General features: G+C 36.0%; 49 protein-coding genes (1 of these 49 only partly in view). 26 read left to right on the plus strand and 23 right to left on the minus strand.

Annotated features, from left to right (window positions below):
• Positions 1 to 35: 35 nt before the first annotated feature.
• Genes A9G07_RS04735 through A9G07_RS04745 form a run of 3 tightly spaced genes read right to left on the minus strand, consistent with a single transcriptional unit; the run spans position 36 to position 3,594 of the window.
• On the minus strand, positions 36 to 1,661 hold the full coding sequence (locus tag A9G07_RS04735; protein WP_065734241.1) for a DUF2813 domain-containing protein: 1,626 nt from the start codon (positions 1,659 to 1,661) through the stop codon (positions 36 to 38).
• A 15-nt stretch (positions 1,662 to 1,676) separates the two neighbouring features.
• On the minus strand, positions 1,677 to 2,480 hold the full coding sequence (gene rfaP, locus A9G07_RS04740) for a lipopolysaccharide core heptose(I) kinase RfaP (protein ID WP_065734242.1): 804 nt from the start codon (positions 2,478 to 2,480) through the stop codon (positions 1,677 to 1,679).
• Complete coding sequence (locus A9G07_RS04745; RefSeq protein WP_065734243.1) at positions 2,473 to 3,594, minus strand: glycosyltransferase family 4 protein; 1,122 nt, start codon at positions 3,592 to 3,594, stop codon at positions 2,473 to 2,475. The genes rfaP and A9G07_RS04745 overlap by 8 nt, the downstream gene beginning before the upstream one ends.
• 388 nt (positions 3,595 to 3,982) lie before the next feature.
• On the opposite strand from A9G07_RS04745, the gene A9G07_RS04750 reads away from it, so the two are divergent.
• Entirely contained in the window at positions 3,983 to 4,921 is a 939-nt protein-coding gene (locus A9G07_RS04750) for a DMT family transporter (RefSeq protein WP_065562269.1), read from the plus strand.
• Positions 4,922 to 5,113: 192 nt separating this feature from the next.
• Here A9G07_RS04750 and A9G07_RS04755 read toward each other — a convergent pair whose 3' ends face one another.
• Both A9G07_RS04755 and A9G07_RS04760 read right to left on the minus strand, forming a co-directional pair.
• A complete protein-coding gene (locus A9G07_RS04755; RefSeq protein WP_065562268.1) occupies positions 5,114 to 6,040 on the minus strand; it encodes a TIGR01212 family radical SAM protein in 927 nt (308 codons plus the stop codon).
• A gap of 233 nt (positions 6,041 to 6,273) precedes the next feature.
• Positions 6,274 to 6,681, minus strand: coding sequence for a DUF1218 domain-containing protein (locus tag A9G07_RS04760; protein ID WP_065734244.1), 408 nt, complete (start codon positions 6,679 to 6,681; stop codon positions 6,274 to 6,276).
• A 291-nt stretch (positions 6,682 to 6,972) separates the two neighbouring features.
• On the opposite strand from A9G07_RS04760, the gene glyA reads away from it, so the two are divergent.
• Positions 6,973 to 8,229, plus strand: a complete 1,257-nt coding sequence (gene glyA / locus A9G07_RS04765) for a serine hydroxymethyltransferase (protein WP_065562266.1) — start codon at positions 6,973 to 6,975, stop codon at positions 8,227 to 8,229.
• A gap of 41 nt (positions 8,230 to 8,270) precedes the next feature.
• Here the strand turns inward: glyA and A9G07_RS04770 are convergent, their stop codons facing one another.
• Positions 8,271 to 10,427, minus strand: a complete 2,157-nt coding sequence (locus A9G07_RS04770) for a MerC domain-containing protein (RefSeq protein WP_065734245.1) — start codon at positions 10,425 to 10,427, stop codon at positions 8,271 to 8,273.
• Positions 10,428 to 10,610: 183 nt separating this feature from the next.
• On the opposite strand from A9G07_RS04770, the gene A9G07_RS04775 reads away from it, so the two are divergent.
• Positions 10,611 to 12,509, plus strand: a complete 1,899-nt coding sequence (locus tag A9G07_RS04775; RefSeq protein ID WP_065734246.1) for an ABC transporter ATP-binding protein — start codon at positions 10,611 to 10,613, stop codon at positions 12,507 to 12,509.
• A gap of 21 nt (positions 12,510 to 12,530) precedes the next feature.
• Here the strand turns inward: A9G07_RS04775 and A9G07_RS04780 are convergent, their stop codons facing one another.
• Complete coding sequence (locus tag A9G07_RS04780; protein ID WP_065734247.1) at positions 12,531 to 13,694, minus strand: sugar transporter; 1,164 nt, start codon at positions 13,692 to 13,694, stop codon at positions 12,531 to 12,533.
• A gap of 170 nt (positions 13,695 to 13,864) precedes the next feature.
• Between A9G07_RS04780 and A9G07_RS04785 the strand changes: the two genes are divergently transcribed.
• Positions 13,865 to 14,218 (plus strand): DMT family protein, encoded by a 354-nt coding sequence (locus tag A9G07_RS04785; protein ID WP_065734248.1) that lies wholly within the window; start codon positions 13,865 to 13,867, stop codon positions 14,216 to 14,218.
• Positions 14,219 to 14,281: 63 nt separating this feature from the next.
• Here A9G07_RS04785 and apbC read toward each other — a convergent pair whose 3' ends face one another.
• Positions 14,282 to 15,349 carry an iron-sulfur cluster carrier protein ApbC gene (gene apbC, locus A9G07_RS04790; protein WP_065734249.1) on the minus strand — a complete coding sequence of 356 codons (1,068 nt, stop codon included), beginning with the start codon at positions 15,347 to 15,349 and terminating at the stop codon, positions 14,282 to 14,284.
• Between the two features lie 244 nt (positions 15,350 to 15,593).
• Between apbC and metG the strand changes: the two genes are divergently transcribed.
• From metG to A9G07_RS04815, 4 genes are all read left to right on the plus strand, one after another.
• A complete protein-coding gene (gene metG / locus A9G07_RS04795) occupies positions 15,594 to 17,615 on the plus strand; it encodes a methionine--tRNA ligase (RefSeq protein WP_065734250.1) in 2,022 nt (673 codons plus the stop codon).
• Positions 17,616 to 18,825: 1,210 nt separating this feature from the next.
• Complete coding sequence (locus A9G07_RS04805; protein WP_141677475.1) at positions 18,826 to 20,193, plus strand: hypothetical protein; 1,368 nt, start codon at positions 18,826 to 18,828, stop codon at positions 20,191 to 20,193.
• A gap of 799 nt (positions 20,194 to 20,992) precedes the next feature.
• Entirely contained in the window at positions 20,993 to 22,375 is a 1,383-nt protein-coding gene (locus A9G07_RS04810) for a hypothetical protein (protein WP_065734253.1), read from the plus strand.
• Between the two features lie 663 nt (positions 22,376 to 23,038).
• Complete coding sequence (locus tag A9G07_RS04815) at positions 23,039 to 24,436, plus strand: hypothetical protein (RefSeq protein ID WP_065734254.1); 1,398 nt, start codon at positions 23,039 to 23,041, stop codon at positions 24,434 to 24,436.
• Positions 24,437 to 24,626: 190 nt separating this feature from the next.
• Here the strand turns inward: A9G07_RS04815 and A9G07_RS04820 are convergent, their stop codons facing one another.
• Positions 24,627 to 25,454 (minus strand): SDR family NAD(P)-dependent oxidoreductase, encoded by an 828-nt coding sequence (locus A9G07_RS04820; RefSeq protein WP_218059999.1) that lies wholly within the window; start codon positions 25,452 to 25,454, stop codon positions 24,627 to 24,629.
• A 215-nt stretch (positions 25,455 to 25,669) separates the two neighbouring features.
• Between A9G07_RS04820 and A9G07_RS04825 the strand changes: the two genes are divergently transcribed.
• Complete coding sequence (locus A9G07_RS04825; protein WP_065734255.1) at positions 25,670 to 26,560, plus strand: LysR family transcriptional regulator; 891 nt, start codon at positions 25,670 to 25,672, stop codon at positions 26,558 to 26,560.
• 62 nt (positions 26,561 to 26,622) lie between these two features.
• Here A9G07_RS04825 and tolC read toward each other — a convergent pair whose 3' ends face one another.
• Positions 26,623 to 27,969, minus strand: coding sequence for an outer membrane channel protein TolC (tolC, locus tag A9G07_RS04830; RefSeq protein ID WP_065734256.1), 1,347 nt, complete (start codon positions 27,967 to 27,969; stop codon positions 26,623 to 26,625).
• A 138-nt stretch (positions 27,970 to 28,107) separates the two neighbouring features.
• On the opposite strand from tolC, the gene nudF reads away from it, so the two are divergent.
• Both nudF and cpdA read left to right on the plus strand, forming a co-directional pair.
• On the plus strand, positions 28,108 to 28,731 hold the full coding sequence (nudF, locus tag A9G07_RS04835; RefSeq protein ID WP_065734257.1) for an ADP-ribose diphosphatase: 624 nt from the start codon (positions 28,108 to 28,110) through the stop codon (positions 28,729 to 28,731).
• A 162-nt stretch (positions 28,732 to 28,893) separates the two neighbouring features.
• Positions 28,894 to 29,724: a 3',5'-cyclic-AMP phosphodiesterase gene (gene cpdA / locus A9G07_RS04840; RefSeq protein ID WP_065734258.1), complete on the plus strand. Its 831-nt coding sequence runs from the start codon at positions 28,894 to 28,896 to the stop codon at positions 29,722 to 29,724.
• Positions 29,725 to 29,773: 49 nt separating this feature from the next.
• Here the strand turns inward: cpdA and cls are convergent, their stop codons facing one another.
• From cls to fldA, 5 genes are all read right to left on the minus strand, one after another.
• A complete protein-coding gene (cls, locus tag A9G07_RS04845; protein ID WP_065734259.1) occupies positions 29,774 to 31,237 on the minus strand; it encodes a cardiolipin synthase in 1,464 nt (487 codons plus the stop codon).
• A 5-nt stretch (positions 31,238 to 31,242) separates the two neighbouring features.
• A complete protein-coding gene (gene yciA / locus A9G07_RS04850) occupies positions 31,243 to 31,695 on the minus strand; it encodes an acyl-CoA thioester hydrolase YciA (RefSeq protein ID WP_065562254.1) in 453 nt (150 codons plus the stop codon).
• A gap of 27 nt (positions 31,696 to 31,722) precedes the next feature.
• Positions 31,723 to 32,265: an inner membrane-spanning protein YciB gene (locus tag A9G07_RS04855; protein WP_065734260.1), complete on the minus strand. Its 543-nt coding sequence runs from the start codon at positions 32,263 to 32,265 to the stop codon at positions 31,723 to 31,725.
• Between the two features lie 64 nt (positions 32,266 to 32,329).
• Entirely contained in the window at positions 32,330 to 32,788 is a 459-nt protein-coding gene (fur, locus tag A9G07_RS04860) for a ferric iron uptake transcriptional regulator (RefSeq protein WP_065562252.1), read from the minus strand.
• A 77-nt stretch (positions 32,789 to 32,865) separates the two neighbouring features.
• Positions 32,866 to 33,378: a flavodoxin FldA gene (gene fldA, locus A9G07_RS04865; RefSeq protein ID WP_065734261.1), complete on the minus strand. Its 513-nt coding sequence runs from the start codon at positions 33,376 to 33,378 to the stop codon at positions 32,866 to 32,868.
• A 173-nt stretch (positions 33,379 to 33,551) separates the two neighbouring features.
• Between fldA and sucC the strand changes: the two genes are divergently transcribed.
• The 11 genes from sucC to hslU all read left to right on the plus strand — a co-directional run bounded on the left by sucC (position 33,552) and on the right by hslU (position 43,295).
• On the plus strand, positions 33,552 to 34,718 hold the full coding sequence (gene sucC, locus A9G07_RS04870) for an ADP-forming succinate--CoA ligase subunit beta (protein WP_065734262.1): 1,167 nt from the start codon (positions 33,552 to 33,554) through the stop codon (positions 34,716 to 34,718).
• A gap of 24 nt (positions 34,719 to 34,742) precedes the next feature.
• A complete protein-coding gene (gene sucD, locus A9G07_RS04875) occupies positions 34,743 to 35,609 on the plus strand; it encodes a succinate--CoA ligase subunit alpha (protein WP_065734263.1) in 867 nt (288 codons plus the stop codon).
• A gap of 101 nt (positions 35,610 to 35,710) precedes the next feature.
• Positions 35,711 to 37,282 (plus strand): cytochrome ubiquinol oxidase subunit I, encoded by a 1,572-nt coding sequence (locus A9G07_RS04880; RefSeq protein WP_065734264.1) that lies wholly within the window; start codon positions 35,711 to 35,713, stop codon positions 37,280 to 37,282.
• Between the two features lie 19 nt (positions 37,283 to 37,301).
• Positions 37,302 to 38,438, plus strand: coding sequence for a cytochrome d ubiquinol oxidase subunit II (gene cydB / locus A9G07_RS04885; protein WP_065562247.1), 1,137 nt, complete (start codon positions 37,302 to 37,304; stop codon positions 38,436 to 38,438).
• A gap of 9 nt (positions 38,439 to 38,447) precedes the next feature.
• On the plus strand, positions 38,448 to 38,552 hold the full coding sequence (cydX, locus tag A9G07_RS04890; RefSeq protein ID WP_065562246.1) for a cytochrome bd-I oxidase subunit CydX: 105 nt from the start codon (positions 38,448 to 38,450) through the stop codon (positions 38,550 to 38,552).
• A 166-nt stretch (positions 38,553 to 38,718) separates the two neighbouring features.
• Entirely contained in the window at positions 38,719 to 39,114 is a 396-nt protein-coding gene (gene ybgC / locus A9G07_RS04895; RefSeq protein WP_065734265.1) for a tol-pal system-associated acyl-CoA thioesterase, read from the plus strand.
• Positions 39,115 to 39,795, plus strand: a complete 681-nt coding sequence (gene tolQ / locus A9G07_RS04900) for a protein TolQ (protein WP_065734266.1) — start codon at positions 39,115 to 39,117, stop codon at positions 39,793 to 39,795.
• Between the two features lie 2 nt (positions 39,796 to 39,797).
• Positions 39,798 to 40,217, plus strand: coding sequence for a colicin uptake protein TolR (tolR, locus tag A9G07_RS04905; RefSeq protein WP_065734267.1), 420 nt, complete (start codon positions 39,798 to 39,800; stop codon positions 40,215 to 40,217).
• Positions 40,218 to 40,234: 17 nt separating this feature from the next.
• Complete coding sequence (gene tolA, locus A9G07_RS04910; RefSeq protein WP_065734268.1) at positions 40,235 to 41,245, plus strand: cell envelope integrity protein TolA; 1,011 nt, start codon at positions 40,235 to 40,237, stop codon at positions 41,243 to 41,245.
• Positions 41,246 to 41,410: 165 nt separating this feature from the next.
• Entirely contained in the window at positions 41,411 to 41,938 is a 528-nt protein-coding gene (gene hslV / locus A9G07_RS04915) for an ATP-dependent protease subunit HslV (RefSeq protein ID WP_065562241.1), read from the plus strand.
• Between the two features lie 28 nt (positions 41,939 to 41,966).
• Positions 41,967 to 43,295 carry an HslU--HslV peptidase ATPase subunit gene (gene hslU, locus A9G07_RS04920; RefSeq protein WP_065734269.1) on the plus strand — a complete coding sequence of 443 codons (1,329 nt, stop codon included), beginning with the start codon at positions 41,967 to 41,969 and terminating at the stop codon, positions 43,293 to 43,295.
• 81 nt (positions 43,296 to 43,376) lie between these two features.
• Here the strand turns inward: hslU and asmA are convergent, their stop codons facing one another.
• The 3 genes from asmA to mltA form a co-directional block, all read right to left on the minus strand.
• Positions 43,377 to 45,245 carry an outer membrane assembly protein AsmA gene (gene asmA / locus A9G07_RS04925; protein ID WP_065734270.1) on the minus strand — a complete coding sequence of 623 codons (1,869 nt, stop codon included), beginning with the start codon at positions 45,243 to 45,245 and terminating at the stop codon, positions 43,377 to 43,379.
• Positions 45,246 to 45,277: 32 nt separating this feature from the next.
• On the minus strand, positions 45,278 to 45,859 hold the full coding sequence (gene dcd, locus A9G07_RS04930) for a dCTP deaminase (RefSeq protein ID WP_065562238.1): 582 nt from the start codon (positions 45,857 to 45,859) through the stop codon (positions 45,278 to 45,280).
• Between the two features lie 69 nt (positions 45,860 to 45,928).
• Positions 45,929 to 47,002 carry a murein transglycosylase A gene (gene mltA, locus A9G07_RS04935; RefSeq protein WP_065734271.1) on the minus strand — a complete coding sequence of 358 codons (1,074 nt, stop codon included), beginning with the start codon at positions 47,000 to 47,002 and terminating at the stop codon, positions 45,929 to 45,931.
• Positions 47,003 to 47,200: 198 nt separating this feature from the next.
• On the opposite strand from mltA, the gene cycA reads away from it, so the two are divergent.
• A complete protein-coding gene (cycA, locus tag A9G07_RS04940; protein ID WP_065734272.1) occupies positions 47,201 to 48,574 on the plus strand; it encodes a D-serine/D-alanine/glycine transporter in 1,374 nt (457 codons plus the stop codon).
• 54 nt (positions 48,575 to 48,628) lie between these two features.
• Here the strand turns inward: cycA and A9G07_RS04945 are convergent, their stop codons facing one another.
• Positions 48,629 to 49,645: a TerC/Alx family metal homeostasis membrane protein gene (locus tag A9G07_RS04945; RefSeq protein ID WP_065734273.1), complete on the minus strand. Its 1,017-nt coding sequence runs from the start codon at positions 49,643 to 49,645 to the stop codon at positions 48,629 to 48,631.
• A gap of 172 nt (positions 49,646 to 49,817) precedes the next feature.
• Between A9G07_RS04945 and dacB the strand changes: the two genes are divergently transcribed.
• Positions 49,818 to 51,251 carry a serine-type D-Ala-D-Ala carboxypeptidase gene (gene dacB / locus A9G07_RS04950; RefSeq protein WP_065734274.1) on the plus strand — a complete coding sequence of 478 codons (1,434 nt, stop codon included), beginning with the start codon at positions 49,818 to 49,820 and terminating at the stop codon, positions 51,249 to 51,251.
• A 65-nt stretch (positions 51,252 to 51,316) separates the two neighbouring features.
• Here dacB and A9G07_RS04955 read toward each other — a convergent pair whose 3' ends face one another.
• Together A9G07_RS04955 and A9G07_RS04960 are read right to left on the minus strand one after the other, a co-directional pair.
• Positions 51,317 to 53,152: an ABC transporter ATP-binding protein gene (locus tag A9G07_RS04955; protein ID WP_065734275.1), complete on the minus strand. Its 1,836-nt coding sequence runs from the start codon at positions 53,150 to 53,152 to the stop codon at positions 51,317 to 51,319.
• 245 nt (positions 53,153 to 53,397) lie between these two features.
• A complete protein-coding gene (locus tag A9G07_RS04960) occupies positions 53,398 to 54,087 on the minus strand; it encodes a LexA family transcriptional regulator (protein ID WP_065562232.1) in 690 nt (229 codons plus the stop codon).
• A gap of 647 nt (positions 54,088 to 54,734) precedes the next feature.
• Between A9G07_RS04960 and tatA the strand changes: the two genes are divergently transcribed.
• Positions 54,735 to 54,905: a Sec-independent protein translocase subunit TatA gene (tatA, locus tag A9G07_RS11875; protein WP_141673909.1), complete on the plus strand. Its 171-nt coding sequence runs from the start codon at positions 54,735 to 54,737 to the stop codon at positions 54,903 to 54,905.
• A gap of 14 nt (positions 54,906 to 54,919) precedes the next feature.
• A complete protein-coding gene (locus tag A9G07_RS04965; RefSeq protein ID WP_065734276.1) occupies positions 54,920 to 56,104 on the plus strand; it encodes an FAD-dependent monooxygenase in 1,185 nt (394 codons plus the stop codon).
• A 45-nt stretch (positions 56,105 to 56,149) separates the two neighbouring features.
• Here A9G07_RS04965 and A9G07_RS04970 read toward each other — a convergent pair whose 3' ends face one another.
• Together A9G07_RS04970 and A9G07_RS04975 are read right to left on the minus strand one after the other, a co-directional pair.
• Positions 56,150 to 57,190: an NADH:flavin oxidoreductase/NADH oxidase gene (locus A9G07_RS04970; RefSeq protein WP_065734277.1), complete on the minus strand. Its 1,041-nt coding sequence runs from the start codon at positions 57,188 to 57,190 to the stop codon at positions 56,150 to 56,152.
• Positions 57,191 to 57,326: 136 nt separating this feature from the next.
• On the minus strand, positions 57,327 to 57,671 hold the final stretch of the coding sequence (locus tag A9G07_RS04975) for an MFS transporter (protein ID WP_065734278.1). It continues 840 nt past the right edge of the window; the window shows 345 of its 1,185 coding nt (coding positions 841–1,185); its start codon lies beyond the right edge, outside the window; its stop codon occupies positions 57,327 to 57,329.

Genomic DNA, 57,671 nt, shown 5'->3' on the forward strand with positions numbered 1-57,671 from the left:
TATCGGCGGGTTATCAATGTCTAATCAATAAAAATTTAAAGCAAGGATTTAGATGTCTTAACCAACTTAGCAAAAGTATCGGTTAACAATCTTGGAATTGCTGTAATGCCTCGAGCTTTAGCATCATCACAAACCGCAATAGCCAAATCCGGTTTTGAGCTTTTGTGGATCGCCTTTTGAATAATTTTGGGTACCGACATATCAATATGAGCAACCGTATTATAAGCAGCTAATTTATAAACATGACTAAAGCCATGTTTGAATAAAAAGTTTTCAATATCACGCGCGGGTAATACAGTAATATAATCGTTTAGATTTTCACCTGGAGCACATTGTGATTGCACGGTTTCGGCATATTTTTTTCCAGCCATATCGCCATCAGTAATCACGTACCAACGAATGCCCATTTTATTTGCATAATGGATTAATGGTTTTAAACCACATTGCGCAAATTCTAACAATTGAATTCCTTCCGAACTTAAGTGATAACCACTTTGTTCTGCGAGCTCTCTTAATAACCACACTTCAGTTTCACCCTCAACCAGTAACCAACAACGGGCAAATAGGGCTGTAGGGCGTCGATAAAGGACATGGAACAAAATGCGTCGACTATCGGCAACACTCAATGAATGAGGTGAAATGTACTTAGTGACAATTTGATCTGGAAGTCGGATTAATCGATAAATACTCTCCAAAGGAAATAACGACACCAAATCACTTGAATTAGAGGTAATAATTTTTTGAGCGGGTAAATTTTTCAATAATCGAAAGCCGACCGATAAAATAATCGGATGTAGCTGACTTTCTGGCTCTTCCAAAATTAAAATGGGGACTGAACTGTGTGATAGTGGATTATCACCCTTAGCATTAACAATAGAACCAAATATACCTAAAAGGGCAGTACGTAGATAATCATTATCCAAATCATCCAAAATATTATTGATGCGCTCGAGAGAATTCCAATCTTCTATTTTTGGACTATTTTTTTGCGCCATTTTTTTATAATTAGAACGTTGTTGATAATCAACAAAATAGTATTCTAATAATGAACGAGCAGCTTGTAATCCTCGATTAAGTTCAGCTTGGCTCAATTGCTCTGAATGGGCTTTTAACTGTTCGGAAAGTTGGTCAATAAAGTGTTGTGATAAAGGTTGATTAGTAACAGGTAAATCTTTAGCATTAATCGAATTTTTAAGCGGCATCACTGGATTCAAATTAATTAAAATAGCAATTAATAACTTAGACTCATCTAATTTTAACAACTGTCCGTGCTCATTTAACAAATGATGCTCAGTGATAATACTATCACCACTTTTTTGAGCACTCATTTGGTAAGTAATTCGATATAAATTATCTAACTGCGAGCTATAGCTAACGGCTTGCAAAGGTTGATAAGCTTGTTCATTTAATTGATTTGGATAGGATTCACAATAGACAACATTTATTGAGATATGATTACCATCATTATCATTATCATAATAGAAATCTGAATCGACAAACTGATAAAACTTATTATCTAGAGTTAGCAACTTTAACGCACTAAGTAAACTTGATTTCCCCCATTGATTTTCACCAATTAAAACGCTTGATTTAGCGTTAAGTTTTAACGAAAGTTGCTTAATTCCTCTAAACCCTTTGATATCAATTTGTTCAATAAACATGACATATCCTTATGGTTAAAGTTGGTACTTTTCAGTTCGTTTCGCAATGCGCTCAGCTTTACGCTTAGCACTATCAATTAACTTATGCTCATCACGTACAATGGCTTTAATGGGTTTATTAAAATAGCTTCTTAAAAAACGCCAAATATCTCGCTGAGTTAGCCCAATATTAATTGATGAAAAGTAAAGTCCAATTAAATCTTTATCACGCCAACGCGTCGGGACTTTATCACGTGTTTGTGCTCGATGAAGATCAATTACAGAAAGTTTTATTTCTTCACTATTTTCATATAACGGTAAATCCAACAAAAAATGACACAAATAACAATCACGGTGATTCACACCCGCGCCGTGCATTTTAGCGGTCATATTAGCTAAATAAATAGTTAACGAACGTTTTAAATGATAGCTAGGTGGATTGTCTAACCATGGTCGAGTAAAATCCTCTAAACTAATGGTTGGATTAAGATCTTTAGTAATAATAAACGAATGCCGAGTAAGCGGATTTAATCCCTTGCGCCCAAAAGCGCGCCCATCCATCGTATTAACACCAACTTGCTCTAAACGATGAATTGCATCCCACTCTTGTTTAGCATCTAGAACTGGCAAACGTAAAGAAATAAGGTTTTTTACAATCTCTTTAACCGTGCTGCCACGATGAATTTTAATAAAATAAGATTCACCATCCAACTCAAAATTAAGGGTTTTTCTTTGTTTAACCGCACGATAAACTTTACCTGAAATTAATTCAACTTCAGTGAATGGATCTTTACCTAACCATAACTCTTTAAAGGGTGATTTTAGTTTGATTTCATTCATAACGACATCCTAAAATAATGTCTGCTGCGCGTTGTGCTAGATGATATAAATCTTCACTATCACCATAAGCAATCGCATGATTATGCCAATTACCCCATTGCTCCTTATCACTAATAGACCGTTCTAACGCTTGATTCAATGTGCTTTGATCATAAGGTTCTGGCAGCACAATGCCGGCATTAGCTTGGCTGATATGATAAGCATACCCAGAAATACCCGACACAATCACCGGTACCCCAGCCGCTAAAGCTTCAATCAATACCATGCCTGCGGCTTCTTGCCTTGCCGGATGCAACAAGAGATCGGCTGAAAATAGAAAATCAGGAATATCATTACGACCGGAGAAAAAACGCACTTGTTTACTAATGCCTAAGTCATCGGCTAACTTCTGATAAGGTTCAGGATTATCCTGTCCTACGACCAGATAGCTAACTTTCTGCCTAAGCGCATCGGGTAAAGCTGCAATAGCTCTCAAAGAACGGTCAACCCCCTTACGTTTAAAATCTGACCCAATTTGCACAATTACAAAATCATCTAAGCTAATTTGATTAGCTTGTCGAAATTGTTCACGTTTTTTGGGGCTATCAGCACAATATTTTCGATCTAAAGCAATCCCTGGCGGTAATAAAAAAAATCGCTCATCTTGGGTATGATAGTGATTCTTAAAATCTTGAATTTGTTGCTTAGTGAGCACCATGATTTTAGTTTGTGAACTTCGCGAAAATACTGAATTTTCAAATGCTAAATAGTGCTTGCAACGTTTCGATAATCTATAAAAAAAGCCTTTATGAGCGGCTTTTTCAGCAAAACAAGTATCTCCAGCAAAATAGACATCCAAATCAGGCATTTTATTAAAACCCACCACACAGTTTACTGGATTAGCTTGTAAGTGAGCTTTCACCCAATGATAATAGGCTTGATTTCGGCTATGGTTAGAGAATCCTTTTTGGGGCACGATAATAATATCAATCCCAGCTGGCTTATCACCTTGCCAGTCCAATACATAAACACGGATCTGATGTCCACGAGCTTGGCAAGCGGTAGCAATTTGCAAGAAATCACGTTGTAACCCGCCAAAAGGGAAATATTTATAAATACAAAAAGCTAGTTGCATCTAGATTGCCTCAAGTCAGAAAGGAATATTATATACTCACTCTTGATTGATGCGCAAAGCTTGATTTTGCCTACAAGGATTGTTAAGACTATTTATAAATTCCAGTATTTAAGAGTGAAATAGTAAAAACTAAATAGAATCTAAAAGCGATTTTAACGGTTAGAATCGCAAATAATTATCTTTTCATTTCTTATTAACAATATTAAAAGAACTAAAAAATAAATGATTGTTTTAGACATGTTCAAAGCACTTTATATCAAAGTAAATTCATAGCTAAAACTATTTTTCTGAAGAGAATCTAACAATATTTTTTATAAGCTTACAAAAACCTATATTTTATATTATATTAGCAAACTTAGTTTTTATTAATGGATAAGAGAAGATTAGTATGAATAAGGACATTTTTTTTAATAACAAATATGTTATTTTATTTCTCTTTCTCGTTGTGTGCTTCACATGGGGAACGACATGGATTGGAATAAAAATTGCCGTTGAAACTGTTAACCCTTTGTTAGCCGCAGGTCTGCGCTTTGTTATCGCATTTCCTTTTTTAGTATTAATTACAATTATTGCTAAATCACCAATATTGTTTCCTCGAAAATCATTCCATTTTTTTCTACTATTAACGTTATTTTATTTTACCATTCCTTATTATTTAATTAGTTTTGGTGAACAATATGTATCGTCAGGTTTAACCTCATTGTTATTTAGCACCATGCCGATTTTTTCAATTATTTTCGCTAAGATAATCTTAAAAGATAAAATATATATAAATCAGGTAATAGGTATTACAGTGGGATTTTTATGTTTGATGTACATTTTAATCTCTGAAGGTTTTATTCTTTCCTATAGCGATTTTTGGGGCGTAATATCAATACTGTTAGCGGCATTGATGCATGGTTTTTTATATGTTTACTCCAAAAAAGCTGGCGAAGGTATAAATGTATTTACCTTCAATACCCTACCGATAGGCGTTGCGGGTATCGCACTTTGTTTGTTGAGTTTTACTTTTGAAGAAAATAATTTTCAAACTATCTCGTTAAATAGCTGGTTAGCATTAATTTATCTCGGTATTTTTGCATCCGTATTTGGCTTTATTGCTTATTTCTTTTTATTAAAACGAATGAGCCCGGTAGTATTGTCATTTATTTTTATTATTTTCCCGGTCGTTGCTATTTTTATTTCATCGATTTATGAGCATAAAATCATTTCAACTAACTTCATCATTTGTACAATCATTATGTTGTGTGGGTTTGCTATAACAAAATTACCTGTCAATGTTTTTAAAAAGTGGATAAAGAGCGACAAAAATAGAGACAATCAATAAATCGTTACTTCAACAAAAGGTTAACTTGATTTTTTGATTCAGACATCGATTGACTTTGAATGGTTTTAACACTTATCAAAGTCAATCCTTATCTACTATGATTGAATCCTGTTTTATCTACACTTTTTAGATAATTAAAATTATAGCAAGTTGCAACTAAATGATTGATAGCAAAGTTAAGCTATAGCAATATTATAACTCAAAGCGATAAGTGTCATTAATTGCACTACCTTGCGCACCAAATTGGCGTAAATTATTATCAACCGCATTCATCGATTGCCAATGGTTTTCGCACCAATCAGGGGCAAGTAGGGTGGGTTTGCGGGCATTGGCGGAGATACGGTGGTATAAAATATTGGCAGGGGTTTGCCGAATAATATCACCAGCAATATCGACATACTGCTCTAAGGACAATACATCAAGCCGACCTGCACGCCATGCTTTAGCCATAATACTACCTTCTACAATATGTAGTGGATGTAGTTTTAAACCATCAACACCGCTATTTAAAACACAATCTAGCGTAATTAAATTATCTTGCTTAGTTTCTTTAGGTAGACCAATAATTAAGTGAGTACAAACTTTTATACCAAGTCTACGCGCCTTTTGAACGGTTTGATGATAAACATCGAACGTATGTCCACGATTAATACTGTGTAAGGTTTTATCATGAGCGGTTTGTAAGCCAAGCTCCAGCCAAACTTCAAAGCCTTTAGCATGATAACTGGCAAGTAAATCGAGCGCTTCATCCGGCACACAATCAGGGCGAGTACCAACACAAAGTCCAACAATATCGGCATTATTAAGTGCTTCTTCATACATATTTTTGAGTATTTCGACTTCGGCATAAGTACTGGTATAAGCCTGAAAATAAGCAAGATAGCGCTTAGATTTTTTCATCTGATGCGCCTGTTGGGCAAGTTGCTGTGAAATGGTTTTGACTTGAATCGACTCATCGATAATCGATGCGACATTACAAAAGGTGCAACCGCCTACACCGATAGTTCCGTCCCGATTAGGACAGCTAAAACCGCCATGTAAGGTGAGTTTATAGATTTTTTCGCCATAACGGCGTTGCAGGTCAGCACCAAACGTATTGACCACTAAATGAAGTTGCATAATCAGCCAAAAATAAAATTTTGCCTATTTTACGAAGCGAATGAGTTAAATTCAACCGATGATAAATTTTTATATACAATTGACGTAACTTTAGTCGGCTTTTCTTTAAGATGTTTTGAAACGAACACTATGGTGTAACATATTATGCCGTAATAAGTTTTATTGATGATTTTTAGAATCGCAATATTTTCAAAGCTTAATACTGAGAAAATTATACGAGTAATCTAATCTTTTTATTTTTCTGTACCTAGAAAATAAGATGTTTCAGTTTCTACCTTACTATCATCTTTCCAATCTTGGATATCTCTTTCATATTGTATTAATTCGACCTGATCACCTTTTTTATAATTGCGTAATTGAAAGGCTTTTTCTAATCCTACTTCTAACTCGTAAGGTTTATCATTGGGTAAAAAACAACCATGATCTGCGCGCCCCCTCTTTTCCGATTTGGTAATTAACACCTTGATATCAAATACACTTTTTTCATGTTCCTGTTCGCCTTCGCCAATAGAAAAAATACCGTGTTGTGGATCTTCTAATAATGTCCCGGTTAGCAAACAGAGATTTTGGAAAGAGGCAGTAGCTATCTGACTGAATAAAATACAAATAATAAAACTTATTATGCGGCAAATCGTTTTCATAGCGTTAATAGACTCGGTAAGACAAATTTCCAATATTATTCAAAAAATTTAATTAAAAAAAAAGCGTTTTTTTGTCTAGTCCTGATACTTTTACAAGTCGTTTGATTTTTTATTAACTGGCTAAAAAACAATAATTGCGATCTTCTGCTTTACTATAAATATTTTTTATAATTCAAAAAAAGGATTGAAATCGTTGGCTGATTAAGTAAGGATATTCGTTATGCTGTTTTCCATACTTGAAAACAATAATTAAGTCAAAAAGTCAATGTAATCAAAAAACAAGGAGTCAATATGTTTAGTAAAGAAATGACTATTGCCGATTATGATAAGGAATTATGGGACGCCATTAAGGGTGAAGAGCAACGTCAAGAAGATCATCTCGAATTAATTGCCTCCGAAAACTATACCAGTCCAAGAGTGATGCAGGCACAGGGTACTCAATTAACTAACAAATATGCTGAAGGCTATCCAGGTAAGCGTTATTATGGCGGTTGTGAATATGTTGATATTGTTGAGCAATTAGCGATTGAACGAGCCAAAGCGTTATTTGGTGCAGATTATGCCAATGTACAACCACATTCAGGATCACAAGCGAATTTTGCCGTTTATATGGCATTGTTAAAACCAGGCGATACTGTGTTAGGTATGAATTTGTCGCAAGGTGGTCATTTAACTCATGGTTCACCAGTTAGTTTTTCCGGTAAACTCTATAATGTGGTTGCTTATGGCGTTGACGAAACTGGACATATTGATTATGACCAATTAGCGAAAACGGCCTTAGAGTCAAAACCGAAAATGATCATCGGTGGTTTTTCAGCTTACTCAGGCGTGGTTGATTGGAAGCGTATGCGTGAGATTGCTGATAGTGTAGGCGCTTTCTTATTTGTAGACATGGCACACGTGGCCGGCTTAGTAGCAGCAGGGGTTTATCCAAATCCTGTGCCATTTGCACATGTAGTGACAACCACAACGCACAAAACGCTTGGCGGACCTCGTGGTGGACTTATTTTGGCCAAAGGTGGCAGTGAAGAACTTTATAAAAAATTAAATTCAGCTGTATTCCCTGGCGCACAGGGTGGTCCATTAATGCATGTCATTGCTGCCAAAGCAGTTGCATTAAAAGAGGCGATGGAACCAGCATATCAAGAATATCAAAAACAAGTTGTTAAAAATGCTCAGGCGATGGTTGATGTAATTATCAAACGTGGCTACAAAGTCGTGTCTGGCGAAACAAAAAATCATTTATTCTTAATTGATTTGGTTGATAAAAAGATAACCGGTAAAGAGGCTGATGCCGCTTTAGGTAGTGCTAATATCACCGTCAATAAAAATAGCGTACCTAATGATCCACAAAGTCCATTTGTGACATCTGGCGTTCGAATTGGTACACCAGCCATAACTCGTCGAGGTTTTAAAGAAGAAGAATCTCGTGAATTAGCCAACTGGATTTGTGATGTATTAGATAACATTGATGATGAACAAGCGATTCAAGCAGTTAAACAAAAAGTTTTGGCAATTTGTCATCGATTACCTGTTTATCAACATTAATATTCTCGCCGACGTTATGTCGGCGAAATTATTATAAAATATTAGTTTTGCGTTGTTTTTTGAGTCATTTGTTGTTGCTGCTTAACATAATTGGCAATATCATCTTTAAACCATACTGCACTGCCAACAAGTAATACACCAACTAAGATAGCTGACCAAAATATTATCCGTGCTTTTTTATTACGTTTTCTTAAAGGATCACTTAAGTTTCGTTTAGCATTGGCTGGTAATTCGGCCTTACTGGTCAGTAGCCCACCAAGGAGTAAATTGATTTTTACTTGCCCATTGATTGCCCAACCTGAAGCTTCGAGCAATGGACCTAGTGTTCTTCTTCTTAATTTTAACCAAGCTAAAATGACTGATGGCCCAGATATAATTAAGAATAAACCTAAAATCACCAATGGAAATTGCCACCAAGAAAGAGAAAAAATAGCCTGAAAAATAGTAGCAAGTGCAGTACCAATCGCGCCTATTGCTAAGCCAATCGCAGCAAATATGCCAACACTCTTACCAATATCAAATTTATTTTCTGGACTTTGCACAGCTTGGGTACTGGTCTTTTCAATATCTGCGTCTTTATTGCTTGCCCATTTATTGATCTGTTCCGTGATTAATCGACCAATACGTTGATAAGGTGCCCAAATTGCTTGTTGAATACTAATTGGCTTACTAATCATTTTGACCACATTAGCATCCCAATCATTACCAGCATTATCAATAAACACCCCATTACGGCCTTCCATTAATAAATCACCTTGTCCGGCGGTTATGGCAGCGACAATCGTCTGTTTTTGACCTAGCCTTGTACATTCACAATACAGCAAACATAGCTCTGAATAATTTGCCATTGTTGAATGTTTAGCGATGTTTTCAACGGCAACACAAAGCGTAGCACAGCGACCATCAATATAAAGCTTGCCTAATTGAAAAGCGGCATAATGGTCAAGTGAGAAGAACTCGGCAAATGAAGCAAAGTTAATCAATAAACGATAAAGATGTTTTTGAAAAAGTACTAACTTTTCTAACACAAAAACATCCGAAGCTGAAATAGGCGTTTTATTATCTTGTTCGACCATTTTCTCAAATTCATCTAATAAATTATCATTGATAAAATGAGTGATCTGATCGGCAGGAATATCCTCAATACTCGCCGTTGGTTTAGTTGCAACACTCAACTGCTCTATATCGGGTTTAGAACTAATTAATGTCGCGTAGGCATCAAGACTAGTTTGAATATTTTGCCACTCTTGTTGTGTTAAATGATTTGGATCGGATAAGTGAGAAGCCACTAAAGCCCTAAATCGAGTGATTTTACTTTTCCAAAGTGGATTAAGCCCATTAACGAGATCCAATGAATTATTAGTATCAATCTTAGATAAAGGCAGTTCAGAAAGCGCTTCATCTGAAAGTAATCCATTTTGAGAAGGGACAATATATTTCTCATCAACATTTAATGCCGTTTGTGCTTGAGGCGCATATTGAGCTAATTCAACACGAAGAAAATAATCATCAATTTTTGGTTTGAGCTCTTGAACTAATTTCCATATTTCTGAGCGATTTTCCCCAAAAGGTGTTTGGGTATTGCTGATATTAGTTTGCCACGCTTGCCAGCTTTTTAGATTTTTAACAAAAGTTTGGGCTATTTCCAGATTTATCCCATCTTGCCCACTCATATCTTTTTGCCCGCCAGTAGTCTTAATGGCTGTTTGAATAAAGCTTTGCATTTCAGGCGATAACTCAGCAGAAGGTGGAAAAATCAAATCACCATTGTAGAGCTTGCTGGCATTAATTTTTAGTGATTGTTGGACATCATCTTGAGTCAAATAATCGGCTTGGCTTTTATTTAAATTGGCCAAAATACTATGCGCTGTAACTAATAATTTTTTACCTTGCTCGGTTGAATCATCAATTTGTGATAACGACAAAGTTTCGGATGATTGAATAATAGTATCGAAAGAGACGATTTTATCTTTTACCCAACTAATCGCATCTAAAATATCAGGAATACGGATGCGTCCATCTTTATCAGAATCTAATAACTCTAATGTTCTTTGATCAAAATCTAAACCGGTAGTCGGGCAACTTAGTGCAACCCATAATTTTGGATCTAAATTGGGCAAATTGATAATGTCATTGGCATTTTTTAAAACGACTTGATCTAAACCACCAACACGCTGAAATGTCCAAGTATGACTCATAATCACCTCCATACTAAAATATTATTAATTTATTCAATTTATTAATAAGTATAGCAGTATTTATTTTTAGAAGAGAAAAGGAATGCTCATATTTAAGAGCTGTAATATATCTTTGATAATTGATTGCCAATTGCAACTTTATGATAGAATAACGCCTTATTATTTAATATCCAAATAAAAAATATGTCATTAATAAATCTTACCAATGCTTATCTGTCATTTAGTGATGCACCACTACTTGACCATATTGATATGTCGATTGAAATCAATGAACGAGTCTGTCTTGTTGGTCGTAACGGTGCAGGTAAATCAACACTGCTAAAAGTACTTAACAAAGAAATCCCATTGGATGAGGGGCAGATCGTTTATGAAAGTAACGTTGTTGTCTCTCGATTACAACAAGATCCGCCTCGAGATATTCAAGGTAATGTTTTTGACTTTGTAGCTGAAGGATTAAAAGAACAAGCTCAATTATTGAAAGATTATTATGCATTATCACATTTGGTTGAAACGGATCCAAGTGAAAGTAATCTATCTAAGTTAGCTAAAATGCAAGAACAGCTTGATCACCAAAACGGTTGGCAACTGGATAATCGTATTCGTAATGTTATTTCTTCACTATCGTTAGATGGCGACGCCTTATTATCATCATTATCAGGTGGTTGGCTACGTAAAGCGGCGTTGGCAAAAGCACTCGTTTGCCAACCTTCAGTTCTATTACTAGACGAGCCAACCAACCATTTAGATATCGAAACCATTAAATGGCTCGAAGAGTTCTTAAAAAGCTTTAATGGTAGCATTGTGTTTATATCGCATGACCGATCTTTTATTCGGCAGATGGCGACTCGGATTATCGATTTGGATCGCGGTAAAGTCGCCTCTTGGGGTGGCAATTATGATAGTTATTTGCTTGGTAAAGAAGAGGCATTACGCGTCGAAGAGCTGCAAAATGCGGAATTTGATAAAAAATTAGCACAAGAAGAAGTCTGGATCCGCCAAGGAATCAAGGCCCGTCGAACACGTAATGAAGGACGCGTTCGAGCACTAAAAGCCATGAGGCAAGAATACTCACAGCGTCGCCAAGTTATGGGTAGCGCTAAAATGCAAATTGAAGAAGCATTACGTTCAGGAAAAATTGTATTCGAGCTGGAAAATGTTACTTATCAAATTGAAGATAAACGACTGGTTAATGACTTTTCCGTGCAAGTATTACGAGGCGATAAGATCGCTTTAATTGGACCGAACGGTATTGGTAAAACGACATTATTAAAACTAATGTTAGGCAGCCTAGCACCAACATCAGGAAGTGTGCACTGTGGAACCAAACTCGAAGTTGCTTACTTTGACCAGTATCGACTAGAACTCGATCCCGAAAAAACTGTTATGGATAACCTTGCAGAAGGTAAGCAAGAAGTGATGGTAAATGGTCGTTTAAGACATGTGCTTGGCTATTTACAAGATTTCCTCTTTCCGCCAAAACGCGCTAGAACCCCAGTACGAGCACTATCTGGTGGAGAGCGCAATCGTCTATTACTCGCAAAACTCTTTTTGAAACCAAGTAACTTATTAGTACTTGACGAACCAACCAATGATCTTGATATTGAAACGTTAGAGTTATTAGAAGAATTGGTTAATGATTATCAAGGAACGGTTTTACTCGTTAGCCACGACAGACAATTTGTTGATAACGTGGTGACTCAATGTTGGTTTTTTGAAGATCAAGGGCGAATTGGAATATATGCTGGTGGTTACACTGACGCATTACAACAGCAAGCACAATCAATGAGTGCACAAGTTACTAATAGCAAAAGTCATGAATCGGTTAAAAATGACCCAGCAAAAACGGAAAAAAAGAAGGTAAAATTAAGCTATAACGAACAACGTGAATTGGCACAGTTACCCAATAAAATTGAAGAACTTGAAACAGCGATTGCTGATTTACAAGCACAAATTGGCCATAGTGACTTCTTCAATCAACCGCATGAAGTCACCAGCCCAATATTACAATCTTTAGCCGATAAAGAAGCGGAACTTGAAGCCGTGTTCGAACGTTGGGAACAATTAGAAGCATTAACACAATAAGCGCTCACTATGAGCGCTAATTTACCAAGTCTTTCTTGAAATAAAGTAAAAAAGCAGAAGTGTCAAAATCACAAAAATAGCACCGACAAAGCCAATGTAATGGGTAGACAAATAGACTAATACTTGGCTACCCACAAAAGCGCCTCCACCAATACCGATATTATAAATACCGGAATAAACCGAAGTTGCAATATCGGCAGCATCAGGTGCTGCATCAATCACTTTACTTTGCATCACCATACTAATAACGGTAATCGAAAGCCCCCAGACCATCCCTTGTAATATTGCGGTAATAAGGCTGAACGAACAAACATAAAGCGATAATAGACAGATTATTAATAGTAGTGCAGGAACAACAAATATCGCAACAGGGTGAGCATCAGCATACCTAGCAAAAATAACGCTACCAATCATCCCTGAAAAACCAACGGCTAATAACAAGTTAACTATCACGTGCTCATCAAAACCGCCAACATTAATCATAAACGGCGTAATATAAGTATAAGCCGTAAAATGACCAGTAATCATAATTGCCGTTAACAAATAAATATTTAGCAATACAGGGCGTTTAAGAACTTTAGGAATATCTTTGACTAAAATCTTGTTCAAACTTGGTACAGAAGGTAACAAGTAGAGCAGCGATAACATGACACAAAAAGCAATAAAACCGATGCATAAAAAAGTTACTCGCCAGCCAACCAGTTGCCCAATCATGGTTCCAATTGGAATACCTAAAACAGTTGCCATTGAAGTACCAACCACAATAAAGCCCATGGCTTTAGCTTTTTTACCATTTGGCGCTAACCGAACCGCTAAAGGCGTCGTAATAGCCCAAAACACCGCATGAGCGCAGGCAATACCAATCCTCGCAACCATTAAACTGTAAAAACTCCAAGCAAAGCCAGCAAGGATATGGCTACCAATAAACAAACAAAACAGAAAAATCAAAAGTTTTCGGCGATCCATCCTTGACGTTAAAACCGTTAACGGCAAAGACAACAACGATACAGCCCAAGCATAAATCGTTAATAACAACCCAGCATGAGCAACATCCATCGAAAAACTTTCGGCAATATTGGGTAGCAACCCAACCGGTACAAATTCTGTTGTATTAAATATAAATGCAGCAAAAGCAAGGCAAAAGATCGATGACCAGATTCGAGACCGGTGGTTAACTTTTCTCATGATTAGTTTTAAGAAGGGATTGATATTTAATAGCGTGATTATAGCTGAATATGTTTTACGATTAAACAGAGAAAACAAATAAATAATAAGATCAAATTAAATCATTTAACCACAGTACTGCTTTAATGGATTATAATATTACCACCTAAATCATTCTTCGATTAACTATCATGAATCAAATTCTTATCACAGTTTGTCTATTAACCTGTAGTAATATTTTTATGACTTTTGCTTGGTATGGGCATTTACGCTTTTTGCATAATCAAGCTTGGATTGTGGCTGTATTGGTTAGTTGGGGGATAGCATTATTTGAGTATTTGCTACAAGTACCTGCAAACCGTATCGGCTTTCAAGTCGCCAGTGCGGGGCAATTGAAAATTATTCAAGAAGTGATTAGCCTATCTGTATTTATTCCGTTTTCAATTTACATATTAAAAGAACCATTCAAAACTGATTACATCTGGGCGGGGCTATGTCTACTTGGTGCAGTTTTTTTTATGTTTAAAGATAAAATTTTAGCATAAAACCAATCTACAGCACGCATGATGATATTGGTTGTTAACGCCTAACAACCAATATCATTTCGACTATAACGCCTTAAATGAAATATCCGGTAAAATGGTTTCACCTTGCCAATAAAGCTGACTAGCAACTTGTGCGGCAATATGACAATATAGCTGGGTAAACTCACTATCAGGATGACTAATAACCGTCGGCTTGCCGGAATCTAAATCTTGACGTAATAAACGGTGAAGAGGAATCTGACCCAGTAATTTCGTATGATATTTTTCAGCCAAATGCTTAGCCCCCTCCTCACCAAAAATCGCTTCGTGATGCCCACAATTTTCACAAATGTGATAACTCATATTTTCGATAATACCAAGGGTAGGGATGTTAACCTTATTAAACATCACAATCCCTTTTTGGGCATCAATTAAAGCAATATCTTGTGGTGTGGTCACAATCACAGCAGCAGTAACCGGGATATTTTGGGCTAAAGTTAATTGAATATCTCCTGTTCCAGGTGGCATATCCATAATCAAATAATCCAGTTCAGGCCAAAGCGTATCTTCCAAAATCTGACACAATGCTTTACTTGCCATCGGTCCACGCCACACCATAGCATTATCAGGCTCAACCAAATAACCAATAGAATTACTCGCAAGACCATAGGCCATAATTGGTGACATATGTTTATTATCCGGTGTTACTGGTTGCTCTTTTTCGGTGCCGAGCATGGTAGGAATAGAAGGACCATAAATATCCGCATCTAAAATCCCCACTTTAGCCCCTTGCTTTTGTAATGCTAAAGCTAAATTAACCGTGGTTGATGATTTACCAACTCCACCTTTGCCCGAACTTACCGCAATAATATTTTTAACATTATTGATAGGATGATTATTATTCGCCCGCTTTAACGTCGCAATATTATAGTTAATCTTCCAATTAACATTTTCAACCCCATCCAACTTAAGTAACTGAGGTGTCACGGTTGTTTTCAGGTCTTCAAAGCCAGTTTGCCAAGCAAAAGGCATCACTAAGCTAATTAGCAGTTCTTGGTTAGCCTGTTCACATTGAGTAATTGCACCAAGCTCAATCAAATTTTTGGATAAAGTGGGATGAGTAAAATTCTCTAGAATTTTTTTTGCTTCCATGGTTATTAGCCTTAACTGTTATCAACAAGTTTTATACTCATATTGCTTCAAATAGATATGATTATCGATATTGTTTTAACTTGATAAGAGTGCTCCCTCTTTCTGATAGAATGATATCCATTCCCAGCACAATATCGCTCAAAGTATATAAAGAATTTTTATCAAATTATGGCATAAATCTGGCGATAATCCCACGATTGATGTACTATTTCCGCCATTATGTAATAAAAGGTATTAATTCAATATGACAACTCAACGCAAAATATTGGTAACTTGTGCGCTTCCTTATGCAAATGGTGCAATTCACTTAGGTCATATGCTCGAACATATTCAAGCAGATGTATGGGTACGCTATCAACGTATGCGTGGCAATGAGATCTATTTTATTTGCGCTGATGATGCTCATGGTACGCCAATTATGCTTAAAGCACAGCAATTAGGCATCACCCCAGAACAAATGATAGATGAAGTTAAAATTGAGCATCAACGTGATTTTGCCGGTTTCAATATTAGTTACGATAATTACCACTCAACCCATAGCCCTGAAAATCGGGAAATATCTGAAAAGATCTATAAACGATTAAAGGCTAATGGCTATATTAAAACCAAAGTAATATCACAACTATTCGATCCCGAAAAAAAGATGTTTTTACCGGATCGTTTTGTTAAAGGGACTTGCCCTCGCTGTAAATCACCAGACCAATATGGCGATAACTGTGAAGTTTGTGGTGCAACTTATAATCCGATTGATTTAATTAATCCGCAATCAGTGGTATCGGGTGCAACGCCGATCATGAAAGATTCAGAGCACTTCTTTTTTGACTTGCCAGCGTTTTCAGATATGTTACAAGCGTGGATCCGATCAGGAACATTGCAAGATCAGGTGGCTAACAAAATGCAAGAGTGGTTTGAAGCAGGCCTACAACCATGGGATATCAGTCGTGATGCGCCATATTTTGGTTTTGAAATTCCCGATGCACCCGGCAAATATTTTTATGTTTGGTTAGATGCGCCAATCGGTTATATGGGGTCTTTCCTCAATTACTGTAATAAACACAATAAACCGATTTTTGATCAGTTTTGGAATAAAGATTCAACCACTGAACTTTATCATTTTATTGGTAAAGATATTGTCTACTTCCATAGCCTGTTTTGGCCGGCAATGTTAGACGGTAGCGAACATCGAAAACCTTCTAATATTTTTGTGCATGGCTATGTCACTGTCGACGGGGCGAAGATGTCGAAATCACGTGGTACCTTTATTCAAGCAAGTACCTATTTGAAACATTTAGATCCGGATTGTTTGCGTTACTATTATGCAGCCAAACTCTCGCCACATATCGATGATATCGATTTAAATTTAGAAGATTTTGTGCAACGGGTGAATAGTGATTTAGTTAACAAAGTGGTGAATATTGCTTCCCGTTCGGCTGGTTTTATCAGTAAACGTTTTGGCGGTAAATTATCCGACAATCTTGTAGAGCCGGAACTTTATGCTTTATTCGTTGAAAAATCAAAAGTCATCGCTGATTATTTTGAACAACGTGAATCCGGTAAAGCGATTCGTGAAATTATGGCATTGGCTGATGAAGCGAATCGCTATATCGATGAAAAAGCGCCATGGGTGGTGGCTAAACAAGAGGGACAAGATCAAGCATTACAAGATATTTGTTCTATGGGTATTCATCTATTCCGCATTTTAATGACCTATTTAAAACCAGTCGTGCCGTCATTAGCGGAGCGCAGTGAGGCGTTTTTAAACAGCCAATTAACCTGGGACACGATTGATAAACCATTAACTGGGCACACGATCAACCAATTCAAAGCCCTGTTTAACCGTATAGATATGGATAAAATTACTGCTATGATTGAAGAAACCAAAACCGCTTTAGCAACACCAGCCAAAGAAAAAGTGGCAGAACCTATTGCTGATACTATCAATTTTGATGACTTTGCCAAAGTTGATATGCGTGTTGCGTTAATTAAAAATGCCACGGTGGTTGAAGGGTCGGATAAATTATTGCAGTTAACACTGGATATTGGTGATGAAACTCGCAACGTATTTTCCGGCATCAAACAGTTCTATCCTGATCCTGCGGTTTTAGTCGGTAAACTAACCATAATGATCGCTAACTTAGCGCCGCGTAAAATGCGCTTTGGTATCTCAGAAGGCATGGTACTTTGTGCAAGCGGTAAAGATGATAGTGAAGGTGTTTACCTATTATCACCAGATAGCGGGGCAAAACCGGGTATGCGAATTTCGTAATCCTCTAAATTATCGACATCTTAACAAGTTAAATGCTTGTTAAGATGTATTTAGGATAATATTGGCATTGTAAAATTGGCTCCCAGCATAAACAACCCAACTCTCAACTTGAAAGGCTTTTGTGGTGTTTTATATCAAAAAAAAGTTGAGGAGTGGGGTTTTTGGGGTTCTAAATTCTGTTTTGAAATATTGTCCCAAATAAATAATTCCGCTTTAACTGTGGCGCTTTTTAGTAGCTGTGTTTTTCCATCAAAAAAAGTTGAGGAGCGGGGTTTTTGGGGTTCAAAATTTTGTTTTGAAATATTGTCTCAAATAAATAATTCCGCTTTAAACTGTGGCGCTTTTTAGTAGCTGTGTTTTTCTATCAAAAAAAGTTGAGGAGCGGGGTTTTTAAGGTTCTAAATTCTGCTTTGAAATATTGTCTCAAATAAGTAATTCCGCTCTAACTATGGCGCTTTTTAGAAACTCTGTTTTTCAATCAAAAAAGTTGAGGAGCGGGGTTTTTGGGGTTTAAAATTCTGCTTTGAAATATTGCCTCTAATAAATAATTCCGCTTTAAACTGTGGCGCTTTTTAGTAGCCGTTTTTTTCACCAAAAAAAGTTGAGGAGTGGGGTTTTTGAGGTTTTAAATGTCACTTAAAAATTATTAAATGATCAAAATTACTAAATTTCTAATTCAAAGCCCTAAAATAAAATTTTTGAGGATCAATCGCTCTGATTTTAAAGATTTGTAATTTAGATATATTCAATTAAAACAATAGTTAACCAATTATAATTTAGATCCATTTTAGATCCTATTTACAAAAGTTAACGTAAATGAGCGAAAAAAAGTGTTGCATCGTGTTTTTCCAATCACTATACTTTTTACACGGTTTTAGCTACTAGGCTAAAATTTGACAGAAAAGCATAAAATTGTAAATAAATCAAAAAATTACTTGACAAGGTAGTCTAAAATGCATTATAATTTTCAACAGGCAACAGGCAACAGGCAACCTGGCCAACCTATCTTTTAGATTCGTCTAAGTTCAACTCCCAACTTAAATTTTTCACTGAAACTTATTTTTCCACGCGATCAAGTGAAATTCTGCGAATTTTCGCGCGATCGCTTCAGCGATCCTCTTCTCGATCTTTTTTCCGGTCTTTTTCCGGATCCTTTTTCAGATCCTGTTTTCGATCCTTTTCCCAATTATCCCGGCAGATTGTTTTTTCCGTGGCTCTTTTCCTTCCTTTTTCGGGTCACGCATTGACATCACAGACAACTAGGAATGCGATACAGGGTAGTGCACCTTATCTGACTTTCGACGGTGGTCGTACACGTGCGGTTGATGCTAACGGTTTGCTTGGGATTACTTTATCTGACGGAACTAATTACACGCCTTCTACCAATCCTTCATCTTCTTCAAGACCAATCGTCTTGCCGGTTGCGGGTCAGAGTTTTGCTGATATTGGTATGTTCGTTCCTACTGATACTAATTCAGTCGCTTTGAGTTCTCTTATCGGTCCTCCTAATAATTATTGGGGAGATGATGATGGTGATTTTGGCGTTACTGCTACTGGTCGTTTAAGTTTATCTATCGTCGATAAAAACAATCAGTCAGTATCACGTAATTCCGTGCTAACAATTTGTAAGGCACCTTATAGGATTAAGTTATCTAGTACTGACGGTGCATTATCTACTCGTTACGGATTTCCTAATCGTAGTACTTTCGGTACCAGTAGTGAGACTTATTACGTCAATCCTAAGGCTTCGCCGGTGGTTTGTTTTGCTAGGCCTAACTTAAGGTATGGTAAGCGTGGTCATGATAGTTCTCACCCATCTTGGGATTTTGCTGGCTCCTCTTGGACATGGGACCCTGCTAAGGGTTTTCTCACTCGGTCAACAGACCCATCCTCTTACGGTAGAAACTTTCCTACAACTGGTGCTAATGGATTGTACTTTGATTTAGATATTAGTGGTAGTAGTCAGCCATTGTCTTGGTCTTCTGTTTCTCAAGGTGGTATCACCGTCACAATGTCTCGTTCTAATGCTACAAGCGTACGCGTTACTTTAACGGGTCCTTACGCTACCGAATCCCAGATTAATTCATCCAGTCCTGGTCGTGTTTCCACTCCATCTTTACCTCAGACTTTCGAGTTGGTCGGTCGTGATAATAATGGTACTCCAGTTGTTAAATATGGTTTTACTTTGAAGCAGTGGTTCGTGAGCCGTAGTTTTAAGAAGGGCTATTCTCCTTATTACTCATCTTGGTGTAATAGTATTGGTTATCGAGTGCCTCGCGTAGAGGATTTAACCAATGCATATTGTCCTTCCACCGATACTACTAACTGTTGGCGTTATCCAGAGGGGGCCTACCCTCACTCATCTGGTAATTATTACCAGCGTATTATTGATGCTGGTTTTTTCAGTGAGTGGGGCATCATGGCCCATTACTCAGGCGGTGGCTTCAGCAACTTTTGGTACTTTACTAGTGACGTGTTTTCTACTTTTTCTCATTTTATCGTGCACTCAGACTACGGTAATATAAGTTGGCACTCACTCAACTTCTTCGAAGCCTACACACTTTGCGCCTATCCTTAGTTTTTATTTCTTCGTCCTTAATCCTTAGGCCGGGGGTGGGGGTGATAAAAAATAGTATTAAGTGATGAAAAGTAAGCTACGAGTCAACGTTGTTTAGCCATAAAAAAAGTGATTTTGTGGCTTAGCGACGCTTCAATTACCCGCCTCGGCGGGTTTATTTTTTAGGTATTTTATCTCAAAAAAAGTTGAGGAGCGGGGTTTTTGGGGTTTTAAATTTCACTTAAAAACTTTTAAATGATCAAACTTACTAAATTTCGAATTCAAAGCCCTAAAATAAAATTTCTGGGATCTTTAATCATTTATTTAAAGATTTGTAATGGTAACATATCCAATTAAAACAATAATTAATCAATTATAAACTAGATCCTTTTCAGATCCTATTTACAAAAGTTAACGTAAATGAGCGAAAAAAAGTGTTGCATCGTGTTTTTCCAATCACTATACTTTTTACACGGTTTTAGCTAATAGGCTAAAATTTAACAGAAAAGTATAAAATTGTAAATTAATCAAAAAATTACTTGACAGGATTGTCACATATGCATTATAATTTTCAACAGGCAACAGGCAACAGGCAACCTGGCCAACCTATCTTTTAAATTCGTCTAAGTCCAGCACCCAGTTTAAATTTTTCACTAAAACTTATTTTTCCACGCAATCAAGTGAAATTCTGCGAGTTTTCGCGCGATCGCTTCCGCGCTCCTCTTTTCGATCGTTTTTCCGATCGTTTTTCGGATCCTCTTTCAGATCCTGTTTTCGATCCTTCGGCTTTTCCAAATTATCCCGGCAGATTGTTTTTTTCGTGGTCTTTTTCCTTCCTTTTTCTGGTCACGCATTGACATCACAGACAACTAGGAATGCGATACAGGGTAGTGCACCTTATCTGACTTTCGACGGTGGTCGTACACGTGCGGTTGATACTAACGGTCTGCTTGGAATTACTTTATCTGACGGAACTAGGTACACGCCTTCTACCAATCCTTCATCTTCTTCAGCACCAATCTCATTGCCGGTTGTGGGTCAGAGTTTTGCTGATATTCGTATGTTCGTTCCTACTAATACTAATTCAGTCGCTTTGAGTTCTCTTATCGGTCCTCCTAATAATTATTGGGGTGATGATGATGGAGATTCTGACGTTACTGCTACAGGTTCTTTAAGTTTATCTATCGTCGATAAAAACAATCAAGTTGTATCACGTAATTCAGTGCTAACAGTTTGTAATGCACCTTATAAGGTTACGTTATCTAGTTCTAACGGTACATTATCTACTCGTTATGGCGTTCCTAATCGTAGTACTTTCAGTGCTAGTAATGTGACTTATTACGTTAATCCTAAGGCTTCGCCTGTGATTTGTTTTGCTCGGCCTAACTTAAAGTTTGGTAAGTTTGGTGATGATAGTTATAACCCATCTTTTGATTTTGCTGGCCCGTCTTCGATGTGGGACCCTGCTAATGGTTTTATCCCTCAGTCAACTGGCCCATCCTCTTACGGTAGAAACTTTCCTACAACTGGTGCTAATGGGCTGTACTTTGATTTACTCATTAGTGGTAGTAGTCAGCCATTGTCTTGGTCTCCTGTTTCTCAGGGTGGTATCACAGTCACAATGTCTAATTCTACTGCTACAAGCGTTCGTGTTACTTTAACTGGTCCTTACGCTACCGAATCCCAGCATAATTCTAGAAATCCTGATCCTATTTCTAAACCTACTTTGCCTCAGACCTTCGAGTTGGTCGGTCGTGATACTAATGGTATTCCTGTTGTTAAATATGGTTTTACTTTGAAGCAGTGGTTCGTCCACCGAGGTTCTAAGGAGGACACTTATCCTAATACCTTATCTTGGTGTAATAGTCTTGGTTATCAAGTGCCTCGCGTAAAGGATTTAACCAATGCATCTTGTCGTGGTGAATATTCAGGCTCTTACTGTCGTGGTTCAGTCGGCGCCACTCCTTCTTCTCCTAATAATCTTTACATGCGTCATATAGATGCTGGTTTTTTCGCTGAGTGGGGTTTTATGTATGATTATTCAGGCGTTGGCTTCATCGACTTTTATTACTGGACTAGTGACTCGTATGATAATAACCGCCAGTTTCTCGTGTACGCAAACTACGGTACAGTGCACTACGGTACAGTGGACGGGGGCCCCGACATCTACTACACCGACTACAGCCTTTGCTCCCATCCTTAGTTCTTATTCCTTAATCATTAGGCCGGGGGTGGGAGTGATAAAAAATAGTATTAAGTGATTAAAAGTAAGCTGACTCAAGGAGTCAACGTCGTTTAGCCATAAAAAGCGATTTTGCGGCTTAGCGACGTTTGAATTACCCGCCTCGGCGGGTTTATTTTTGCGGTTTTTATCTCAAAAAAAGTTGAGGAGCGGGGTTTTTGAGGGTAACGTCTTGTTCTATAAAATTATTAAAAACGCTAATTTTTAAATGCTAATATTGAATTTTTTAAGGTTAATAATTATGATTTTTTTAGACTTTGTAAAGATGAGAATTTTAATTAAAACAATAGTCAGTTAATTCATTTTAGATCTTTTAATGATCTTCTTTACGAAAGTTAGCAATTAAAATTTAAAACAAGATTGCATCATGTTTTTCTAGTTATTATACTTTTGGTGTCATTTTATACAAATGAATGAAATTCAGTTAAAAAAACGTAAAATCTTAAATAAATCATAAATTTACTTGACAGGATTGTCGGCTATGTATTATAATTTTCAACAGGCAACAGGCAACAGGCAACTTGGCCAACCTATAATTTAAATTCGTCAAAGTTAAGCTTCCAACTTTTATTTTTCTCTAAAATTCATTATTTCACGAGGTTCATTAGACTTTTACGGATCTTAGTGGGATCTTTTTATCGATCCAATTTATTTCGGCAGATCTTTCTGGTTCTTTTACTGTCTATCCCTTTTTTTAGTCATGCATTAACATCGAAAACTAGTAATGTTATTTATGGTAGTGTTCCGTATTTGACGTTCGACGGGGGGCAAACCCGTGCAGTTAATACTGATGGTTTGCTTGGGATCACGTTATCTAATGGTATTCAATACACGCCTTCAACGAACATTTCATCAATTACGCCAATCGAGTTACCCGCAGTTGGTCAAAGTTTTGCTGATATTGGTATGATGCTGCCAGTTGATACTAATTCAGCCTCGCTGAGTACACTTATCGGTTCACCTTATAATTTTTGGGGGGATGATGATGGCGATGGTGATATTTCTGCGACTGGTAGTTTAAGTTTGTCTATCGTTGATAGGGACAATCAGTCGGTATCACGTGAAACTGTGTTAACGATGTGTAATGCGCCTTATCAGATTAAATTAACCAGTACTGAAGGTACATTAATGACACGTTATGGTCTTCCTCGCAGTAGTCATTTTAATGCAAGTGATGTGACTTACTTTGTCAATCCTAAGGCATCGCCGGTTATTTGTTTTGCTAAGCCTAACTTGCACGTTGGTAATCTTAATGAAGATGGTAAATCTCACGACTTCCGTGGTTCAGCTTTGATTTGGGACCCTGATAAAGGGTTTCTTACTCAATCAGCTACACCATCATCTTATAATTTGAATTTTCCGACAACCGGGGCTGATGGTTTGTATTTTGATTTAGATATTGGTGGTAGTAATCAAGCATTGTTTTGGGCGCCTGTTTCTCATAGCGGTATCACTGCTACGATGACAGATTCATCACCTACAAGTGTCCGTGTTACATTATCTGGTCCCGTTGCAACATCGTCTCAATGGAGTTCAGATAATCCGGGAAGTGTGCCTAGACCAGCTTTACCTCAGACTTTTGAGTTAGTCGGGCGGGATAGTGAAGGTAATGATGTTGTTAAGTATGGTTTTGTGTTAAAGCAATGGTTCGTTAACCGTGGGCACGTGAATAAGATTCTAAGTAATCAAATAGCTTGGTGTGATGATATAGGTTATCGTCTGCCTGCGGTTAAAGATTTAACTAATGCTTCTTGTCGAGGGACTAATTCCGGTTCTCACTGTCAAGGTTCAGTTGGTGCAACACCTGCGTCACCGAGTAATTTTTATCAGCGTAGTATTGGTGCCGGGTTTTTTACTGAGTGGGGCTATTTGTACCAACACTCTGGAGGTAGCTTTAGAGGTGCTTGGTATTGGACTAGTGATCGCCATGCTAGTGGTCAGTTTGTAGTGAATTCGCATTATGGCAATATATTTTGGAATGATCCTAATCTTCCACCATTTGGCATGTGTGTGACAGATTAGCGTTTAGTTGTTTTTCTTCGGTTAGGGAATCGTTGATGTACAGGCAATTAAAAAGCGATTTTGTGGTGTCGAAGTTTAAGCTATCCGCCTCAATTGGGGCGGATTTATTAAAATGATACGGTAAAAAAAGTTGAGGAACGGGGTTTTTGAACCCCAAAATCCTTTTATTGTTCCTTCCATATTCAACTTTTTATTTTTGATTTTCTGCTGGGTTGCCTGAATATGGAAAATGGCTGTCTTTTAGTTGGAATGAGAAATCTTTAGTATCAACTTCCCCAACGGTTTTATCACTGTCATAGAGCGCTAGTAAGAATTCAGCCATTTGGTCGGCAGAATGATATTTGGCAAAACTTTTGTCATAATTATATTCACTGACATTGTTGGCTTTTTTGCCAAATTCAGTTTGCGTTGCTGCTGGGGCGAGTACTTTGGCTCTTAGTTTTGCGTTAGTCTGTATTAGTTCTTGAGCAAGCCCTTCTGTAAAGGCACTGACGTAAAATTTGGTGGCGCAATAGGTTACCGCGTTAGGTACAATGGTATAACCACCTCGTGATGAGATGTTAATCAGTTGTGTGTTGGCGTGATTATGGTATTTACGTACATAAAGGGTTGATAGGATGGTTAATGCTTCTATGTTTAGGTGGAGCATTGACTCAATTTTAGTTAACTCTTGTGTACTTACACTACCATAATGTCCAAAACCAGCATTGTTGATCCACGTTTCGATAAAGTAATTTCTTAGTTCATTAAATAATGTGTAGATGGATTGTATATCGGTGAGATCACAAACTTTAATAATGACTTCTATGTCGGGGTTGATTGTTTCTATTTGGTTTTTTAATGATTCTAAATTTTCTATTCTTCTTGCTATTATAATAAGGTCTTTGTTTCTTTTTGCAAAAGCGATCGCTGTTGCGTAACCTATGCCTGAGCTGGCTCCAGTGATGACTGTATATCTTTTTTCAGCGTTAATAGTTTCTATTTCTGTTTCGATATCCATTTCTATTTCAATTTCCATTTCGTATCCTTTTTATATCCGTATCTATGTTCTAATTAATCAATTTTAGTCGCTCGCATTAAAATTGTTTAGCGAACATTAAAGTTCGCACATATGATAACAATTTTTTGTTTAGAGTATTTTCTTTTTTTAATTAAGGATGTGTATTATATTTATATATAAAATGACTATAAATAGTGTCAAAATTTATTTATTAACAACTGGTGGTTGATAATATGGATTTAGTTAAGTGTATGGAAGCTTTTGTGATAACGGTTAAGACCGGATCGTTTGCTGCAACTTCAATCTCTTTAAATACCTCTCCACAAATGGTCGCAAAGTATATTTTGTTTTTAGAAAATTATTTGGGCTTAAAGTTGTTAAATAGAACGACGCGATCGCAAAATTTGACCGAGTTTGGCAAGCAGTATTATGAGCGATGTCTATTTATTTTAAGTGAGATTAAGAATACTAAGACATTAGCACAAACATATAGTAAGGAGCCGAAAGGTCGTTTAAGAATTAGTGCACCGGTGAGTTATGGTCAATTTAATTTGGTTCCGGTTATTAGCCATTTTATGAAATGTTATCCGAAGGTGAATATTGATATTCAGTTAAACGATCGTTATGTTGATTTAGTTAAAGATGATTTTGATGTGGTGTTTCGAATCGGTTCTTTAAGTGATTCGGGATTGATTGCGAGAAAGCTTAGTGATTTGCAACTTATTTTTGCTGCATCGCCAAGTTATTTGGCTCGTTATGGTGTGCCAGCGGTACCCGATGATTTGAAAAAGCATCAATGTTTGATCTATCAATATGTTAATTCAAACAAAAAAGATAATTTGTGGCCGTTTAAGATAAATGGTGAATTGATTAATGTTCCAATTACAGGATCATTTCAAAGTAATAATACGGCAGCACTAGCTGTGGCCGCCCTTGAAGGGTTAGGTATTACGATGTTACCTGAGTCGACGTTGAGAGAGTCAATTAAACAAAATAAATTAATCCCAGTTTTACAAAATTTTTTACCGCCGGCGAGGGAAGTCCATTTGTTGTATACCGCCGATAAGCAACGGTTGCCTAAGCTCAATATTTTTATCGATTTTATTATTAATGCGATGACTTAATAAGTATTTGGATAAATAAAAAAAGCGATCTGATGATCGCTTTTTTATTAATTTTTATTGAATTATTTTATTGTTGCAAGTGTGCTTACTTCTTTACCTAACATATTGTTTAGGTAATCTAGATCACTTGCCGTTAAGGTTCCAACTGCATATTTTAACTGTAATAAACTTGTTAAATAGTTGTATTTAGCGTCAGAAAGATTTCGTTTTGAGCTATACAGTTGTGTTGTTGCGTTAAGTACGTCAACGATAGTACGAGTTCCTACTTGGTATCCAGAAGAGGTTGCTTCTAATGAGCTTTGTGCTGAAACAACTGCTTGTTGATAAGCTTTAATCGCACTGATCGATGATGAGATGTTGTTGTAAGATGAGCGGATTTGGTTAATCACACTACGATTAGTACTTTCAAGTTTTTCACTTGAGCTTACGAAGCTGTGTTGTGCTTGTTGTACTTGTGATACTGTTGCGCCACCAGAGAATAGTGGTAAGCTTACGCTAACCCCAATTTTGTTATCACCAGTATATTTTTTACCAGCAGTATGACGCTCGTAATTGGTATTACCATAACTATCGCTTTTATTTAAGTTTGTTGATGCTTCTAAGCTAGCAGTAGGCATAAAACCGGATTGAGCCATTTTGATTTGGTCGCGAGCAATCTCTTGGTTTAACTTCATTGTTAATAAATTGAGATTAGTGGTTTCAGATTGTTTTAACAATGTGTTGATTTGAGTTGGTTGCTCAGTTCTAAAGGTTTTGGTGTCAACGCTGGCAAGTTGAGAATAGAAGCGTCCACTTACTTGGCGTAATGCTTCAAGCGCATTATTTAAATCATTTAATGCATTAACTTGTTGTGCAACAGTTAAGTCGTAATTTGCTTGAGCATTTTGTACGTCGGTAATAGCAACTAGCCCAACTTGATGTTGTTGGCGAGTTTGTTCTAATTGACGACCAATTGCTTTTTTCTGTGCATCGATAAAGCTTAATGCATCAAGAGCTTTTAATACGTTAAAGTAGGCTACTGAGGTGTTTAAAATTAATGTTTGGCCTTGATATTGATAAGAGATATCCGCAATAGTGGCTTGTTTTTTGGTGATATCTAACGCTTTCCAATTAGAAAAATTAAAGATACTTTGTGATACACCAACTTGGTATAAGCTACCGCTTTTAGTTTTAACACCGCTATTGTCTCGACGTCCATGTGCTACACCATAAGAAGCACTAAGGCCAACTTGCGGAAGTAAGCTTGCACGAGAACCTGAAATTGCTGAGTAAGCTTTATCTTTTTCAGCTAATGAACTGCGTAGATCTGGGTTGGTTTGTTTCGCTTGTTCATAAACCTGTACTAAGTTTTCAGCAAACACAGATTGACTTAATGCTAAGCCAATTAAAAAGGTTAAAGTTTTTTTCATTAATCTTCTCTTTAAAAGCAATAAAATAGAATAATATTTTCAATTGCATAATTTTAACAGATAATTAGCATATAGAAAGTATACTTATTCGTGATTCGCACTTTTTATTAAAATTTAGCTTAAAATTGAGAATTTGATATGAAATTTAAACCTGTGCTTTTTAACAAGAAAGATGTTTTTAATTTAACTAAACGCATTTTATATAAGGGCTTTTTTTCGTTATTGGAATACCGCTTTCAATACCGTAAATTTGATGGTTCAGTCAGTGAGGTGGTGAGTCGCGAAATTCTGGAGCGTGGCCATGCTGTGGTGCTTTTAGCATATGATGATAAGCGTGATGAAGTTGTGCTTATTGAGCAAATTCGGATAGCTGCAATTGAGACAGAAGATTCGCCTTGGATGTTAGAGTTGATTGCCGGGATGATGGATCATGAGAATGAGTCGATTGAAGAAGTGGCAAAACGAGAGGCCTTGGAAGAGGCGGGTATTGTTGTTGGGCAATGTAAGCCAATTATTAGTTATCTTGCATCACCAGGTGGTTTAACTGAGAAGTTACATGTTTTGGTTGGTCAGGTTGATGCTTCAACCGCTAAAGGCGTGCACGGTTTAGCTGAAGAAAACGAGGATATCAAGGTTCATGTAGTCAGCCGTGAGCAAGCTTATAAGTGGGTTGAAGAAGGCGTAATTAATAATGCGGCATCAATTATTGCATTACAATGGTTACAACTTAATCATTCGACACTAAGAAATGAGTGGAAATAAGCTATTTTTGTTAAATTCAGGAAATTATTGCTTCCCTAAAAATAAATTTTATTTTACAATTTAGTATAACATCATGATTTAAAAATAAAAAATTGTGATGTTGATCACAATATCAATTCTATTGCTGGCATGATTTCATATATATAATTATTGAGGTAGATTTTGGCGTCACTTTTAACGCTTCAAATACAGAATAAGCATTGTGCAAATATTTTGCATATTACTGATACACATCTGTTTGCTGATGAGGATGGTGCTTTATTAGGCATTAAGTCAAATGCGAGTTTTTTATCGGTTATTAATGAAATTAAGCGCGGTAATAGAAAGTATGATTTGATCGTTGCAACAGGTGACTTTGTGCAAGATGGTTCGAAGAAATCCTATGCCCGCTTTGCCGAGCAGATTAAGCAGTTTAATACGCCATGTGTTTGGTTGGCTGGTAATCATGATAATTTTAGTTATATGCAGGAAGTTTTTTCGAATTACCAACTGGCTGAAAATAAAGTGGTATCGCTTGGTGATAATTGGTTGATTGTGCTTTTAAATAGCCAAGTTGTTGGTCAGGCATGTGGTTTGTTACCTCAATCTGAGTTGCAATTTCTTGAAAAGACGTTATTAGCTCATACTGATAAAAATGTGATGGTCTTTTTGCATCACCATCCTATTAATTCGGGTTGTCATTGGTTAGATGAGCATATTTTAAAAAATAGTAATGAACTTGAGAAAATCGTTAAAAAATTTCCTTCAATAAAAGGTCTTGGTTGGGGGCATATTCATCAACAACAAGATCATGTTTGGCATAATTGCCACGCGTTTTCTACACCATCTACTTGTTTTCAATTCAAGCCAAATTGTTATGAGTTTCAATTATCTAATGATGAAGCTCCAGGCTGGCGTGAAATTACGCTTAATGAAGATGGAACAATCGAATCTAGCGTTTTCCGTATTGCAGATAATCTGTTTTTGCCTGATGTTTCGCAAAAAGGTTACTAATATCTATCTTTTCAAAGGTTACTCAAACGTTAATTTTTACAACGATTGTTTAGAGCAATGGAGCAAAAAAGTAAAATAGTCTTTCAACAATCCGTTGCCAGATTGGTCTTTTTTTCCATTTTTCAATATCCACTTTGTCTGATTGTGATAAATATTGTTCTAACAGTGTAGATAGTGATTTTGCAAACTGTGCATCATCAATTACCGTTGTGATTTCAAAATTGAGCCATAAACTTCGCATATCTAAGTTAACGGTTCCAACTAAACTAAGTTGGTTGTCGATTAATACACTTTTGGTATGGAGTAAATTATCATTAAATTGATAAAGCTTAACCCCACCGTTTAATAATTCAGAAAAGAATGCTCGGCTTGCCCATTTGACCATTAGCGAATCATTCTTTTTAGGGACGATGATGATTACTTCAACACCTCGTTGAGCGGCTGTACATACTGCATGTAAAATATCATCACTTGGTACTAAATATGGCGTTGTGAATATAATTTGTTCTTGAGCTGAGTAGATTGCGGTTAAGAGTACCTGATGGATCATGTTTTCAGTATAACCAGGACCTGAAGCAATCAGTTGCATAATATGTTTTTTATCTTCTGGCGGCTCTGCGAAATCAGTAATTTGAGGTAGGGCTAAATATTTTCCTGTTTCTAGTTCCCAGTCACTGGCGTATATTGCACCCATTAGTGTGGTTACTGGACCACACATTCTGATCATGATATCAACCCACTCCCCAACATGTTTATTTTGTTTGAAGAATCGTGGATCTACGATGTTCATGCTACCAGTATATGAGATGTAGTTGTCAATAATGGCGACTTTTCGATGTTGTCGTAAATCAAGTCGTCTAAACATAAATCTTAATAGATTAACCTGCAATGCTTCGATGATGGTTATGCCTGCGTCTCGCATTCTTTGGCTGGCTTTGGAGCGGATAAAATGTCGACTACCGGCTGAGTCAATCATTAGGCGACAGGTGACGCCTCGTTGTGTGGCTTGTATAAGCGCTTGTTCAACATCGTCAGCTCTACCACCTTCGTTCCAGATGTAAAAGACCATTTCGATATTTGACTTGGCTTGGTTTATGTCTTGAATTAGTTGGTCAAAAATGGCATCGGTATTGCTCAGTAATTCAATGTGGTTGCCTCTGATCCCATCAAGACCTGTTTGATGTTTACAGAGTTGAAAAATAGGTTTGCTAACCTGGCTGACTTTGGTGGTAAAGATGTCAGGAAAAGCACTTAATCGATTAATAAATTTTGTAATAGTCGGGCGCATTTTTTGCGCACGTTTAGCTCTTTGTTGCCCAAGATGAGCTTCACCTAGTGCAAAATAGAGAATGACACCAATTATAGGTAATATATATATTACTAACATCCATGCGATTACGTAAGTGGTTGGTCGTCTTTTAAAGACAATACGTAAGGTGGTTGACACAATAAGCAACCAGTAAACAAGAAATATTAATGTACTTACTAAGGCATGAAATGATGTAAATTGCATAATTATCAGCTATAACTTAAGTTTAGTTTACTAATTGGGTCTTTAGTACAATCGAAATTTTGAAATATTTCAGGCAACGGTTTTGGATTATTATGTTTATCTACAGAAACATAAGTAAATGTCGCGTCAGTAATGCAGAAGCGTTGTGTTGCATTGTCAGCATCTGTTATTTTTTTTATCCAAACTTCAATACCAATTGTAATGGATGTTGTACCGGTTTTTATACAATGTGCATAACAACAAACAACATCGCCAACCATTGCTGGTTTGTAGAAGGTGATACTACTTGCATTTACTGTTACTACTCTTCTTTTAGCAATTTCTTTAGCTAAAATACCACCGGCTAAATCCATTTGTGACATTATCCACCCGCCAAATATATGGCCATGAGGGTTGGTGTCTGCTGGCATGGCTAAAGTGCGTAAAACGAGTTGTCCATTAGGGTTGTCTTGCGTCATGTTGAAAGTACTCCTACTTATATTTTTTTATCCGTTATCAGCCATTTTATTCATATGCCGATAGATGTAAATGCCCGATATCAATGACATGACTAATGATGCAATCGGTAAAATAAATACTTTGAAGATCCAGAAGAAATCACTTGATGCATAATAGGTTGCAACTAGGCTAAATGAACCGCAAACCGTAAAAAAAGCGATCCATATCAAGTTGAGTTTATTCCAAATAGCGATATCGAGATGTATCTCTTTACCTAACATTTTTTGTAGTAGATTTTTTTTGAAACCAAACTGGCTAATAGATAATGCAGCCGCAAATAAGAAGTTTATGATGGTTACTTTCCATTTAATTATGTCTTGATTTTGCGTATAAAGTGTTATGCCACCAAAAATCATTATCATCAGATAGGAGATGAGCTCGACTTTATCAATTTTTTTATACATAACAAGAATAATTAAAAATGAGATGGTTGCTGAAACCATCAAGGCTTGTACGCCAACAAAAATATCGTAAATTGTTAAAAATATAAAAAAGACGATAAGTGGTATAAAATTTAATAGCTGCTTCATTTAATTATTAACCTGAAAGATAAAAGTAAGAGTTCTCAATAAGTGAAAAGCCTATTAAATAGGCTTATTTTTTTGTATGAAGTTCCGGATGAGTTTTACAGTTACCTGATTTGCAATGACCATAAAGATATAAGCTATGAAAGGTGAGTTCCACGCCATATTGCTCTGCAATTTCTTTTTGACGTTTGTTGATAATTTCGTCTCGAAATTCAAAAACTTCTCCACAATCTAAACAAATTAAGTGGTCATGATGTTTTTGTGAGGCAAGCTCAAAAACGGCTCTTCCTCCTTCAAAATTGTGGCGTGTTACAATACCCGCATCATCAAATTGATTTAATACACGATATACAGTAGCAAGACCAATCTCTTCGCCCATATCAAGTAGTTTTTTATAAAGATCTTCCACAGTAATGTGTTGGCATGAAGGATCGCGTAGTAATTCTAAAATTTTTAATCGCGGTAACGTAACCTTTAAACCCGCACTTTTGAGTGCTGCATTGTTATCTTTATCATGATTTGTCATATTACATTCCAATTTAGTTAATTAATTAGGCATATTATAAAATATGAACGGAAAATAAAATAAATCACTCTGATAGATCAAATATTCATTTCGGTTTTTACTTGGTTTACCCAATTATTAATTCTTTCTTCTGTTAATTCTGGTTGGCGATCTTCATCAATGGCTAAACCTACAAAGTGGTTGTCATCAACTAAGCTTTTAGATGCTTCAAAACTGTAACCTTCAGTAGACCAATGACCAACAATTTTTGCACCTTTAGGTTCGATAATATCGCGGATTGTTCCCATTGCATCACAAAAATATTCAGCATAATCTTCTTGGTCACCACAGCCAAATATTGCGACTGTTTTGCCATTAAAGTCAACGTTTTCTAAGTTAGGAAAAAAATCATCCCAATCCGCTTGAGACTCACCGTAATACCAAGTTGGAATACCAAAAAATAAGTAGTCATATTTTTCGATATGTTCTTTTGTTGTTTTTGCGATATCAAAAAGATCTGCTTTGTCTGTACCTAAAATTTGTTGGATTTGTTTAGCTACATTTTCTGTGTTGCCTGTGTCACTACCAAAAAAAATTCCAACTTGTGCCATATGTTTACCTTTACTGTTTTTGCAATATACATGTTTTGAGTATAACACTGTCGGTAGTTATCAGCAATAATTCTCAATTACTCCAAACATAAGTAATTATTTACTACACAATTTTTTCAACTTGAATTAAAATTAGCCACTATTTTATGGCAATCGACGTTTCGGAATTATTTATGAATCTGCATGAGTATCAATCAAAACACCTATTTAAACAATATAATTTGCCAGTGCCAGAAGGTTATGTGTGTAATTCAATCGATGAAATACAAGATACATTGGCTGAGCTCTCTTCTCAATCTAATGCTTGGGTAGCAAAGTGCCAAGTTCATGCAGGCGGACGTGGTAAGTCAGGTGGGGTAATTTGTACTAAAGATTTTAATGAAATTAGATTGTTTGCTGAGAAATGGTTAGGTCAATATTTAGTGACTTATCAAACAACGTCTAAAGGGCAACCAGTTAATAAAATTTTAATTGAAAAAGCGTCTAATATAGAGAAAGAGCTTTATTTAGGGGCGGTTGTTGATCGTAGTACAAAACGCATTGTGATTATGGCATCTACCGAAGGTGGTGTTGAGATCGAAAAAGTCGCTGAGCAATCGCCACATTTAATTCATAAAATATCACTCGACCCTTTAACAGGACCATGCGGATATCAAGGCCGAGAGTTAGCTTTTAAACTTGGCTTAACCGGTAAATTAGTCAATCAATTCGCTAAATTATTTGTTAATTTTGCTAATCTTTTCATTGAAAAAGATGTTTCTTTAGCAGAAGTCAATCCTTTAGTTATTACCGATACACAAGAATTAATCTGCCTAGATGCTAAAGTTGTGCTAGATGATAATGCTATGTTTAGACATCCTGATTTAGTCGTATTAATAGATACTACACAGGAAGACGAACGGGAGTCGATAGCGGCTAAACAAGGCATTAGCTATGTATCTTTAGATGGCAATATTGGTTGCATGGTTAATGGCGCAGGCCTTGCTATGGCAACTATGGATATGATTAAACTTTATGGTGGTGAGCCCGCAAACTTTTTAGATGTTGGTGGTGGCACGACAAAAGAACGGGTTGCCGAAGCCTTTAAATTGATACTTTCTGATAAAAATGTGAAAGCAATATTAGTCAATATTTTTGGTGGTATTGTTCGCTGCGATCTTATTGCTAATGGTATTATTGATGCAATTAAGGAAATAGGTTTGACTGTTCCTGTTGTCGTTCGTCTTGAAGGTAATAATGCAGAACTAGCAAGAGATATTTTAGCTAAAAGTAAATTAAATGTTATTACCGCAAAAAGTTTAGTCGATGCAGCCCAACAGATCGTCAGTGTTGCACAATAAGAGAATGGGTGGAGAATAATTACTATGTCAATTTTGATTAATAAAGATACAAAAGTTATTTGTCAGGGATTTACTGGCAGCCAAGGTACATTCCATTCTGAACAAGCACTGGCCTATGGTACTAAATTAGTTGGTGGCGTAACACCAGGCAAAGGTGGTACGACACATTTAGGTTTACCTGTTTTTAATACTGTTAAAGAAGCGGTTGAAACAACCGGTGCAACTGCAACCGTTATTTATGTTCCCGCTGCTTTTGGTAAAGATTCAATTTTAGAAGCCATTGATGCAGGTATAAAATTAATCGTCTGTATTACAGAAGGCATTCCAACCTTGGATATGCTTATTGTTAAAGAAAAATTAACCCAAAATGATGTTGTGATGATTGGTCCAAATTGCCCAGGAATTATTGTTCCTGATGAGTGTAAAATTGGTATCATGCCTGGACATATTCATTTAGCTGGTAAAGTTGGGATTGTTTCGCGTTCAGGTACGCTAACTTATGAAGCAGTTAAACAAACAACCGATATTGGATTAGGCCAATCCGTTTGCGTCGGAATCGGTGGTGATCCCATTCCCGGCAGTGATTTTATTTCAATATTAAAATTACTCCAACAAGATCCTAAAACAGAAGCAATAGTTATGATTGGTGAAATTGGTGGTAGCGCAGAAGAAGAAGCCGCCAACTATATTAAACATCATGTTACTAAACCTGTGGTTGCTTATATAGCTGGTGTTTCGGCCCCAGCCGGCAAACGTATGGGACATGCAGGTGCAATCATTTCTGGCAATAAAGGTACCGCAGCAGAAAAAACTAAAGCACTGCAATCAGCAGGTGTTACTGTTGTAAGTAGCTTAGCTCAAATTGGTGAAGCAATAAAAAAACATTTTTAAGTTTTATTTTTTTGACATTAATCAATTTTTATTCATTAAATTTTGTTGTACAATAATAACGTTACAAAATTTGTGGGCATTTAAGGATAAGGGAGCGCTTTATGTTAGATATAGTAGAACTGTCACGCCTTCAGTTTGCACTCACTGCGATGTATCATTTTATTTTTGTACCATTAACGCTAGGTATGGCGTTTATGCTTGCAATTATGGAAACGGTATACGTTGTTAGTGGTAAGCAAGTCTGGAAAGATATGACTAAATTCTGGGGTAAACTATTTGGTATCAACTTCGCTGTTGGTGTTGCTACTGGTTTAACTATGGAATTTCAGTTTGGTACAAATTGGTCTTATTATTCGCATTATGTAGGTGATATTTTCGGTGCACCGCTTGCAATAGAAGGATTAATGGCATTTTTCTTAGAATCAACCATGGTTGGTTTATTCTTTTTTGGATGGGATAGATTAAGCCGTGGCAAGCATTTAATGGTCACTTGGTGTGTGGCTTTTGGTTCTAATCTTTCTGCGCTCTGGATTTTAGTTGCCAATGGTTGGATGCAGTTCCCTGTCGGTTCAGACTTTAATCCGATTAATTCAAGAATGGAAATGCAAAGTTTTTTTGAGTTAATTACCAATTCTGTTGCTCAATATAAATTCGTTCACACCGTAGCAGCGGGTTATTTAACTGGTGCTATTTTTGTCTTAAGTATTAGTTCATATTATTTACTCAAAAAACGTGATTTACCATTTGCTAAGCGCTCTTTTGCTGTAGCTGCAGTATTTGGTTTTATTATGTCAATTGTGGTCGCTATTATGGGTGATGAAGCTGGTCATGAAATGACTACTGTACAGCCGGTTAAATTAGCTGCAATTGAAGCTGAATGGGAAACTCAACCAGCACCTGCGTCGTTCAACGTTATTGCGTTCCCTTCACAAGAGAAAAAAGAGAACTTGTTTGCGGTTGAAATTCCTTATGCGATGGGAATTATGACAACTCGCTCATTAGATACCAAAGTAACAGGTTTAAAAGATATTTTAGCGGTTAATGAGACTCGAATTCGTAATGGTATTTTAGCGTATTCAAATTTAGAAAAAATTCAAAAAGGTGATAAAGACCCTGCGGTATTAAAAGCTTTTGAAGATAATAAAGTTGATTTAGGCTATGGTTACCTAGTTAAACGTTTTACCGATAAAGATAACCTAACAATTCCAGAAGCTACTGAAGAACATATTAAAGCAGCGACTGAAGATTCAATCCCAGCTGTATGGCCTTTATTCTGGGCATTTAGAGGAATGGTTGGCTTTGGTTTATTAATGATTTTAGGTACTGGCCTTGCTTTATGGTCAACTTACAAAAATAAAATTGGTGAAAAACGTTGGTTATGCCGTTTACTTCTTTTATCACTCCCATTCCCTTGGTTAGCATGTGAATGTGGTTGGTTTGTTGCAGAATATGGTCGTCAACCTTGGGCAATTCAAGACATATTGCCAACTGGAGTAGCTAATTCATCATTAACTCCAGGTGAAGTACTATTCACTATGGTTCTTATTTGTGGACTTTATACAATGTTCTTAGTTGCTGAGATGTTCTTAATGTTTAAGTTTGCTCGATTAGGACCAAGCTCTTTAGGTACTGGCAGCTATCATTATGAAAAAACACAATCGATATCAGAATAAGGCATAGGGAGTATATACAATGATTGATTATGAAATTGTAAGAGTCACCTGGTGGGTGCTGATTAGCGTTGTGTTAATCGCCTTTGTTGTCACCGATGGATTTGATATGGGCGTTGGTATCTTACTACCATTTATTGGCAAAACTGATACTGAACGCCGTATCATGATAAATGCAATAGCACCACACTGGGATGGTAACCAAGTTTGGTTAATTACTGGTGGTGCAGGTATTTTTGCTGCTTGGCCAATGGCTTATGCGGTATCTTTTTCCGGATTTTATATTGCGATGATTTTGGTGTTATGTGCACTGTTTTTTAGACCAATTGGGTTTGATTATCGTAGTAAATTAGAAAATTCTAAATGGCGTAATATGTGGGATATCGCAATCTTTTTAGGTAGCTTTGTTCCTGCTCTTGTTTTCGGTGTTGCATTCGGAAACTTGTTAGAAGGCGTTCCATTTAGATTTGATAATAGTTATCGCTCTTTTTATGATGGGTCATTTTTTGGTTTACTTAACCCATTTGCAATATTAGCAGGTGTTGTGAGTTTAATGTTAATCGTTGCTCATGGTGGTGCTTGGTTGCAAATGAAAACTTCTGGTGAACTTTATTTAAGAGCAAGAAAAGCAACTCAAATAGCTAGTTTAATTATGTTAATTGCATTTGTATTAGCTGGAGTTTGGGTTGCCTTCGGTATTCATGGTTATGAGGTAACTAGCGCTATAGATCCTAATGGTGTTTCAAACCCATTGAGCAAAACTGTTTCGACAGATGTTTCATGGTTAAAAAATTACATGAACTATCCAATATTATGGGTTGTACCAGCTTTAGGTGTTTTATTACCTTTATTTACTATTTTATTTTCTAGTTTAAATAAAAATGGATTAGTGTTTTTATCTTCTGCACTAACCATTGCTTGTGTATTACTGACATATGGTATTGCGACATTCCCATTCATCATTCCTTCAAGCATTATGCCAAATGCGAGTTTGACAATTTGGGACGCATCTTCTAGCCAATTAACACTTAATATCATGTTTGGTGTAGCACTAATCTTTGTACCACTCATTCTGTTCTATACCACATGGTGTTACATTAAGATGTTTGGCCGTTTAGATAAAAATCATATTGAAAATAATAAACATTCACTTTATTAAGGATTTATTATGTATTACTTTCTATGGTTAGCAGGATTAATTGCAGCTTGTATGCTTGCAGTTGTTACAGGACTTTGGCTTGAAAATAACGATAAAGAAACTAAAGAGTCATAAAATAGATAAAAAGGTGGCAAATTGCCACCTTTTTAGTTATAGGGCTGTATATTAGACAAATAATTAACAAATGATAATTGTTTTCATTTAACTATTTTTATATCATAGTGCAGCGAATTTTATAATCATATATAATGACGCAAATTTTTTGTTCAAATTATAAAATATGAAACAATTCAATTGGAATGCAAGAGTCTATTATGAAGACACAGATGCTGGCGGAGTAGTTTATCATGCTAGGTATCTAGCCTTCTTTGAACGAGCTAGAACGGAAATGCTAAGACATCTTGATATTAGTCAGCAAAAGTTATTACAGGAAGGTATTGCATTTGTTGTCAAAAAGATGGATATTAGCTACGATTTTCCAGCCCGTTTAGATGACATGCTAACTATCAGCACTAAGGTTGAGCAAATTCGTAAGGCGTCTATTATTTTTAAACAGACAATTTTAAACCAGAATAAGCAAATTATCAGCAGCGCTGATGTCGTTATTGCTTGTGTCAATATGACTAAAATGAAGCCGTGTGCGCTTCCCAAGTTATTAGTTTTGGAGTTAATTTAAGTGGATAATCTCAATATTATTGATCTATTTTTACAAGCTGGACTTTTAGTACAAGGTGTTATGTTATTGTTATTAGCATTTTCGGTAATGTCTTGGGCTATCATTTTCCAACGTAGCAAAATTTTAAGCAAAGCAAAAAAACAAGTCGAACAGTTTGACGATAGTTTTTGGTCTGCCGAAGACTTAAATGTGCTCTTTGATAAAGCAAAATTCAATAAAGAAGAGATCTGTGGCACAGAACATATTTTCTATTCGGGATTTAAAGAATTTTCTCGTTTATATCAAATTAATCCAAATATGCCAGAAGCTGCATTAGATGGCGCATCTCGTTCAATGCGTTTAGCAATGAATCGTGAATTAGATAACTTAGAATTGCATATCCCATTCTTAGGAACAGTCGGTTCAATCAGTCCATATATTGGTCTTTTTGGTACTGTGTGGGGTATTATGCATGCCTTTATTTCACTTGGCGCAGTTAAGCAAGCTACATTACAAATGGTTGCACCAGGTATTGCGGAAGCGTTAATTGCAACAGCTATTGGTTTGTTTGCGGCGATTCCAGCTGTATTAGCATATAATCGATTATCATTAAGTGTAAGTCGAATGGAACAAAACTATTTGAACTTCATTGATGAGTTTTCTACAATTTTACAACGTCAAGCAGTAGCTGTTAGGAAATAATTATGAGTAGACGTTCACGCTATTCAACCAAATCAGAAATCAATATTGTACCGTTACTTGACGTATTGCTTGTATTAGTATTGATTTTTATGGCGACAGCCCCAATTATTAGTCAAAGTGTTGAAGTTGATCTGCCTGAAGCGACAGAGTCAAAAACTGTTTCACCTTCCGATAATAAACCTATTATTATTGAGGTTTCCGGAGTTGGTGTTTATGCAATAATTATTGACCAAAATCGACAATCGAATATACCTCAAGAGCAAATTGTTGCAGAAGTTAAACAGCAAATGTTATTAAATGATAAAGCAGTGTTTTTAGTCGGTGGAGCTAAACAAGTTCCTTACGAAGAAATTATAAAAGCTTTGAATTTGCTTCAATCTGCGGGTGTTAAATCGGTCGGTTTGATGACTCAACCAATTTAAATTAATAATTATAAAAAATGTCAGCAATGTCTAACAAGTTAAGATCAAAACTAAGTCTACCAGTTATCATATCCATTATTTTACATGGTATATTGATTATTGTTTTAGGATATCAATTTATTCCTGATGATAATGGAGAAAATTACGGTAGTATTAATGGTAATTCTATTGACGCAATCATGATTGATCCGTCAGTTATGACCGAACAATATCAAAGACAATTGCAGGCGCAAGTTAATCAGGAAAAAGCAAATCAGCAGCGTCAAGAGCAATTAGACAAACAAGTTAAAGAATTAGCCGAAAAAGCCGAAGCCGAAAAAGCTGCTGCAGAAAAAGCCGCTGCAGAGAAAGCTGCTGCCGAAAAAGCTGCTGCTGAGAAAGCCGCTGCTGAAAAGGCTGCTGCTGAGAAAGCCGCTGCAGAAAAAGCTGCTGCTGAAAAGGCTGCTGCTGAGAAAGCCGCTGCAGAAAAAGCCGCTGCAGAAAAAGCTGCTGCTGAAAAGGCTGCTGCTGAGAAAGCCGCTGCAGAAAAAGCTGCTGCTGAAAAAGCTGCTGCAGAAAAAGCTGCTGCTGAAAAAGCTGCTGCTGAGAAAGCCGCTGCAGAAAAAGCTGCTGCCGAGAAAGCTGCCGCCGAGAAGGCCGCAGCTGCAAAAAGGGCTGAGCAAGCAAAAAAGGATAAAGCGCTTAATGAGCTCTTAGGTGGCCTTACATCAGGCTCTCCTGATGTTTCCGGTGGTGCAGCTAGTCGTAAAGGTGTCTCAGATGGCGAATTAAATAAATATCGATCGTTAGTGCAAAATGCAATTAGTAATAAGTTTATTAATCCGCAAAATCTTTATCGAGGAAAAACTTGTACATTACAAATCCAGATTGCACCTGATGGATTATTGCTGAATGTAACCTCAAAAGGTGGTGATGCTGATTTGTGTCGAGAGGCTTTAGCAGCTACTAAATTAGCGGTTATACCAAAACCTTCTAGTAAGTTATACAATGAAGTTAAAACAATGACTATTGATTTCCAACCCAAATAAGTAAGATCTGAACTGCTTAAATCTCAATACCATATTTAACTATTCCATCTATTAATAAATAAATATTTCGCATTTTAATAATCAGATGTTGAAAATTTACTAATCATCCCAATATATTCTCTATTCATTCCGAAATAAGTGTTTTAGTAAGAGAAGGAGCAGAATATGACAACAATTGTCAGTGTCCGTCGTGAAGGTCAAGTCGTTATTGGAGGCGATGGGCAAGTTACATTAGGTGAACGAATTATTATGAAGGGTAATGCTCGAAAAGTTCGCCGTTTATACAATAATAAAGTGATAGCAGGATTTGCTGGAGGTACAGCAGATGCTTTTACATTATTTGAATTATTTGAACGTAAATTAGAAATGCACCAAGGTCATTTAACTAAAGCTGCAGTTGAACTAGCCAAAGATTGGCGAACCGATAGGATGTTGCGTAAGCTAGAAGCATTACTTGCTGTAGCTGATGAAACCGCATCATTAATTATTACTGGTACAGGGGATGTTATTCAACCAGAAGATGATCTGATTGCGATAGGTTCTGGTGGGCCTTATGCACAAGCTGCTGCAAGAGCTTTATTAGATAATACTTCATTATCTGCGCATGATATTGTACAAAAATCGCTATCAATAGCTGGTGACATTTGTGTTTACACCAATAACTTCCAAACTATTGAAGAGCTTAATTACTAATTAAAACTGATTTAAGAGAAATATTATTATGTCTGAAATGACTCCTCGCGAAATTGTAAGCGAATTAAACCAACATATTATTGGACAAGATAAAGCAAAACGTTCTGTTGCTATTGCTTTACGTAATCGCTGGCGTCGTATGCAACTTGATGAAGCATTACGTCATGAAGTTACCCCAAAAAATATTCTTATGATAGGCCCAACAGGGGTAGGTAAAACAGAAATCGCAAGACGATTAGCTAAACTTGCACATGCCCCATTTATCAAAGTAGAGGCCACAAAATTTACGGAAGTTGGCTATGTAGGTAAAGAAGTTGACTCAATCATTCGTGATCTTACCGATTCTGCTGTTAAGATGATTCGTCAAGAAGCAATTGAACGAAATCGTAATAGAGCAGAAGAATTAGCTGAAGAACGTATTTTAGATGTGCTAGTACCGCCAGCAAAAGATGGTTGGGGGCAAGTTGAAAACAATAATGATTCAACTGCTAGACAAGCATTTAGAAAAAAATTACGTGAAGGCGCTCTTGATGATAAGGAAATTGAGATTGAAATAGCTGGCGTTAATATTGGTGTTGAAATTATGGCACCGCCAGGTATGGAAGAGATGACCAATCAACTGCAGTCAATGTTTCAAAATTTAGGTGGTCAAAAAACCAAAGCTCGTAAAATGAAGATCAAAGATGCCTTGAAACAGCTAATTGAAGAAGAAGCTGCTAAATTGGTTAATCCCGATGATCTTAAACACGAAGCCATTGAAGCTGTCGAGCAAAATGGTATTGTGTTTATCGATGAGATCGATAAGGTGTGTAAGCGTGGTAATTCATCTGGTCCTGATGTTTCACGTGAAGGTGTTCAGCGTGATTTACTACCACTTGTTGAAGGTTGTACTGTTTCAACTAAACATGGTTCAGTAAAAACTGATCATATTTTGTTTATCGCATCAGGTGCGTTCCAAACTGCGAGTCCTTCAGATTTGATCCCTGAGCTGCAAGGACGTTTACCAATTCGCGTTGAATTACAAGCATTAACTAGTGAAGATTTTGAGCGTATTTTAACGGAACCTAATGCGTCGTTAACAGTGCAATATAAAGCATTAATGGCAACAGAAGGTGTTAATATTGATTTTACACCAGATGGGATTCGTAAAATTGCTGAATCTGCTTGGCAAGTTAATGAACAAAATGAGAATATCGGTGCTCGCCGTTTGCATACTGTGCTTGAACGTTTGATGGAAGAGGTTTCTTTCGAAGCCAGTGAGTTGGGTGGTCAAACCATTACAATTGATGCTAAATATGTCAGCGATCATCTGGATAAACTTGTTGCTGATGAAGATTTAAGCAAATTCATTTTATAATCAAGTAGATTAATTGAATAAAAAAAGGTGAGTTATTTAGCTCACCTTTTTTATATCTATTATCATTATTTCATCAAATATTTATTTCTTGATAAATTCACCTAAAATATCAACTGCTTTTTGTCTAGATTTATCTTTATCTCTGGAACCATTGTTTTCTAATTTATCACGTAGCTTATCTAAACGTTGTTGTAATTTATCACTAAGCACATCAGATACTATTTTGGCAATATCTAGTTGATAGTGTAAATTAGAAAATTGACCATATATACGTAGTGGTATAGTCACCTTTTGTAGTTTTGCAATAGTTTCACTTTTACTATTCCAACCACCTAATATTTTTATATTTAGATTAACATCTAAATCACGATTAACCATTCCCACTCTTCCTGAACTATCTATCACATCTAATGTTTCAGAGTTTGCATTGAGTGAATTAAGATCAATGTTACCTTGATTTATATAAGCATTGGTTGTGATTTTATGAAACTCAGTATATTTTTTATGATTTTCAGAACTTGTATTACCATTGCTATATTTTGCGGCAGCATTTTCAATGATGCTTTGGATGTTAATATTATTTAGTTTAGCGTTGGTAATGACGATATTAGCATTACCTTTAATGCTTTCTAATAATTTAGTTGTTGATAATGTATTGGTTTCTAATACTCCAGAAGCATTGAATATTCCATCAAGATCATAAGCCATATTCATTTGCGTAAAAAATGAGCTTAAATTGATATTGCTAACTTTAGTATTCAATTTAACTTGTGGGTTTTTTTGTTTACCATTAGCGGTGCCGTTGGCAGCAATTTGCCCATTTGCAAAATTGAAAGTTAGATTTTTTAAGTTTGCTATACCATCTTGATTGTCAACTTCAACATTCAAATTACCTAATGCAATTTTATCCGCTTTGACTTCTTTGATATTTATTTTTGCTTTTCCATCAAATGAATTAAGCATACTTAATTCATTATCATTTTTGGAAACATTCGATACAACTGGTGAAGTTTGTTGAACGTTAGTACTTTTCGTTGAATTTTCATTTTTTTGGATGAAAGGTGTTAAATCAAATTTATTTGAATTTAATTGGAAATCGATCACCGGTTTGTTATCAAAACGGACATTGATCTTACTTGTAAAATCATTATCGTTAATTGAAAAAAACAATTTTTGGCTATCCAATTGCATTGGTGCTTTTTGATAATTAAATACACCAATTACATTACCTTTTATCTCTTTTTCTGAATTGACTATGCCGTTAAACGTGTAATCCAATTTTTTTAAATCAATAACTGCTTTTTCAGGGAATTGGGCTAAATCAATATTGGCGTTTAATGAATAATATAAGTCTTGCTGGTTTTTATCGATATTCCCGTTGAGTTCAAGAGAAAGTTTTTTATCGTTATTTTTTTCTAATAACAGATTAATATTTCTAAAATTTATCAAATCACGATTATGCTGAAATGCAATTGTACTATCCGCTATTTCAAACTTATTTAAACTGAACTTCCAATCAGATGGATTTTTTTTATCTTCAGATGGTTGTTTTTCTGAAGAAATGGCTTGAGTGCTATTTTTAGCATTTTCACCTTTGCTTTCATCCGTAATATTGATTGTTGCTGATTTAATAAATACATTTTTAATCGCTAAATTTTTTGAAAACAAAGGAAGAAGCTCAACATCAAGCCTCATGTTGTCAGCAGTTAAAAGAGGTTTTGTTGCACCGCTATCGGATAATTTAACCGAATCAGTTAAAATACTAACTTGAGGCCAGATGTGCCAACGTAGATTGCCTTCTATAGTCAGTTCATACCCTGTTTTGTCTTTCACTGTTTGTGAGATGTAACCACGAAAATTATTAGGATCAACAAATATAATAAGGGAAGCGATACTGATAACAATGACCAAAATTAAGATAAATAGCGTAACCAATATTTTTTTTATCATATTAATGTCCTTTATTAAGGTTATGAACTGTATTAGTCTTTATCAATACGACTGGCGACAGCGCCATGTTGGTCTTTATACTTTGCATCTTGTCTGCGATTATATGGTCTAGAAGCTGGTCCACTAAGTGTTTCAAAACTTAACGCACCAATAGTCATACCAGGTCTAAGTGCTACTGGTATTTTTCCAGAGTTGTAAAACTCTAAAACAATTTGTCCATGCCAGCCTGGATCGATACGATGAGCAGTAACATGTACCATAAGTCCTAAGCGAGCTAATGATGAACGGCCATCTAACCAGCCAACCAAATCATCAGGAATCGTAACTGATTCGAGTGTCACGGCTAAAGCAAGTTCGCCTGGATGTAAATAAAATGCTTCACCTTCAGCTAATATCATCTCTTCGCTCATAACGCGATCTAGAACGGCTGCAACTTCTTCTTTAGGTCCACTTAAATCAATATAAGGTGTTGTATGCTCTCTGAAAGTACGAAATTGATTACCTAATCGCACATCTACTGTTGCTCCATTAATACAACTTGATGCAGGTTGTGGCGTGATTTTTAATTTACCACTATCTAAATATGCTTCAATATCACGGTCACATAATCTCATAAGTTATCCTTAAAGTCTGCTTTTTATCTTATTCTAGCAGGTTCTTTTGATGGCGTCGATGTTGGTTGGTTAAGGTTGTATCACCCAAGCTCGACCAAAATGATTGTAATAACCTGCTTGTTTACCTGCTTTGTTTCCAATACCTAGATAAAGATCAAAGTGATGGCCTTTAATTGCCCCGCCAACATCAAGCGCAACCATTAAACGAACTTCGCGCCTTCCACGATATTGACCATCATTATCAAGCAGTGGTACATCAACTAATACAACTGAACCGGTTGGGACTAATGTTTTATCTGATGCCACTGCTGCATTGGCAACTAAGGGTACTGCTGCTGCACCTTTTACTTCGGCGTTATATTGCGGTTTAAAAAACACAAATGATCGGTTTTGGATTAACAGCTCTTTGACTTTCTTTTCACTCTTACTTTTTGCCCAATCTCTTATGGATTGAATAGACATATCTTCTTTAGCGATCTCTCCTGATTCAACCAATAAGCGTCCTATACTTGAATAGCCATGGCCATTTTTTCCACCATAACAGAAGAAAACAAGCGGATTACCATCTTCAAAATCGATATAGGCACTTCCTTGGACTTCCATTATGAAATTGTCCATTAATGAATTACTATAAGCGATCTCCAGTCCTTTTCCAGCTAATGCGCCATTGTAGATCTGTTCTCGACTTGGTAACTGCCCTTTAGATTGGGTTGGCATTCTATAAATTGGATATTTAAATTCACCAGTTGGTTGGTATCTAGCCTTAATAACCGGAGTGTAATAACCGGTTAGATGTACATTACCATATCCATCTTTACCAGCCATTTCATAACTTTTTAGACCCACTTTATGGAATTCTGCTGAGCCCAATGAGCGATTAATCCAAGCATCAACGGCTTTATAAATATGTTCATTTTTACGATACAAAGAAGGCGATGTTGTTTTTATTTTTTCAATTTGAATCGTATAGTCAGAAATATTTACAGGCACAGCTAAATGCGGACGACTGGCATTTAAATCATGTGGTAGTTTACCGTCTTTAAATTGTTTACTTGATGAATTAGGATCACTCTGGCAGCCAGCAAGTAGTGACATGATAAATGCTAAACATAATAGATAAATGTGAAATTTGTTTTCTTTCATCTTGATAATTTATTGTAATAAGTTAAATGATATGGTTGGTTATGCTACACAATTCTATTATAAGAAACTACCAATAATTAAGATATTGCTATAAAAATTTTTCATGCAATTGATCTTGCGATTTAAAGCTGTAGACTTTATAGTCCTTTACTTCTTATAAAAAAACGAAAATTGTAAAAACGACAGGTAATCGATACGATGAACAGTACGTCTTCAAATAATGATCTTAAACGAAATCTCTCCAGTAGACACATTCAATTAATAGCAATAAGTGGTGCAATTGGAACGGGATTATTTATGGGCTCGGGGAAGACAATTAGCCTTGCCGGACCATCTATTATTTTTGTGTACATGATTATTGGGTTTGTTTTATTTTTTGTTATGCGGGCAATGGGGGAAATTTTATTATCCAACCTGAATTATAAATCATTCAGTGATTTTGCTAACGATTTATTAGGTCCTTGGGCTGGATTTTTTACTGGTTGGACTTATTGGTTTTGTTGGGTAATTACCGGAATTGCAGATGTTGTTGCTATCGCAGGATATGCTCAACACTGGTTTCCAGAACTACAAGCATGGATCCCAATGCTACTTACAGTTATTGTGCTTTTAACTTTGAATTTGTTAACTGTTAGGATGTTTGGTGAAACTGAGTTTTGGTTTTCTATGATCAAAATAGTGGCCATTTTAGCCTTGATAGCTATTGGACTTGTTTTAGTCTTCACGGCTTATCATTCAGAACAAACCAATACTACGGCTGCGTTTTCTAATCTTTGGGAGTATGGTGGTTTCTTTCCCCATGGTACGATGGGATTTTTTGCTGGTTTCCAAATTGCAATTTTTGCCTTTGTTGGTATTGAGCTTGTTGGAACTACAGCGGCTGAAACACTAGATCCAAATAAAAATTTACCACGGGCAATTAATTCAGTGCCAGCACGAATTATCTTTTTCTATGTTTTTGCTTTGATTATTATCATGAGTGTAACACCTTGGCAGTTTATTTCACCCAATAAAAGCCCATTTGTTGAACTATTTACCTTGATTGGCTTACCTGCTGCGGCAAGTATTATCAATTTTGTGGTATTAACTTCTGCGGCTTCTTCAGCAAATAGTGGTATTTACTCAACCAGTCGAATGTTGTTTGGTCTTGCTAAAAAACAAGATGCACCAGAACCATTTGGTAAATTATCAAGACGTTCAGTCCCCGCTAATGGTTTGTTATTTTCATGTACATGCTTGTTCGGTGGGGTAGTACTGATTTATTTAGTACCAAATGTGATGGAAGCATTCACTATTGTAACGACTATTTCTGCCATTTTATTTATGTTTATTTGGTCGTTGATATTGATTTCCTATATTGCTTATCGCCGAAAAAAAGCTAATTTGCATCAAGAATCACAATTTAAAATGCCTGGTGGAATTTTTATGTGTTATGTTTGTTTAGCGTTTTTTGCTTTTGTGATTGTGTTATTGACATTTGAAGCTGATACTCGCCAAGCACTGATTGCAACACCACTATGGTTTATTATTTTAGGTGTGAGTTACTTTATTCGTTCATCAACACGCCAATAGCTCTCATCTTTAATCGGCAGGTTTACTGCCGATTATCAATTCCCTTATTATTTTTTATGATTTATTTGGCCAAATAAAACTTGCAACAATACCTAAAGATAAAATGCCTAATACTATATAAAGGCTGAGAGTAGGGCTTATGTTAATACCATAATTAAATAGATGGTCGCTAGCATTTAAAGCCAGTTTTGCTGCGATAAAAAATAGTAGGCAGACTACAGCTTTGCCTAAATGAACAAGATTATGTTGCATTGCTTCTAAAACAAAATACATAGTCCTTAACCCTAAAATAGCGAAAATCATTGCACTATAAACAACCAGTGGTTCTTGGCTGACCGCGATTACTGCGGGAACAGAATCAAATGCAAACATAACATCACTCAACTCAATCACCACAACACATAAAAATAGTGGTGTTGCATATAAGGCACTTTTTGGCATTTTATGAATTAGGTCGCTATTTTCTGGCTTCGTTAACTCCGCGTTTAGTTGTTTTCGGGTTAATAAAAAGTGATGACCAACTATCTTAGGGTAAGAGGGAAAAATACGTTTAGCAATACGATAAGCAAAATGTTCTGAATAATCTTTTATTTTTTCATCTTGACCTTGGTTTTTCAGCATCATAAATCCAGTTAAAGCAACCACTACTGAAAAGAACAATTCCATCCAAGGACCTAACGATAATAAACCTGTACCTATTACAACAAAAATAGCTCGGAAAATAATCGCCCCAATTACGCCCCAATAAAGTAATCGATGTCGATAATTGTTAGGGATCGCAAACCATGAAAACAGCGCCATAATAACGAATAAGTTGTCTACCGAAAGCGCTTTTTCAAGCACATAACCTGTGATAAATAAACTTGCTATCTCACTTCCATGGTGAAGATAAAGATAAAGTGCAAAACCTAATGCAACAGCAACCCAGAATAAAGACCATAATATTGCGCTAGTTAGGCTAATGGGTTTATCGTTATGGTGAGCATATAAATCAATTATAATCGCAGTTAAAGCCAAAATGACGAACATCAGTACAGTTTCGATTGGAAAACCTAATGAATGATGAATCATAGCCTTGTTACCTATATTAAATTATCTCTTGGATTAAATTCAAAAATGTAAAATATAATGGTATTTAGAACATTATTTTTAAAGAGACTGAGTATATATTGATAGGCTTATCAAAAAAAGATATATTTGTTTTCACACTAATATATTTAATAAATTTTTTGAGCATACATTCATGACAAATATAAGGGTATCTTTTCTATTTATCGTTGCTTTTTATTCAAGCTTATTGCAAGCACAATCGGTTGAACCATATATATCATCATTACCCAAAGGGAGTGATTTATCAATTTTAGTGCAAACTGTTGATGGCAATCCTAAAACATTAGCCAAATACAAAAGCGATCAATTTAAACAGCCTGCTAGTACACAAAAAGTAATAACTGCACTAGCTGCACAGCTTGAACTTGGTAATGATTTTCGGTTTGTTACTGGAATGTACGCGAATGGTTCAGTTAGTAATAAACAACTCAATGGTGATCTGATTATCAAATTGAGTGGTGATCCCACTTTTAGTCGAGAAAGATTAAAAAATATGATTAGCGCCCTTCGTCAAAAGGGTGTAGAAAAAATTTCAGGTAATGTTATTTTAGACACTTCAATTTTTGCTAGTCATGATAAAGCAGAAGGGTGGTCATGGAATAATTTAACTGCTTGTTACAATGCCCCTGCATCAGCTGCAACAATTGATGATAACTGCTTTTATGCAACAATTACTCCGGGTAAAGTAGGTGGTAAAGCATCAGTTTCTGTTTCATCTAATATTCCAGTTATGGTTTCAGGTGATGTCAGAACGATTTCCGCTAGTAGTAAAGACGCACATGATAAATATTGTGAGCTTGATGTTAATGCCGATAAAAATCGCTACTATTTATCTGGATGCATCGCTTCTAATGCGGATAAAACACCATTAAAATTTGCAGTAATGGATCCAACCGAATATTTTTCGACTGTTTTAAAAAATGAATTAAAACAACAAAAAATAACTTATGGTGGACGTGTTTTTGAAAGAAAACAAAAATCCACTGGTTCCTTAACGTTATTAACATCAAGTCAATCAGCACCGCTTTCTGAGTTAATAACGGTTATGCTCAAAAAATCAAATAATTTGTATGCTGACACCATTTTTAGAACACTTGGCGCACGCTATTATAATACTGCAGGAACATGGCGTAATGGTGGTGATGCGGTTAAACAAATCCTTCGTAAAAAAGCAGGTATTGACTTAGAAAACTTAGTGATTGCCGATGGCTCGGGTTTATCTCGTCTTAATCTAGTTAGCGCCAACAAACTAATGGAAGTGTTGCAGTATATTTCAGCACATAACAATCAACTCGCTTTTATTGAAAAATTACCAATTGCGGGTGTTGATGGAACGTTGCAAAACCGTAAAAGCTTCAGTCAAGCACCATTTAAAGATGTAGTTATGGCTAAAACAGGCTATATTCAAGGTAGTTATAATTTAGCCGGATTTATTCAAAAATCAGACGGACGTTATGTCGCTTTTGTTCAATTATTATCAGGGTATCGGGCTGATAGTAAAGGGGAACCTAAAAACGGGGCAGTTATGAAGTTCGAATCTGAGTTTTATAAAAATTTCATTAATTAGATTTGACTAATTTGAGAATTAAGATTTTGGGGCGATGTTATTTTCTCATCGCCCTAAATTTTAAGTTAAAAATTTTCAGCTAAAAAACCACCACTTTGATGCTTCCAAAGTTGAGCATAAAGTCCATCTTTACTAAGCAACTCTTGATGTGTTCCTTGTTCGATGATTTTTCCTTGATCTAAAACGATTAATCGATCCATCGCCGCGATCGTAGATAATCGATGGGCAATAGCAATAACTGTTTTACCTTCCATTAACGTATATAAGCTTTCTTGAATAGCTTGTTCAATTTCAGAATCAAGCGCACTAGTTGCCTCATCTAACAATAGAATTGGTGCATTTTTTAAAATAACTCGAGCAATAGCGATACGTTGGCGTTGTCCTCCGGACAATTTAACCCCACGTTCACCAACAAAAGCATCATATCCAGTTCTTCCATTAGCATCTACTAAGGTTTCAATAAAACTATCGGCATGAGCTTTTTTAGCTGCGATTATCATCTCTTGTTCTGTGGCATGGTTATTACCGTATAATAAGTTATCTCTTACTGAGCGGTGTAATAGTGAAGTATCTTGGGTAACCATACCAATTTGAGCGCGTAAGCTTTCTTGATTGACTTTGGTGATGTCTTGATTATCAATAAAAATATGACCATTTTGTAAATCATAAAATCGCAACAATAAATTGATTAAAGTGGATTTACCCGCCCCTGATCTGCCAACTAAACCGATCTTTTCACCTGGTTTAATGGTTAAATTTAAGTTGTCGATAATGGCATTGTTTAATTTTGCATCGTAACTAAAATTAATATTTTTAAATTCGATTTTACCATCAGTCACCTTAAGAGTTGGTGCATCAGGTTCATCGACAACGGTTTTAGCAACAGAAAACGTATTCATACCATCTTTAACCACGCCGATATTTTCAAATAATGCTGCCATTTCCCACATAATCCAATGTGAAAAGCCGTTCAATCTAAGTGCGACAGCAGTTGTAGTGGCGATAGCTCCAACACCAATTAAATCATTAGTCCATAGCCATAATGATAAGCCAGTAGTACCAAGAACGAGGAAAATAGACAATAAATGATTAACAATTTCAAAACTACTAACTAAACGCATTTGTTTATTAACGGTAACTAAAAATTCGTCCATCGACTCTTGTGCATATTTTGCTTCATTGCCTGCATGAGAAAACAGTTTAACTGTCATAATATTCGTGTAAGCATCAGTCACTCGGCCTGTCATGGTAGAACGTGCATCTGCTTGCATACTTGCCACTTTACTTAGTCGTGGAATAAAGTAATACATTGCAATGCCATAAACAAAACACCAAACCATAAACGGTACTAATAACCAAAGATCTAACTGACCTATGATTGTTGCCATAGTAATAAACGAAATCAAAACATAGATAAAGATATCAGCAACCAAAAAGCAGGTATCCCTAACCGCAAGTGCGGTTTGCATCACTTTTGCTGATATACGGCCGGCAAATTCATCTTGGAAAAAGCGCATACTTTGATTTAGCACTAATCGATGTAGATTCCAACGCAGTCGCATTGGAAAGTTTCCCGCCAAACATTGATGTTTAATGATGGTTTGTAAGGCAATAATGATCGTGCTAGCTAATATAATAATCGTAAATACAATTAAGGTTGATTTTTCCTGCTGCCAAAATTGACTTGGTGAAACAGCTGCCAGCCAGTCAACAACTTTACCGAGTGCAGCATATAAAAAGGCTTCAAAAGCGCCAGCTAATGAACTCAGTATGATTAATAATAGAAGGAAAGAACGTGTGCCTTTCGTCGATTGCCAAATAAAACTAAAAAAACTTTTAGCCATCGGCTGTGGTTCATCTTGTGGATAAGGTGATACCAATTTTTCAAAAAATCGATACATATTAGACCTATTAGTTAAAAGGTTATTCATTGGTAGGTTTACCAATGATCTAAAAAAGTGAGGGTTTTATTACCAAATGCTGAGTGCTATAAGCTAAATATGATATTTTTAAATTAAAAGAGACATCACTCCAATACCTATTAAACTAACATTAATAAAAATTAAAAAAAGTTGAGGAAAGGGGTTTTTGAGCTTTCCTCATGGCAAATTATATAGTGAAAAGTACTAGATTACTAATAATTGTCTTAAAAAACATCTTTAATAATTTGTACAACGCGCCCGACAATATTATATTTTTCGAAATGAGCTTTAGGAACCTCAATCGTTGGGTATTGATGATTATTACAAATCAAAATCCAATTTCCGAGTGATAGGCGAATTTTTCTTAGTAGAGTGAAATTCTCGTATTCAATTAAATAAATTGCGCCATCGATTATTTCGTTTATTTCTGTATTAATAATTAATCCATTATTATTTTCGATTTCAGGTGCCATTAAATCACCTTTCGCCCAATAGATTATAAGTTTTTTGATATCTAAACCACGATGAGAAGCCCAACCTTCAACAATAGGATAATTCATTACTGGTGGCGTTTCACGTACGTAACGTTGATTTTGCGCCTCTTCTTTAGTTGGTAATTGTTTTTTATAAACCGGGATACGATAGATATTTTCATTATAAACTTCGTTATTATCATCGTCTTTAGGATCCAACACTTCCAATTTATAACCGGTAGCTAACCAGTTGAATGAAACATTACATTTTTCAGCAATTACTTCTAAACGAGTTAGTGAAGGGTAGGTTTTTCCAGACAAATAATCTCGTATTACCGTTTCTGACATATCACATTTTTTTGCAAAGGATGAAACAGATAATCCTTGCATTGACGAATGTAGCCTATCTTTAAAAGTTTTTACATTTTTATTTTTAATCATACTTATTTCGTTTTTATTTTTTCATCCGTTTGATAATTATATTGTATTTTTTATGAGTTTTATATATGAATTTGAATCAATCTTCTTAATTTTATTAAGTTTTAATGCGATTTTTTGTTTAAACGCGTTTTATATTATGGAAAAATATTCTTTTCTCGCATAAAAATAAAAAAACAGCGAGTGTTATAATAAGAAGTATGGCTTTTTTTTCTGTTTTATTGTCTTTGTTTTTCCGTTGAAATTTCAAGTAGTTTTATAGATATTAAGTTTTTTTTAATGCGTAATTGATATTTATCAAATATATATTATTCTTATTTATATGTTGGGTGTTATTTTAATCTATTGATTTATAATGGTTAAAGTCATTTTTTAGCTAAAATTGCTACATTTGCTGAAAGGCAAATAAAAACGTTGACTAAAAAGAAAAAAAGTGGATAATAAGCAGCGTAAGGATTTTTCATTGTTTTCTTTCCTTATATTCCTTATATTTCATGTTGGCCCGTATATTTTATGCGGGTCTTTTTTTTATCTAAATTAACTTGTCATGAAATCCCATCATAAAAAGAGTATAATCAATTCCAATATTTAATAATCTATTTGTTCGTTTAACTTGTTCAAATAGCGATACATTTTTAAATGAGGTTTTAATTATGTCATTTAGCATTCCACATCTATTAGTTTTTCTTGCCGTGGTGGTTCTCATTTTCGGAACAAAGAAGTTACGTAATTTAGGTTCTGATCTTGGTTCAGCATTGAAAGGTTTTAAAAAAGCGATGAATGATGATGTTGAAGATGATAATAAGCTTGATAAGAAATAACCCTATTTATTGATATGAAAACGCAATTTGATGTGGCCATCGTTGGTGGTGGATTGGTTGGTTTAGCAACTGCATGTGCTCTTAGCCAATCTAATTTAACTGTAGCTATTGTTGATGTTAACGTTAATGATAATCAAAATTTTGCTTTTGACGAAATAGGAATTAGAGCTTCTGCAATTAATGGCGCAAGTCAGCAATATTTTTCTCAAATTGGTATTTGGAACGATTTATGTGCGAGCGAACGCGTTAATGCTTTTAGCGAGATCGGAGTTTGGGAAAAAAACGGTTTAGCGCATCTTACTGCACATGCTAAAGATTATGGTTATCCAAATCTTGGGTATATCATCGAAAATAATTTAATTTCTTACTACCTGTATCAACATGCTCAAGCAAATTCAAATATCACTATTTTCAATTTGGCCGCTATAGACAATAGCTATAATGAAGATTATGCTTTTTTAATACTTTCGGATAATACTCGGTTACAAGCAAAACTGATTATAGGTGCTGATGGCGCACACTCTTGGCTGCGCAGACAGGAAAAAATTTCTGTGTTTGAGCGTGATTACCTTCATCATGCAGTGATTACAACCGTTGAAACACAATATCCTCACCAAGCATGTGCTAGGCAGATTTTTTATCCCAATGGTATTGTGGCATTTTTACCACTTTGGCAACCCAATTACAGTTGTTTAGTATGGTCAACTAAACCAGAGCAAGCAGCTATTTTAACTTCGTTAACTGAATCTGAGTTTTGCCAAGAGCTGTTTAAATTAAGCGGTGATAAAGTAGGACAATGTCAGTTGGTCAATCCGAGAATGGTGTTTCCATTAAAAGCTCGGTTTGCAAAACAATTTATTAAACATCGATTAGTGTTAATTGGTGATGCTGCCCATACTATTCATCCATTGGCTGGTCAAGGAGTTAATTTAGGATTTGAAGATTCTGCATTATTGGTGGCAACCATTAATAAACTTATTGATGAACATAAAGATATTGGTTTAGTAGAAAACTTAAAATCATTCCAATTCACTCGCCGTAAAGATGCTTTAGTCATGTTAACCGCAATGCGAACTATTCAAGATATGTTTAATGGCGATAATGCTTTTAAAAAAATGGTGAGAACAGTTGGGATGAACGCAATTGATAACTTTTCGCCAATAAAGAAACGTCTCATCAAATATGCCATGAAAATATAGTTTGTAAATTAATCCTGTAGCTAACACTACAGGATTATCATTAGTTTATTTAAAAGCTACTTGATAAGATGTTGGGATAAATGGAGATGCTGGAATTCTTAGCGGCCAGTAAGGATCTTTCAATAAACCTCGACCAATTGCAACTAAATCAGCATCGCCAGTACTTAATACATAATCAGCAAGATAAGGGTCTTCAAGCATACCAACAGTAATAATTGGCAAATTAGTGACCTTTCTAATAGCACGCGCTAAATAAACCTGGTATCCAGCATGAAATAGAGGCGTATGCTTTGGATCTAACTGACCATCACCACCGCCACTCACATCTAAAACATCTGCGCCTGCTTGTGCAAAACGTTTAGCAATTTGGCAACCATAATTAATATCGTAACCATTAGTACCGTATTCTTGAGCCGAAAACCGAACAATTAGTGGCATATCTTTTGGCATCACTGATTTTGCTGCTTTAATTACTTGTTCACCAAATAATAATTTATCCTTACCATATTCGTCCGTTCTAATATTCGTTTTTGATGAACTGAATTGATGGATTAAATAACCATGTGCGCCGTGTATTTCAATTGCGTCAAAACCTGCTTCAACCGCACGTTTGGTTGATTGTTTAAATTTTTCGATAATATCAGCGATTTCACTTTTGGTTAATTCTCTTGGCGTTTGATATTGCCATTTTGGATTCGCTTCGACGTTCCCATCATAGCGGATAGGAGAACAGGATACGACGTCAGACTCACCCAAAGCTTTATGTCCTGCATGGGCAATTTGAATAGCGATTTTTCCTTCTTGAGCATGAACCGCATCAACGATACGTTTAAGCTGATCGCGTTGCTCGTCATTCCATAGACCTAAGCAATTTGGCGATATTCGACCATTTGGAGCAATATTGGTCATTTCTAAAATTATCAAACCCACGCCACCAACCGCTCGTGAAACATAATGAACAAAGTGCCAATCATTAGCCAATCCGTCTTTTGCTTGATATTGACACATGGGCGGCATAACAATACGATTTTTGAGTGATAAATTTTTTACTTTAAATGGCGTATTAATATAGGCTATTTTACCCATGGATGGCTCCTGTTTTTATTAATGGTGCAAATGTTTAAGTTAACTGACGAATAGTATATAGTGTTTAAAAACGGATTATTAGAGCAAATAAACGTTAAAAAACCCCGTTCCTCAACTTTTTTTGCAATTAAATCGTTTATGGTTTGCGAACTGATTTAAGATAGTAGAGCCAACATAATAAACCCAATAATCCTAAAACTGTTCCAGCAATAATTATCGCGATCCAACCATAGTTGCTATACAAATAAGTAGAAGCGATAGAACCCAACATGCCTCCGATAAAATAACTTACCATATAACCAGTGTTCATACGGCTACGTGCTTCTGGTCGAATTTGATAAATGGCGTTCATGTTTGATACATGAGTAACTTGAACAGCAAAATCCAGCAATACTACCCCAATAATTAAGGCTAAAAGTGAATATTCAGCAAGAGAAAGTGGTACCCATGAAGCAAGAAGTAATATTAGGCCAATGGTCGT

Source organism: Gilliamella sp. wkB72, from assembly GCF_001693745.1.
Classification (GTDB): Bacteria; Pseudomonadota; Gammaproteobacteria; order Enterobacterales; family Orbaceae; genus Gilliamella; species Gilliamella apicola_E.

Bases quoted from the DNA above. Each gene is read 5' to 3' on its own strand.
- A9G07_RS04735 (WP_065734241.1), bottom strand. From the start codon at position 1,661: ATGTTTATTGAACAAATTGATATCAAAGGGTTTAGAGGAATTAAGCAA.
- rfaP (WP_065734242.1), bottom strand. From the start codon at position 2,480: ATGAATGAAATCAAACTAAAATCACCCTTTAAAGAGTTATGGTTAGGT.
- A9G07_RS04745 (WP_065734243.1), bottom strand. From the start codon at position 3,594: ATGCAACTAGCTTTTTGTATTTATAAATATTTCCCTTTTGGCGGGTTA.
- A9G07_RS04750 (WP_065562269.1), top strand. From the start codon at position 3,983: ATGAATAAGGACATTTTTTTTAATAACAAATATGTTATTTTATTTCTC.
- A9G07_RS04755 (WP_065562268.1), bottom strand. From the start codon at position 6,040: ATGCAACTTCATTTAGTGGTCAATACGTTTGGTGCTGACCTGCAACGC.
- A9G07_RS04760 (WP_065734244.1), bottom strand. From the start codon at position 6,681: ATGAAAACGATTTGCCGCATAATAAGTTTTATTATTTGTATTTTATTC.
- glyA (WP_065562266.1), top strand. From the start codon at position 6,973: ATGTTTAGTAAAGAAATGACTATTGCCGATTATGATAAGGAATTATGG.
- A9G07_RS04770 (WP_065734245.1), bottom strand. From the start codon at position 10,427: ATGAGTCATACTTGGACATTTCAGCGTGTTGGTGGTTTAGATCAAGTC.
- A9G07_RS04775 (WP_065734246.1), top strand. From the start codon at position 10,611: ATGTCATTAATAAATCTTACCAATGCTTATCTGTCATTTAGTGATGCA.
- A9G07_RS04780 (WP_065734247.1), bottom strand. From the start codon at position 13,694: ATGAGAAAAGTTAACCACCGGTCTCGAATCTGGTCATCGATCTTTTGC.
- A9G07_RS04785 (WP_065734248.1), top strand. From the start codon at position 13,865: ATGAATCAAATTCTTATCACAGTTTGTCTATTAACCTGTAGTAATATT.
- apbC (WP_065734249.1), bottom strand. From the start codon at position 15,349: ATGGAAGCAAAAAAAATTCTAGAGAATTTTACTCATCCCACTTTATCC.
- metG (WP_065734250.1), top strand. From the start codon at position 15,594: ATGACAACTCAACGCAAAATATTGGTAACTTGTGCGCTTCCTTATGCA.
- A9G07_RS04820 (WP_218059999.1), bottom strand. From the start codon at position 25,454: ATGGAAATTGAAATAGAAATGGATATCGAAACAGAAATAGAAACTATT.
- A9G07_RS04825 (WP_065734255.1), top strand. From the start codon at position 25,670: ATGGATTTAGTTAAGTGTATGGAAGCTTTTGTGATAACGGTTAAGACC.
- tolC (WP_065734256.1), bottom strand. From the start codon at position 27,969: ATGAAAAAAACTTTAACCTTTTTAATTGGCTTAGCATTAAGTCAATCT.
- nudF (WP_065734257.1), top strand. From the start codon at position 28,108: ATGAAATTTAAACCTGTGCTTTTTAACAAGAAAGATGTTTTTAATTTA.
- cls (WP_065734259.1), bottom strand. From the start codon at position 31,237: ATGCAATTTACATCATTTCATGCCTTAGTAAGTACATTAATATTTCTT.
- yciA (WP_065562254.1), bottom strand. From the start codon at position 31,695: ATGACGCAAGACAACCCTAATGGACAACTCGTTTTACGCACTTTAGCC.
- A9G07_RS04855 (WP_065734260.1), bottom strand. From the start codon at position 32,265: ATGAAGCAGCTATTAAATTTTATACCACTTATCGTCTTTTTTATATTT.
- fur (WP_065562252.1), bottom strand. From the start codon at position 32,788: ATGACAAATCATGATAAAGATAACAATGCAGCACTCAAAAGTGCGGGT.
- fldA (WP_065734261.1), bottom strand. From the start codon at position 33,378: ATGGCACAAGTTGGAATTTTTTTTGGTAGTGACACAGGCAACACAGAA.
- sucC (WP_065734262.1), top strand. From the start codon at position 33,552: ATGAATCTGCATGAGTATCAATCAAAACACCTATTTAAACAATATAAT.
- sucD (WP_065734263.1), top strand. From the start codon at position 34,743: ATGTCAATTTTGATTAATAAAGATACAAAAGTTATTTGTCAGGGATTT.
- A9G07_RS04880 (WP_065734264.1), top strand. From the start codon at position 35,711: ATGTTAGATATAGTAGAACTGTCACGCCTTCAGTTTGCACTCACTGCG.
- cydB (WP_065562247.1), top strand. From the start codon at position 37,302: ATGATTGATTATGAAATTGTAAGAGTCACCTGGTGGGTGCTGATTAGC.
- cydX (WP_065562246.1), top strand. From the start codon at position 38,448: ATGTATTACTTTCTATGGTTAGCAGGATTAATTGCAGCTTGTATGCTT.
- ybgC (WP_065734265.1), top strand. From the start codon at position 38,719: ATGAAACAATTCAATTGGAATGCAAGAGTCTATTATGAAGACACAGAT.
- tolR (WP_065734267.1), top strand. From the start codon at position 39,798: ATGAGTAGACGTTCACGCTATTCAACCAAATCAGAAATCAATATTGTA.
- tolA (WP_065734268.1), top strand. From the start codon at position 40,235: ATGTCAGCAATGTCTAACAAGTTAAGATCAAAACTAAGTCTACCAGTT.
- hslV (WP_065562241.1), top strand. From the start codon at position 41,411: ATGACAACAATTGTCAGTGTCCGTCGTGAAGGTCAAGTCGTTATTGGA.
- hslU (WP_065734269.1), top strand. From the start codon at position 41,967: ATGTCTGAAATGACTCCTCGCGAAATTGTAAGCGAATTAAACCAACAT.
- asmA (WP_065734270.1), bottom strand. From the start codon at position 45,245: ATGATAAAAAAAATATTGGTTACGCTATTTATCTTAATTTTGGTCATT.
- dcd (WP_065562238.1), bottom strand. From the start codon at position 45,859: ATGAGATTATGTGACCGTGATATTGAAGCATATTTAGATAGTGGTAAA.
- mltA (WP_065734271.1), bottom strand. From the start codon at position 47,002: ATGAAAGAAAACAAATTTCACATTTATCTATTATGTTTAGCATTTATC.
- cycA (WP_065734272.1), top strand. From the start codon at position 47,201: ATGAACAGTACGTCTTCAAATAATGATCTTAAACGAAATCTCTCCAGT.
- A9G07_RS04945 (WP_065734273.1), bottom strand. From the start codon at position 49,645: ATGATTCATCATTCATTAGGTTTTCCAATCGAAACTGTACTGATGTTC.
- dacB (WP_065734274.1), top strand. From the start codon at position 49,818: ATGACAAATATAAGGGTATCTTTTCTATTTATCGTTGCTTTTTATTCA.
- A9G07_RS04955 (WP_065734275.1), bottom strand. From the start codon at position 53,152: ATGTATCGATTTTTTGAAAAATTGGTATCACCTTATCCACAAGATGAA.
- A9G07_RS04960 (WP_065562232.1), bottom strand. From the start codon at position 54,087: ATGATTAAAAATAAAAATGTAAAAACTTTTAAAGATAGGCTACATTCG.
- A9G07_RS04965 (WP_065734276.1), top strand. From the start codon at position 54,920: ATGAAAACGCAATTTGATGTGGCCATCGTTGGTGGTGGATTGGTTGGT.
- A9G07_RS04970 (WP_065734277.1), bottom strand. From the start codon at position 57,190: ATGGGTAAAATAGCCTATATTAATACGCCATTTAAAGTAAAAAATTTA.